This window comes from Limnohabitans sp. (genome assembly GCF_031539175.1).
Classification (GTDB): domain Bacteria; phylum Pseudomonadota; class Gammaproteobacteria; order Burkholderiales; family Burkholderiaceae_C; genus Limnohabitans.
Window position 1 is genome coordinate 113904 of the sequence record NZ_JAVKLQ010000032.1, and the last position, 56277, is coordinate 170180.

Annotated in this window: 56 protein-coding genes (2 of these 56 running past the window's edge); 27 read left to right on the forward strand and 29 right to left on the reverse strand. The window is 59.0% G+C overall.

Features of this window, described 5'->3' with window-relative positions; all coding sequences use genetic code 11:
- The 5 genes in view from RMS95_RS05925 to RMS95_RS05945 are tightly spaced (at most 16 nt apart) and all read left to right on the forward strand, a layout consistent with a single transcriptional unit that may run on beyond the window.
- Window positions 1–16, forward strand: partial view of an L-idonate 5-dehydrogenase gene (locus RMS95_RS05925; protein WP_310644443.1) — the 3' end only. Its footprint begins 1037 nt before the window's first position; 16 of the gene's 1053 nt are visible here — the last part of the coding sequence; its start codon lies beyond the left edge, outside the window; it ends in the stop codon at window positions 14–16.
- Complete coding sequence (locus RMS95_RS05930) at window positions 13–396, forward strand: hypothetical protein (RefSeq protein WP_310644445.1); 384 nt, start codon at window positions 13–15, stop codon at window positions 394–396. The genes RMS95_RS05925 and RMS95_RS05930 overlap by 4 nt, the downstream gene beginning before the upstream one ends.
- A 6-nt stretch (window positions 397–402) precedes the next feature.
- A complete protein-coding gene (locus RMS95_RS05935) occupies window positions 403–1176 on the forward strand; it encodes a FadR/GntR family transcriptional regulator (protein WP_310644447.1) in 774 nt (257 codons plus the stop codon).
- 16 nt (window positions 1177–1192) lie between these two features.
- On the forward strand, window positions 1193–2212 hold the full coding sequence (gene denD, locus RMS95_RS05940) for a D-erythronate dehydrogenase (RefSeq protein WP_310644449.1): 1020 nt from the start codon (window positions 1193–1195) through the stop codon (window positions 2210–2212).
- Window positions 2209–2961, forward strand: a complete 753-nt coding sequence (locus tag RMS95_RS05945; protein WP_310644451.1) for an SDR family NAD(P)-dependent oxidoreductase — start codon at window positions 2209–2211, stop codon at window positions 2959–2961. The genes denD and RMS95_RS05945 overlap by 4 nt, the downstream gene beginning before the upstream one ends.
- Here the strand turns inward: RMS95_RS05945 and RMS95_RS05950 are convergent.
- The 5 genes from RMS95_RS05950 to def all read right to left on the reverse strand — a co-directional run bounded on the left by RMS95_RS05950 (window position 2958) and on the right by def (window position 6319).
- Complete coding sequence (locus tag RMS95_RS05950; protein WP_310644453.1) at window positions 2958–3650, reverse strand: carboxymuconolactone decarboxylase family protein; 693 nt, start codon at window positions 3648–3650, stop codon at window positions 2958–2960. The genes RMS95_RS05945 and RMS95_RS05950 overlap by 4 nt on opposite strands.
- A gap of 84 nt (window positions 3651–3734) precedes the next feature.
- Entirely contained in the window at window positions 3735–4070 is a 336-nt protein-coding gene (locus RMS95_RS05955; protein ID WP_310644677.1) for an AzlD domain-containing protein, read from the reverse strand.
- An 8-nt stretch (window positions 4071–4078) separates the two neighbouring features.
- The gene (locus RMS95_RS05960) at window positions 4079–4816 is read right to left on the reverse strand and encodes an AzlC family ABC transporter permease (protein ID WP_310644679.1); all 738 of its coding nucleotides are present in this window, start codon (window positions 4814–4816) and stop codon (window positions 4079–4081) included.
- A gap of 10 nt (window positions 4817–4826) precedes the next feature.
- Window positions 4827–5798 (reverse strand): methionyl-tRNA formyltransferase, encoded by a 972-nt coding sequence (fmt, locus tag RMS95_RS05965; protein ID WP_310644455.1) that lies wholly within the window; start codon window positions 5796–5798, stop codon window positions 4827–4829.
- A gap of 14 nt (window positions 5799–5812) precedes the next feature.
- Window positions 5813–6319, reverse strand: a complete 507-nt coding sequence (gene def, locus RMS95_RS05970; protein WP_310644457.1) for a peptide deformylase — start codon at window positions 6317–6319, stop codon at window positions 5813–5815.
- Between the two features lie 112 nt (window positions 6320–6431).
- On the opposite strand from def, the gene dprA reads away from it, so the two are divergent.
- Together dprA and RMS95_RS05980 are read left to right on the forward strand one after the other, a co-directional pair.
- Window positions 6432–7562 carry a DNA-processing protein DprA gene (gene dprA, locus RMS95_RS05975; RefSeq protein ID WP_310644681.1) on the forward strand — a complete coding sequence of 377 codons (1131 nt, stop codon included), beginning with the start codon at window positions 6432–6434 and terminating at the stop codon, window positions 7560–7562.
- Window positions 7563–7595: 33 nt separating this feature from the next.
- The gene (locus RMS95_RS05980) at window positions 7596–8078 is read left to right on the forward strand and encodes a DUF494 domain-containing protein (RefSeq protein WP_310644459.1); all 483 of its coding nucleotides are present in this window, start codon (window positions 7596–7598) and stop codon (window positions 8076–8078) included.
- A gap of 4 nt (window positions 8079–8082) precedes the next feature.
- Here RMS95_RS05980 and secF read toward each other — a convergent pair whose 3' ends face one another.
- The 4 genes from secF to RMS95_RS06000 all read right to left on the reverse strand — a co-directional run bounded on the left by secF (window position 8083) and on the right by RMS95_RS06000 (window position 14904).
- The gene (secF, locus tag RMS95_RS05985) at window positions 8083–9036 is read right to left on the reverse strand and encodes a protein translocase subunit SecF (RefSeq protein WP_310644461.1); all 954 of its coding nucleotides are present in this window, start codon (window positions 9034–9036) and stop codon (window positions 8083–8085) included.
- Between the two features lie 29 nt (window positions 9037–9065).
- Window positions 9066–10919 (reverse strand): protein translocase subunit SecD, encoded by a 1854-nt coding sequence (secD, locus tag RMS95_RS05990; protein WP_310644463.1) that lies wholly within the window; start codon window positions 10917–10919, stop codon window positions 9066–9068.
- Between the two features lie 21 nt (window positions 10920–10940).
- Window positions 10941–11273, reverse strand: coding sequence for a preprotein translocase subunit YajC (gene yajC, locus RMS95_RS05995; RefSeq protein ID WP_310644465.1), 333 nt, complete (start codon window positions 11271–11273; stop codon window positions 10941–10943).
- Window positions 11274–11364: 91 nt separating this feature from the next.
- The gene (locus RMS95_RS06000; protein WP_310644467.1) at window positions 11365–14904 is read right to left on the reverse strand and encodes an indolepyruvate ferredoxin oxidoreductase family protein; all 3540 of its coding nucleotides are present in this window, start codon (window positions 14902–14904) and stop codon (window positions 11365–11367) included.
- 143 nt (window positions 14905–15047) lie between these two features.
- Here RMS95_RS06000 and RMS95_RS06005 point away from each other — a divergent pair, with 143 nt between their 5' ends.
- Window positions 15048–15533 (forward strand): Lrp/AsnC family transcriptional regulator, encoded by a 486-nt coding sequence (locus tag RMS95_RS06005; RefSeq protein ID WP_310644468.1) that lies wholly within the window; start codon window positions 15048–15050, stop codon window positions 15531–15533.
- A 29-nt stretch (window positions 15534–15562) separates the two neighbouring features.
- Here RMS95_RS06005 and RMS95_RS06010 read toward each other — a convergent pair whose 3' ends face one another.
- The gene (locus tag RMS95_RS06010; protein ID WP_310644470.1) at window positions 15563–16075 is read right to left on the reverse strand and encodes a hypothetical protein; all 513 of its coding nucleotides are present in this window, start codon (window positions 16073–16075) and stop codon (window positions 15563–15565) included.
- A 4-nt stretch (window positions 16076–16079) separates the two neighbouring features.
- Entirely contained in the window at window positions 16080–17366 is a 1287-nt protein-coding gene (locus tag RMS95_RS06015) for a murein transglycosylase A (RefSeq protein WP_405023364.1), read from the reverse strand.
- On the opposite strand from RMS95_RS06015, the gene RMS95_RS06020 reads away from it, so the two are divergent.
- Entirely contained in the window at window positions 17299–17478 is a 180-nt protein-coding gene (locus RMS95_RS06020) for a hypothetical protein (protein WP_310644473.1), read from the forward strand. The two genes, RMS95_RS06015 and RMS95_RS06020, sit on opposite strands and share 68 nt — an antisense overlap.
- Before the next feature lie 25 nt (window positions 17479–17503).
- Here the strand turns inward: RMS95_RS06020 and RMS95_RS06025 are convergent, their stop codons facing one another.
- From RMS95_RS06025 to RMS95_RS06035, 3 genes are read right to left on the reverse strand one after another with little or no spacing between them, the layout of a single operon-like run.
- The gene (locus RMS95_RS06025) at window positions 17504–18142 is read right to left on the reverse strand and encodes a response regulator (protein WP_310644475.1); all 639 of its coding nucleotides are present in this window, start codon (window positions 18140–18142) and stop codon (window positions 17504–17506) included.
- Window positions 18143–18157: 15 nt separating this feature from the next.
- Entirely contained in the window at window positions 18158–20146 is a 1989-nt protein-coding gene (locus RMS95_RS06030) for an ATP-binding protein (RefSeq protein WP_310644477.1), read from the reverse strand.
- Window positions 20146–24198, reverse strand: coding sequence for a YhdP family protein (locus RMS95_RS06035; RefSeq protein ID WP_310644478.1), 4053 nt, complete (start codon window positions 24196–24198; stop codon window positions 20146–20148). Before RMS95_RS06035 ends, RMS95_RS06030 begins: the two co-directional genes overlap by 1 nt.
- A 12-nt stretch (window positions 24199–24210) precedes the next feature.
- On the opposite strand from RMS95_RS06035, the gene glnE reads away from it, so the two are divergent.
- On the forward strand, window positions 24211–26943 hold the full coding sequence (gene glnE, locus RMS95_RS06040; RefSeq protein WP_310644480.1) for a bifunctional [glutamate--ammonia ligase]-adenylyl-L-tyrosine phosphorylase/[glutamate--ammonia-ligase] adenylyltransferase: 2733 nt from the start codon (window positions 24211–24213) through the stop codon (window positions 26941–26943).
- Between the two features lie 6 nt (window positions 26944–26949).
- On the opposite strand, the gene rfaE2 is transcribed toward glnE, so the two are convergent.
- Window positions 26950–27453, reverse strand: a complete 504-nt coding sequence (rfaE2, locus tag RMS95_RS06045) for a D-glycero-beta-D-manno-heptose 1-phosphate adenylyltransferase (RefSeq protein ID WP_310644482.1) — start codon at window positions 27451–27453, stop codon at window positions 26950–26952.
- Window positions 27450–28424, reverse strand: coding sequence for a cobalamin-dependent protein (locus RMS95_RS06050; RefSeq protein ID WP_310644483.1), 975 nt, complete (start codon window positions 28422–28424; stop codon window positions 27450–27452). Before RMS95_RS06050 ends, rfaE2 begins: the two co-directional genes overlap by 4 nt.
- A gap of 48 nt (window positions 28425–28472) precedes the next feature.
- Between RMS95_RS06050 and RMS95_RS06055 the strand changes: the two genes are divergently transcribed.
- Genes RMS95_RS06055 through RMS95_RS06085 form a run of 7 tightly spaced genes read left to right on the forward strand, consistent with a single transcriptional unit; the run spans window position 28473 to window position 34396 of the window.
- Window positions 28473–29093 (forward strand): glutathione peroxidase, encoded by a 621-nt coding sequence (locus RMS95_RS06055; protein WP_310644485.1) that lies wholly within the window; start codon window positions 28473–28475, stop codon window positions 29091–29093.
- The gene (locus RMS95_RS06060; protein ID WP_310644487.1) at window positions 29090–30379 is read left to right on the forward strand and encodes an FAD-dependent oxidoreductase; all 1290 of its coding nucleotides are present in this window, start codon (window positions 29090–29092) and stop codon (window positions 30377–30379) included. Before RMS95_RS06055 ends, RMS95_RS06060 begins: the two co-directional genes overlap by 4 nt.
- An 18-nt stretch (window positions 30380–30397) precedes the next feature.
- Window positions 30398–31252 carry a DUF1365 domain-containing protein gene (locus tag RMS95_RS06065; protein WP_310644488.1) on the forward strand — a complete coding sequence of 285 codons (855 nt, stop codon included), beginning with the start codon at window positions 30398–30400 and terminating at the stop codon, window positions 31250–31252.
- 19 nt (window positions 31253–31271) lie between these two features.
- Window positions 31272–32510: a cyclopropane-fatty-acyl-phospholipid synthase family protein gene (locus RMS95_RS06070; RefSeq protein WP_310644490.1), complete on the forward strand. Its 1239-nt coding sequence runs from the start codon at window positions 31272–31274 to the stop codon at window positions 32508–32510.
- Entirely contained in the window at window positions 32507–33091 is a 585-nt protein-coding gene (locus RMS95_RS06075) for a chalcone isomerase family protein (RefSeq protein ID WP_310644492.1), read from the forward strand. The genes RMS95_RS06070 and RMS95_RS06075 overlap by 4 nt, the downstream gene beginning before the upstream one ends.
- Window positions 33088–33861, forward strand: coding sequence for an SDR family NAD(P)-dependent oxidoreductase (locus tag RMS95_RS06080; protein WP_310644494.1), 774 nt, complete (start codon window positions 33088–33090; stop codon window positions 33859–33861). The genes RMS95_RS06075 and RMS95_RS06080 overlap by 4 nt, the downstream gene beginning before the upstream one ends.
- A gap of 46 nt (window positions 33862–33907) precedes the next feature.
- Window positions 33908–34396 carry a nuclear transport factor 2 family protein gene (locus RMS95_RS06085; RefSeq protein ID WP_310644496.1) on the forward strand — a complete coding sequence of 163 codons (489 nt, stop codon included), beginning with the start codon at window positions 33908–33910 and terminating at the stop codon, window positions 34394–34396.
- Between the two features lie 6 nt (window positions 34397–34402).
- Here the strand turns inward: RMS95_RS06085 and RMS95_RS06090 are convergent, their stop codons facing one another.
- Window positions 34403–35017 (reverse strand): glutathione S-transferase N-terminal domain-containing protein, encoded by a 615-nt coding sequence (locus RMS95_RS06090; RefSeq protein WP_310644498.1) that lies wholly within the window; start codon window positions 35015–35017, stop codon window positions 34403–34405.
- Between the two features lie 85 nt (window positions 35018–35102).
- Here RMS95_RS06090 and purB point away from each other — a divergent pair, with 85 nt between their 5' ends.
- Window positions 35103–36494: an adenylosuccinate lyase gene (purB, locus tag RMS95_RS06095; RefSeq protein ID WP_310644500.1), complete on the forward strand. Its 1392-nt coding sequence runs from the start codon at window positions 35103–35105 to the stop codon at window positions 36492–36494.
- Between the two features lie 8 nt (window positions 36495–36502).
- Entirely contained in the window at window positions 36503–37063 is a 561-nt protein-coding gene (locus RMS95_RS06100) for a YaeQ family protein (RefSeq protein ID WP_310644501.1), read from the forward strand.
- A gap of 12 nt (window positions 37064–37075) precedes the next feature.
- On the opposite strand, the gene RMS95_RS06105 is transcribed toward RMS95_RS06100, so the two are convergent.
- Window positions 37076–37486 carry a DUF3717 domain-containing protein gene (locus tag RMS95_RS06105; protein ID WP_310644502.1) on the reverse strand — a complete coding sequence of 137 codons (411 nt, stop codon included), beginning with the start codon at window positions 37484–37486 and terminating at the stop codon, window positions 37076–37078.
- An 80-nt stretch (window positions 37487–37566) separates the two neighbouring features.
- On the opposite strand from RMS95_RS06105, the gene RMS95_RS06110 reads away from it, so the two are divergent.
- Window positions 37567–37926 carry a phage holin family protein gene (locus RMS95_RS06110; protein ID WP_310644504.1) on the forward strand — a complete coding sequence of 120 codons (360 nt, stop codon included), beginning with the start codon at window positions 37567–37569 and terminating at the stop codon, window positions 37924–37926.
- On the opposite strand, the gene RMS95_RS06115 is transcribed toward RMS95_RS06110, so the two are convergent.
- Window positions 37888–39492, reverse strand: coding sequence for a M48 family metalloprotease (locus RMS95_RS06115; protein ID WP_310644506.1), 1605 nt, complete (start codon window positions 39490–39492; stop codon window positions 37888–37890). The genes RMS95_RS06110 and RMS95_RS06115 overlap by 39 nt on opposite strands.
- A 65-nt stretch (window positions 39493–39557) precedes the next feature.
- Here RMS95_RS06115 and moaC point away from each other — a divergent pair, with 65 nt between their 5' ends.
- Entirely contained in the window at window positions 39558–40043 is a 486-nt protein-coding gene (gene moaC / locus RMS95_RS06120; protein WP_310644507.1) for a cyclic pyranopterin monophosphate synthase MoaC, read from the forward strand.
- A gap of 26 nt (window positions 40044–40069) precedes the next feature.
- Here the strand turns inward: moaC and RMS95_RS06125 are convergent, their stop codons facing one another.
- The 6 genes from RMS95_RS06125 to sucC all read right to left on the reverse strand — a co-directional run bounded on the left by RMS95_RS06125 (window position 40070) and on the right by sucC (window position 46208).
- Window positions 40070–40852 (reverse strand): glycosyltransferase family 2 protein, encoded by a 783-nt coding sequence (locus tag RMS95_RS06125; RefSeq protein WP_310644509.1) that lies wholly within the window; start codon window positions 40850–40852, stop codon window positions 40070–40072.
- 12 nt (window positions 40853–40864) lie between these two features.
- On the reverse strand, window positions 40865–42580 hold the full coding sequence (locus RMS95_RS06130; RefSeq protein ID WP_310644511.1) for a Wzy polymerase domain-containing protein: 1716 nt from the start codon (window positions 42578–42580) through the stop codon (window positions 40865–40867).
- A 51-nt stretch (window positions 42581–42631) separates the two neighbouring features.
- A complete protein-coding gene (locus tag RMS95_RS06135) occupies window positions 42632–43141 on the reverse strand; it encodes a pilin (RefSeq protein ID WP_310644513.1) in 510 nt (169 codons plus the stop codon).
- A 172-nt stretch (window positions 43142–43313) separates the two neighbouring features.
- Window positions 43314–44006, reverse strand: a complete 693-nt coding sequence (locus RMS95_RS06140; protein WP_405023366.1) for a TerC family protein — start codon at window positions 44004–44006, stop codon at window positions 43314–43316.
- Between the two features lie 131 nt (window positions 44007–44137).
- Window positions 44138–45034: a succinate--CoA ligase subunit alpha gene (gene sucD, locus RMS95_RS06145; RefSeq protein ID WP_310644517.1), complete on the reverse strand. Its 897-nt coding sequence runs from the start codon at window positions 45032–45034 to the stop codon at window positions 44138–44140.
- Window positions 45035–45047: 13 nt separating this feature from the next.
- On the reverse strand, window positions 45048–46208 hold the full coding sequence (sucC, locus tag RMS95_RS06150) for an ADP-forming succinate--CoA ligase subunit beta (RefSeq protein WP_310644519.1): 1161 nt from the start codon (window positions 46206–46208) through the stop codon (window positions 45048–45050).
- Window positions 46209–46346: 138 nt separating this feature from the next.
- Here sucC and argC point away from each other — a divergent pair, with 138 nt between their 5' ends.
- The gene (gene argC / locus RMS95_RS06155; protein WP_310644520.1) at window positions 46347–47264 is read left to right on the forward strand and encodes an N-acetyl-gamma-glutamyl-phosphate reductase; all 918 of its coding nucleotides are present in this window, start codon (window positions 46347–46349) and stop codon (window positions 47262–47264) included.
- Between the two features lie 42 nt (window positions 47265–47306).
- Here argC and recX read toward each other — a convergent pair whose 3' ends face one another.
- Together recX and recA are read right to left on the reverse strand one after the other, a co-directional pair.
- The gene (gene recX, locus RMS95_RS06160) at window positions 47307–47807 is read right to left on the reverse strand and encodes a recombination regulator RecX (protein WP_310644522.1); all 501 of its coding nucleotides are present in this window, start codon (window positions 47805–47807) and stop codon (window positions 47307–47309) included.
- Window positions 47808–47833: 26 nt separating this feature from the next.
- Window positions 47834–48955, reverse strand: coding sequence for a recombinase RecA (gene recA / locus RMS95_RS06165; RefSeq protein ID WP_310644524.1), 1122 nt, complete (start codon window positions 48953–48955; stop codon window positions 47834–47836).
- A 140-nt stretch (window positions 48956–49095) separates the two neighbouring features.
- On the opposite strand from recA, the gene RMS95_RS06170 reads away from it, so the two are divergent.
- From RMS95_RS06170 to RMS95_RS06180, 3 genes are read left to right on the forward strand one after another with little or no spacing between them, the layout of a single operon-like run.
- Entirely contained in the window at window positions 49096–49605 is a 510-nt protein-coding gene (locus RMS95_RS06170) for a MarR family transcriptional regulator (protein WP_310644526.1), read from the forward strand.
- A 36-nt stretch (window positions 49606–49641) separates the two neighbouring features.
- A complete protein-coding gene (locus RMS95_RS06175) occupies window positions 49642–50316 on the forward strand; it encodes a response regulator transcription factor (RefSeq protein WP_310644529.1) in 675 nt (224 codons plus the stop codon).
- 22 nt (window positions 50317–50338) lie between these two features.
- On the forward strand, window positions 50339–51778 hold the full coding sequence (locus tag RMS95_RS06180; protein WP_310644682.1) for a sensor histidine kinase N-terminal domain-containing protein: 1440 nt from the start codon (window positions 50339–50341) through the stop codon (window positions 51776–51778).
- A 15-nt stretch (window positions 51779–51793) separates the two neighbouring features.
- Here RMS95_RS06180 and RMS95_RS06185 read toward each other — a convergent pair whose 3' ends face one another.
- Together RMS95_RS06185 and RMS95_RS06190 are read right to left on the reverse strand one after the other, a co-directional pair.
- Complete coding sequence (locus RMS95_RS06185; protein ID WP_310644531.1) at window positions 51794–52450, reverse strand: glutathione S-transferase family protein; 657 nt, start codon at window positions 52448–52450, stop codon at window positions 51794–51796.
- Window positions 52447–53595 (reverse strand): ABC transporter ATP-binding protein, encoded by a 1149-nt coding sequence (locus tag RMS95_RS06190; RefSeq protein ID WP_310644533.1) that lies wholly within the window; start codon window positions 53593–53595, stop codon window positions 52447–52449. The genes RMS95_RS06185 and RMS95_RS06190 overlap by 4 nt, the downstream gene beginning before the upstream one ends.
- Before the next feature lie 48 nt (window positions 53596–53643).
- On the opposite strand from RMS95_RS06190, the gene RMS95_RS06195 reads away from it, so the two are divergent.
- Both RMS95_RS06195 and RMS95_RS06200 read left to right on the forward strand, forming a co-directional pair.
- Window positions 53644–55293, forward strand: coding sequence for an iron ABC transporter permease (locus RMS95_RS06195; RefSeq protein ID WP_310644535.1), 1650 nt, complete (start codon window positions 53644–53646; stop codon window positions 55291–55293).
- Window positions 55294–55404: 111 nt separating this feature from the next.
- Window positions 55405–56277, forward strand: partial view of an extracellular solute-binding protein gene (locus tag RMS95_RS06200; protein WP_310644536.1) — the 5' portion only. The gene runs 198 nt beyond the window's last position; the window shows 873 of its 1071 coding nt (coding positions 1–873); it begins with the start codon at window positions 55405–55407; the stop codon falls past the right edge of the window.

Consider the following 56277-nt stretch of genomic DNA (forward strand, 5'->3'; position numbering starts at 1 on the left):
TAAAGTAGCCTCATGACCACATTTACAAAAACCATTCTCTTCACCGACACCGATGGCTGCGCGCGTTTTCGCGACGAGCCCATTGCCCTGACCGAAGGCAAACCCCAAGCGCGTTTGTCGCAACTCATGAGCAGCGGTGGCTATCAGTTGCGCCACAGCCCCGTGGGGTTTCGCAGCACCTTCCATTGCAGCGACCATGCGCAATGGGTGTTCATCTTGAGCGGCCACATGGAAATCGGTTTGCAAGATGGCAGCTCGCGCGTGTTCAGCCCCGGCGAACACTTCTACTCCGAAGACTTGCTGCCCGCCGGCGCCACCTTTGACGACAAGGTGCACGGCCACTGGAGCCGCCAAGTCGGCAGCCAACCCTTGGTGACTTTGTTCGTACGCGGATAAACCCACATGGCCATCAAAAACATGCTCGGCCACACGCTCGATTTGTTGGGCGAAGCCATTGTGTCTGGCCACTACGCGCCGGGCGCGTCGATGCCCCCCGAGACAGTGCTGTGCACCGAACTCGGCGTCAGCCGAACCGTGGTGCGCGAAGCGGTCAAATCGTTGGTCGCCAAAGGCCTAGTGAGCACCGGCCCCAAAGTGGGCACCCGTGTTTTGCCCTCGGACCAATGGAATTGGTTTGACCCGAATGTGGTGGCGTGGCAATCGAAGTTGGGCTTGACGCGCGAGTTCTTGCGTGACCTGCAAGACCTGCGCCGCGTGGTCGAGCCCGCGGCGGTTCGCTTGGCCGCTGAGCGCGCCACGCCTGAAGATTTGGCCGAAGTCGAAGCCGCCTACGCGGGCATGAAGCACGCCATTGAATTTGGCGGCGACTACGTGACCCACGATTTGTTGTTTCACCAAGGCTTGCTCAAAGCCTGTCACAACCGCATGGTGGTCCAAATGAGCAAAGCCATTGGCGCCTTGTTGCGCACCAGCTTTGAAATCACCACCACCAAACCCAATGGCCCCGCCCTCTCGCTGCCCTTGCACCGCGCCGTGCTCGACGCCGTGATTGCGCGCGCACCCGACAAAGCAGAGCGCGCCGTGCTCAAGCTGATCGACAGTGCCCGCGAGGACATTGAAATGGTTTTGGTCTCGAAAAAGAAATTGCCTTCTTTGGCGCTGCCTGCTTCCGCTTTGCGCGCACCCAAAGCAGGACGTGCTGTATCCCACCCTTGAACGAAAGAGTTGACCCATGCGTTTATTGATCACCGGCGGTGCTGGCTTTATTGGTGCCCGTCTGGCCCGTACCCTGCTGGCTCGCGGCCAATTGAACGGCCAAGCCATCACCCAAATCATCTTAGCCGACCAGTTTCCGGCTCCCGCCGATTTGGCCGCTGACCCACGCGTGTTGGTCAAAACTGGCCCGCTGCTGGACCATTGCCAAGCCTTGGCACATGAGGCGGTGGACGGGGTTTTCCATTTGGCATCGGCCGTCTCGGGCGAATGTGAGGCTGACTTCGACTTGGGCCTGCGTTCCAACCTCGACAGCACACGCGCCTTGTTAGACGCACTGCGCTCGCGCGTACAGGGCGGCGCAGCGCCTGCGCGTTTGGTGTTCTCCAGCTCGGTGGCTGTGTTTGGCCCTGACGACGCGGTGCCCATGCCCGACGTGGTGGGCGACGACACGCTGCCCACACCCCAAACCTCATACGGTGCCCAAAAGCACATCTGCGAGCACTTGGTGGCCGACTACACGCGCAAGGGCTACATCGATGGCCGCAGCGCCCGCTTGATGACGGTCACTGTGCGTCCAGGCAAGCCCAACGGCGCGGCCTCGTCATTTTTCAGCGGCATCATTCGCGAGCCCTTGGCGGGCGAGCCCTCCGTGTGTCCCGTGTCACCCGAGGTGTCGCACCCCGTCACCTCGCCGCGCGCGACGGTGGAAGGTTTGATCACCGTGTTTGAGTGCTCGCGTGAGGCCTACGGTGGTCGCACGGCACTGAACCTGCCAGGCTTGAACGTGACTGTGCAAGAAATGCTCGACGCGTTGACGCGTGTGGCCGGCCCCGAAGTGCGCGCCCGTGTGACGTTTGAACGCAACGAGACCATTGCAGGCATCGTGTCGCGTTGGCCCAAAGGGTCGAGCTCGGTGCGCGCCAACAAGCTGGGGCTGTTTGCCGAAAAAACCTTTGACGACATCATTCACCAATACATCGCCGACACCCAAGCGGGTCCGAATGCGGCACAAGCTCTGAAAGGATACAAAGCATGAACCAGATCGATTTACAAGGTCGCGTGGCGGTCGTCACCGGCGGCGCCCAAGGCATTGGCTTTGCCACCTGCGAACGCCTGCTGCGCTCGGGCGCATCCGTGGTGATGTGGGACATCGACGGCGCCAAGATCAACGAAGCCAAAGCGCTGTTGAGTGCGCTCGGCCCCATCAGCGGCTACGTGGTCGAACTCACGTCTGACGCCGCCGTGGCTGACACCACGGCCCAAACCATCCAAGACTTGGGCCGCATCGACATCTTGGTGAACAACGCTGGCATCACGGGTGGCAATGCCACCACGTGGGAACTCGACCCCGAGGTGTGGCGTCGTGTGATTGAAGTCAACCTGATTGCGCCTTACCTGACTTGCCGTGCCGTGACCCCTCACATGATCGAACGCGGTTGGGGTCGCATCATCAACATCGCCTCGGTCGCTGGCAAAGAAGGCAACCCCAACGCCAGCCACTACAGCGCCTCCAAAGCCGGTGTGATTGCACTGACCAAATCGCTGGCCAAAGAAGTGGCCACCAAAGGGGTGTTGGTCAACGCCATCACGCCTGCTGTGGCACGCACTGCCATGTTTGCGCAAATGACCGAAGCGCACATTGCCTACATGCTGGGCAAGATCCCCATGGGCCGCTTCGTGGAAGTGGAAGAAATTGCCGCCATGGTGGCCTGGCTGGCCAGCGAAGACTGCTCGTTCACCACCGGCTCTGTGTTTGACATCACCGGCGGTCGCTCGACGTATTAACGCGCAGGCGTGAGTGCAGGCAAGGGCGGTGGTGCATCGCCCGGAATAGGCGTGCGGTCCACATTGAGTGTCATGGCCACCAACACGTAATAGCCATTCACGGCGATCAGGTCCATCACACCCTGTTCGCCAAAAGCGTCGACCACGGCCTTGTACGTGGCGTCGCTCACCCGCGTGGTGGTGTGCAGCTCGTGGCAAAAGTTGTAGACGATGGCTTCGTCGTCTTTCATGTTGGCAGGCCGTTTGCCTTGGGCGATGGCCTCGGCCACTTGGGGATCTAGGCCGGCTTGCAAGGCCAAACGGTGATGTGCAAACCACTCGTATTGCGCCGTCCAATGACGGGCCGTGATGAGGATGGCCATCTCATTGAGCTTTTGTCCCAAGGTGCTTTTGAAGCGGATGTGCGAGCCCACTTTTTGCAAGTGATCGCCCAACTCGGGGCTGCGCAAAAACACATTGAACGGACTGCCCAAAGTGCCGTTGTTGCTGTTCGCTGCAGACCCAGCCACCGCAGCGCGAGGACCCGAACGGATGTTTTGCACCAAGTCGCGTTGTGCCTGCGTCATCTCTGAAGGGGTCAGCACTTTGAAACGACGTTGTGACTCTTGGGCATGAACCGGCGAACTGGTCGTTAAATTGGCGACCAAAAGGCAGGCCATCGCCGCCATCGAAAATTGAAAACAACGCATGGTGAAGTCGGGCCAAGCCCAAGTGAAGAGAGGGCTCAAACTATGGCGTCAACCGCCGCCCACCCTTGTCTCGGTCGTGACTTTTTAAAACCCAAGCCCGAGGTGCAGCGGCAAGTACACGGCCATGCCCCCCAAGATGGTCAAGAGCACATTGCGCTTGGCAAAGTAAATCAACGCGCCTGCCGCCGCCGCAAACAGGCGTGCGTCTTGCCACGTGGTGATGAGTTGGCCTTGGCTCATCACAATCTCGGGCACCACCACCGCAGACAAAGCGGCAATCGGCGCGTATTGCAAACCGCGCTGGGCCCAATGCGGCAAATGCCACGGCTTGTTCGACAAGAAAAAGAAGCTGCGCGTGACCACCGTCACCACGCCCAATCCAGCGATCACCAGCAAGGTCCACAGATCGGTGCTGTTCATGCCGGTGTTCATGCGTGCGCTCCTGTCGCGTCGGTGGGTTTGAAACGCTCCAACGTGAGACACAAGATCACGGCCACCGCAATGGCGACCACGATGTTGAGCTTCAAGGGCAAGGCATAGGTCACCACCGCGGCCACACCCGCCACTGCCGCCGAGACGATGCGCAAGCGAGAGCTGGCCAGCGAACACTGCACGCCCACCAGACACAAAATACCCGCGAAACCCAAACCCCAATCGGGGGGAATGCCATTGGCCAAGGCGATGCCGATCAAGCTGGCCAGCATCCAGCTGCCCCAGTTCAAGCTGTCGTTGCCCGCCAAATAGGCTTCTTGTGCCAAGCGTTCTTCAGGCGTCGCACCGGGCTGGTGAAAACGTTTGGTGAACAGCACATAGCTGATGTCAGCGGTGGCGTAGCCATGCAACATGCGACGCCAGCGCGGCAGATGAATCAAGTGAGGGCGCAGGTGCAAGCTGAACACCACAAAGCGCAAGTTCACACAAAAGCCCGTGGCCAAAATGACCCAAGCGGGGGCACCGGCCACGAGGAGCGGAATGGATGCCAGTTGCGAGCTGCCGGCAAACACCACCAAGGTCATGAACACCGATTCAAAAATACTCATGCCCGACTTGACCATGGCCACACCGGTCATCAGCCCCCAAGCCGCCACGCCCATCGCTTGAGGCGCCAGCTCGCGCAAGCCAATTTTGAATTCAGAGTGGCGGTAGAGCTGGGGGCTGAGAAACATCATGGCGGGTTCAACCTGGGGTGACGTCGAATTGTTGGCCCACCGTCAAAGGAAAGCCGCGCAAAAAATCAGCCGCTGCCAAACGTTTGCCACCTGCGCGCTGCAACTCGGTGACGCACAACACGCCCTCGCCACACGCAATGCGTACCCCTTGGGCATCTGCGCTCAGAACCGTACCAGGCCCCGCATGGCTGGCCTTCGTGGAAGGCTCAGGCACCGCACGCCACAACTTGATGACTTCGCCGTTGAGCTGAGCGGCAGCGGCAGGAAAGGGGTGGAAAGCGCGCACGCGGCGGTCAATGGTTGTCGCCGCTTCGCGCCAGTCGACGGCCGCCTCGGCTTTTTCAATTTTGTGGGCGTAAGTGATGCCCTCGAGCGGTTGCTTGACGGGTTTGAGTTGCCCCGCTTGTGCATCGTTCAAAGCCTGCACCACCAACGCACCGCCTAGGTCGGCCAAACGGTCGTGCAAGGTGGCGGTGGTGTCTTGTGCATCGATGTCGCGCACGCCGGTCAGCAGCATGTCGCCCGTGTCCAAGCCCGCATCCATTTGCATGATGACCACGCCCGTTTGCGCGTCACCCGCCTCAATCGCGCGGTGAATCGGCGCGGCGCCGCGCCAACGTGGCAACAGGGAGGCATGGATGTTGAGGCAGCCCAAACGCGGCGCGCTCAACGTCCATTGCGGCAAGATCAAACCATAAGCCGCTACCACCATCACGTCGGCGTTGGCCGCTGCAATGGCAGCTTGAGCTTGGGCTGCGTCATCGGGGTATTTGCCGTCCAAACGCAAACTCATGGGCTGTGCGACGGGAATATGGTGTTGCAGGGCCAGTTGTTTGACCGCCGAAGCTTGCAACTTCATGCCCCGACCGGCTGGGCGGTCGGGCTGCGTCAGCACCAAGGGCACCTCGTGCCCAGCCGCCAAAATTTGGGCCAACGCCACGGCGGCAAATTCGGGCGTACCCGCAAAAATAACGCGCATCAAAGACCTTTGGTTCAGGCGTCGTCGCGCGCAGATTTGAGCATTTTGGTTTTGATGCGGTTGCGCTTCAAAGGCGAGAGGTATTCCACGAACACTTTGCCCAGCAAGTGGTCCAGCTCATGCTGAATACACACCGCCAGCAAGCCGTCGGCCTCGATGGTGCGCACGTGACCATCCGCGTCTGTGGCTTTGACTTTGACTTGGGTCGCGCGCTCCACGCCGTCATAAATGCCTGGCACCGACAAGCAGCCCTCTTCACCTTTGACGCGCTCATCGCCCATCCATGTGATTTCGGGGTTGATGAGCACCATGGGCTCGTTGCGTTTTTCTGAAACATCAATCACCACCAAGCGCTCATGCACATCCACTTGGGTGGCCGCGAGGCCGATGCCGTTGGCGTCGTACATGGTCTCCAGCATGTCGGCGATGAGGGTGCGGATGCGCGCATCCACCTCAGCGACGGGCTTGGCCACGGTGTGAAGTTTGGGGTCAGGGAATCGGAGAATGTCTAACTTGGGCATGCGCATATTGTCTCTGCTTTTGAAATTTTCGACCTGCGCGCATGTGTATTTGAAAGCACGCTCTCCACAATGGTTTTCACACCACAAGGAGACCCGCATGCACCCCACGCCCCTGACCCAAGACGAATTGCGCGCTTGGCTGCGGTTGAGCTTGACCGATGGGGTCGGCAACGATGCCGCTCGGCGACTGCTGGCCGCCTTTGGCAGCCCGCAGGCTGTGTTTGCCCAAAGCGAGGCTGCGTTGTGCCAAGTGGTCACCGCCAAACAGGCCTTGGCCCTGCTGACCGACCCCAACGAACTGGCCGTGCAGTGCGTGCGCACCCAGCAGTGGCTGGCCCACCAACCCGACACGCACCGCCATGCGGTGTGGACTTTGGGCGATGCCCATTACCCCGACGCCTTGCTGCAATTGCCAGACCCACCGCTGATGGTCTACGCACAAGGCCAGTTGGAGGCTACTTTGGGGCCTGCCGTGGCCATCGTCGGCAGCCGCAACCCCACGCCACAAGGGGCACAAACGGCAGCGCAATTTGGCGAAGCCTTGGCGGCCGCTGGCTTGTGCGTGGTCTCGGGCTTGGCTTTGGGCGTGGATGGCGCGGCACACCTTGGCGCGCTGCGGGGTGCGCGCTCGCGCGAAACGGCTGACCATTGGCACACAGTGGCCGTGGTGGGCACGGGCTTGGACCGCGTGTACCCACGCCAACACCAAACCTTGGCCTACGACATCGCGCAACACGGTCTCATGCTGAGCGAATACCACTTGGGCACGGCCCCGCTGCCCGCCAACTTTCCCAAACGCAATCGACTCATTGCCGCCCTCGGTTTGGGCACCTTGGTGGTGGAAGCGGCCTTGCAATCGGGCTCGCTCATCACGGCACGCTTGGCGCTTGATTTAGGGCGTGAAGTGCTGGCCATCCCGGGCTCCATCCATGCCACACAATCGCATGGCTGCCATGCCTTGATACGCCAAGGCGCCAAATTGGTGGAAAAGGCCCAAGACGTGCTGGAAGAGCTGCAATTGCAAGAACAAACGTTGCTGTTTGATGAGTCGCCGCACGACGACGCAACAACCGAACCCACGCTTTTGGGCCACATGGGCTACGGCCCCGTCAGCTTGGATGCCCTGCAAGCGCGTTGTGGCATCGCCACGGCCAGCTTGCAAGCCCAGCTCTTGACCTTGGAGCTGGACGGCTTGATTGGGCGCTTGCCCGGTGGTTTATTTCAGCGTTTGGGGCAAGCGTGAAGGGCTTGCAACAAATACCGTTATATTGAACCCATGTTTGAAGTGCTCGTCTTTGTTTACGAAAACTACTGGCACGGTGATGCGTGTCCGGAGCTCGCGCAACTGGGCCGCAAACTCAGTGCGGCAGGCTTCGAAGCGGACGACATTTCGCAGGCCTTGCAATGGCTAGATGGCTTGAGCATCGCCTCACACCACACGGAGCTGATCGACATCAGCCAATCCTCGCCCGAACACCACACCGAGTCAGCACACAGCCTGCGTGTGTATTCGGTCGCCGAGCAAGACCGCTTAGGCGCGGCGTGCTTGGGCTTCATCCGTTTCTTAGAAACCGCCGAAGTGCTCTCGCCTCACATGCGCGAAATCGTGCTCGACCGCGCCATGGCGGTGGCCACCCAGCCCATTGATTTGGATGACCTGAAAATCATCGTGCTGATGGTCTACTGGAGCGTGGGCTTAGAGCCCGACGCGCTGGTGCTAGACGAGTTGTGTGACGACGCAGACCGCGTCGCACATTGAAGACTTAGACCACCGCGCCCGAGTTTTCGTCGTCAGGATCGCCCGCTGCTTTGACAGGGGCCTTGATCAAATCTTCGCGTTGAATGCCCAGCCACATGGCGATGGCCGCGGCCACGAACACCGACGAGTAGATACCGAAGCAAATACCGATGGTCAGCGCCAGCGCAAAGTAGTGCAAGGTCGCGCCCCCAAACAGCAACATAGACAACACCATGAGCTGTGTACAGCCGTGGGTGATGATGGTGCGGCTGATGGTGGAGGTGATGGCGTTGTCGATGATTTCGACCGTGTCCATCTTGCGGTAGCGGCGGAAGTTCTCGCGAATACGGTCAAAAATCACCACCGATTCGTTCACTGAATAACCCAGCACGGCCAACACGGCAGCCAGCACGGGCAGCGAAAACTCCCACTGGAAGAACGCGAAGAAACCCAAGATGATGACCACGTCATGCAAGTTCGCAATGATGGCAGCCACCGCAAACTTCCACTCAAAGCGCATGGCCAAATAAATCATGATGCCCACGACCACAAAAGCCAGCGCCTTGAGGCCATCCGCCGCCAACTCGTCGCCCACTTGCGGGCCGACAAACTCGGTGCGGCGCAGTTGCACGGAAGCATCTATCCCCTTCAAAGCTGCCAACACTTGGTCGCTTTGCTGGGCTGAACTCTGGCCTTTGACCGCAGGCATGCGGATCATCACATCGCGGGCGGTGCCAAAGTTTTGCACCTGCACGTCGTTCAAACCGAGCTTGGCGATTTGGTCGCGCACCACGTTCAAGTCAGCGGGCTGGCTGTAGCTGACTTCCATCAACGTACCGCCCGTGAACTCCACCGACAGGTGCAAGCCACGGTTGAACAAGAAGAACACCGCGGCCAAAAAGGTGATGAACGAAATGGCGTTGAACGCCACCGCATTCTTCATGAACGGGATGTCTTTGCGGATCTTAAAAAATTCCATGACTCAATTTCTTTCTTGTCGCCACGCGATCAGGCGCGCCACACGGTGCCGATGGACACGCTTTGTAATTTCTTTTGGCGGCCATACCAAACGTTGACCAAGCCACGCGAGAAGAACACGGCCGAGAACATGCTGGTCAAAATGCCCAAGCAATGCACCACAGCAAAGCCACGCACGGGGCCCGAGCCAAAGGCCAACAAGGCCAAGCCGGCAATCAGGGTGGTGACGTTCGAGTCAAGAATGGTGGCCCAAGCGCGGTCGTAACCGGCGTGAATGGCCGACTGAGGCGATGCGCCATTGCGCAACTCTTCGCGCACGCGTTCGTTGATCAGCACGTTGGCGTCAATCGCCATACCCAACACCAAAGCCATCGCGGCCATACCGGGCAAAGTGAGCGTGGCTTGCAACATGGACAGCACCGCCACCAAGAGCAACAAGTTCACCGCCAAAGCCACGCTGGAGAACATGCCGAACAACATGTAGTACACGCACATGAAGGCGGTCACCGCCACAAAGCCCCAAGTGACGGAGTTAAAACCCTTGGCAATGTTTTCAGCACCGAGGCTAGGGCCAATGGTGCGTTCTTCGATGATTTCCATCGGCGCAGCGAGTGAGCCCGCACGCAACAGCAAGGCGGTGTCGTTGGCTTCCACGGTGCTCATGCGGCCCGAAATTTGCACGCGGCCACCGCCGATTTCGCTGCGAATCACAGGCGCGGTGACGACTTCGCCCTTGCCTTTTTCAAACAACAAAATGGCCATGCGCTTGCCCACACTCTCACGGGTCACGTCCTTGAAAATGCGTGCACCCTTGGCGTCGAGCGTCAGGTGCACGGCGGCTTCTTGGTTTTGGGTGTCAAAGCCAGGTTGTGCGTCGGTGAGGTTTTCACCTGTCAAGATCACTTGCTTCTTCACAATCACGGCCTGACCGCTGCGCTCTAAAAAGCGCTCGGTGCCAAATGGCACAGGGCCGTTGCTCAGCTCCGCGCTGCGGGCCTCGGCACTGTCATCCACCATGCGGATTTCCAGCGTAGCCGTGCGGCCCAAAATGTCTTTGGCCTTGGCCGTGTCTTGCACGCCAGGCAGTTGCACCACGATGCGGTCCGTGCCTTGCTGTTGAATCACAGGTTCGGCCACGCCCAACTCATTGATACGGTTGTGCAAGGTGGTGATGTTTTGCTTGATCGCTTGCTCTTGCACGCGCTTCGCGGCCACGGGGTTGATCACCGCCGTGAGTTTGAAGTCGGCGCCATCGGGCGCGCTGGTGGTTTGCAAATCGGCAAACTGGTCTTGAATCACGCGCTGGGCGGACTCCAACGTGGCCATATCGCGAAAGCGCACCTCGATGGCTTGGCCATTGCGGCTGATGCCACTGTGGCGCACGTTTTTCTCGCGCAAGCCGGTGCGAATGTCACCCGCCAACGATTCGGCTTTCTTGGTCAAAGCCGCTGGCATGTCGACTTGCAACATGAAGTGCACGCCACCGCGCAAGTCCAAACCCAAATACATGGGCGAGGCGCCCAAGCTGGTCAGCCATGCAGGTGAACGGGCCAAGAGGTTCAACGCCACCACATAAGCGGGGTCGTTGGCATCTGGCACCAACGCATGTTGAATGGCATCTTTGGCTTTGAGCTGGGTGTCGGTGTTGTCAAAACGGGCTTTGAGCGACCCGTTGTCCAAGGTCAACACCTCAGGCGTGAGGTTCGCCGCTTTCAGGGCCTCTTCCACACGCGCTTGAACCGCAGCGTCCACTTTGACGCCGGGTTTGCCTGCGCTCACTTGAACGGCAGGTGCTTCACCAAAAAAGTTAGGCAGCGTGTAGATGCTGCCAATCAACAAAGCGATCACGATGATCGCGTATTTCCAAAACGGGTAACGGTTCATGATCGCTTCGTATCTCAGAGATTACTTGACAGAGCCTTTGGGCAAAACTTGCACCACAGCGTGACGCTGCAATTGCACTTCCACGCCAGGAGAAACTTCCAAGCTCAGGGTGTTGTCACCGAGTTTGGTGACTTTGCCGAGCAAGCCGCCAGCGGTGGCGATTTCGTCACCTTTGGCGAGCGCGTCGATCATGGCTTTGTGTTCTTTTTGACGCTTCATCTGAGGACGAATCATCACGAAGTACAAGACCACGAACATCAACACCAAAGGCAACATGCCGGTGAGGGAAGACATGATGTCGCCACCAGCAGCAGCGGCAGGGGCGGTTTGAGCAAAAGCAGAAGAAATCAACACGATCGAACTCCAATAAGAAGGACTCCCGCCTAGGTGCAAAACGCCTAGACGGGCCAATCGCGGATTGTATGCGGCGGGGGTGTGACGGGGATTAACCCTGCCACGCCGCCATCAAACTCGCCCACTTGCCACGCACAGCCGCCAAATGACGGGCTTTGACGTGGCCAAAACCTTTGATTTGCTCAGGTACTCGGGCAATGTCCAGCGCCAACGCGTGGTTGTCCGCGCTGAGTTTGGCGAGCACTTGGTCGATGCTGGCTTGGTATTCACCGATCAAGGCGCGCTCGGTGCGGCGCTCTTCGGTGTTGCCAAACACATCCAACGCGGTGCCGCGCAGGCCCTTGAGGTGCTTGAGCAACTTAAAGCCGGTCAGCATGAACGGACCAAACTTCTGCTTTTGCAATTCGCCTTTGGCATTGGTTTTGGCGATCAAGGGCGGAGCCAAGTGGTAATTCACGGTGTAGTCGCCCTCAAACATGCCGTTGATCTTTTGCAAAAACGTGGTGTCGGTGTGCAAACGGGCCACTTCGTACTCATCTTTGTACGCCATGAGCTTGAACAAATTACGCGCCACGGCCTCGGTCAAACTGGTTTTTTGCAGCGGCGCTTCCGCTGCACGCACACGGTCCACCACCGCACGGTAACGCTGTGCATACGCCGCGTCTTGGTAGTCGGTGAGGAAGGCCACGCGCTGATCGATCACCGCATCCACACTTTGACGCGCATGAAACTGCACCACTTGCGTGGGGTTTTGCGAAGCGTCAATCAGCGCATTCACGCCCGCGAGGTCATGCGCACAGTGACGCCCCCACGTGAAGGCCGCCTTGTTTTGCTCGACCGCCACGTTGTTGAGTTCAATCGCGCGCATGAGCGCCTCCAAGCCCAACGGCACCCAGCCCTTTTGCCAAGCGTAGCCCAGCAACATCGGGTTGATGTAAATGCTGTCACCCAGCGCTTGCAAAGAGACGCGGTTCGCATCAAATGCACTCACGCCGTCGACACCCACGGTTTGGGTGATGTCCGCCAAGCAGGCATCGGCGGGGTTTTGCCAATCGGTATTTTTGACAAATGCAGCGGTCGGTGTGCTGTGTGCGTTCAAGGCCACATGGGTGCGTCCGGCCAACATGCGCTGCAAGGTTTCTTTGCCGGCCGAGACGATGGGGTCACAGCCGATGATCAAGTCGGCTGCAGCCATGCTCACCCGCGTGGTGCGAATGGTGTCTTGGTCGTTGGCAATCAAGACATGGCTCCATGTAGCGCCACCTTTTTGGGCCAAGCCTGCCGAGTCTTGTGTGACGATGCCTTTGCCCTCGATGTGCGCGGCCATGCCCAACAACTGACCGATGGTGATGACGCCCGTGCCTCCCACGCCCGCCACCACCGTGCCCCATGCGTGCGCGGTGCTGGGCAAGGTGGGCTCTGGCAATGTCACATCCGGCATGGCGATCTTGGAGACGCCTTTGGCCTTCTTTTTCAGCTGCCCGCCTTCGATGGTGACAAAGCTGGGGCAAAACCCTTTGAGACAACTGGTGTCTTTGTTGCAGGTGCTTTGGTTGATGGTGCGTTTGCGACCAAAGTCCGTTTCTAAGGGCTCAACGCTCAAGCAATTGCTTTGCACACCACAGTCGCCGCAGCCCTCACACACCAACTCGTTGATGAGCACGCGCACCGCCGGATCGACCATCGTGCCGCGTTTGCGACGGCGGCGTTTTTCGGTGGCGCAGGTTTGGTCGTAAATGATGACCGTGCAGCCTTTGATCTCGCGCATTTCGCGTTGAATGCGGTCCAACGCATCGCGGTGGAACACTTCCACACCGCTCACCAAATCAGCGCCTTCGTATTTCTCGGGTTCATCCGTCACGATGACGATGCGCTGTGCGCCTTCTGCCTTCATGCTTTGCGCGATTTGCAAGGTGTTGTGCCCCTCAGGGTGCTCGCCCACGGGCTGACCGCCGGTCATGGCGACGGCATCGTTGTACAAAATTTTGTAGGTGATGTTCACACCGGCGGCCACGCTTTGGCGAATGGCCAAGATGCCGCTGTGAAAGTACGTGCCGTCACCGATGTTGGCAAAAATGTGCGCGTCGTTCACAAACGGTTGCTGGCCCACCCACGGCGTGCCTTCGCCCCCCATTTGGGTGAAGCCCGACGTGCTGCGGTCCATCCACAGCGACATGAAGTGGCAGCCAATGCCCGCCATGGCGCGCGAACCTTCGGGCACCTTGGTGCTGGTGTTGTGCGGGCAACCCGAGCAAAACCAAGGCTGGCGGTCGGCCTTGACTTCCACCGTGGTCATCGCCTGCTCTTTGGCGGTGATGATGGCCAGCTGCGCATTGATGCGGGAGGTGGTGTCGGCATCCACGCCAAGTTTGAGCACGCGCTGGGCAATGGCCTTGGCGATCAAGCTAGGGTTCAAATCGGCATTGGCGCGCAACAGGGTGCTGTCTTTGGGGTTGGGCATGGACCACTCGCCACCGCCCTCGCTCGTTTCGTTGAACTTACCCAACACGACGGGCCGAACATCCGAACGCCAGTTGTAGAGCTCTTCTTTGAGTTGGTACTCAATGACTTGGCGCTTTTCTTCGATCACCAAAATCTCTTGCAAGCCCGTGGCGAACTCACGCGTGAGTTGCGCTTCCAGCGGCCACACCACGGCCACTTTGTGCAGGCGAATGCCAATGCGGCGGCAGGTGTCATCGTCCAGCCCCAAATCGAGCAGGGCTTGGCGCGTGTCGTTGTAGGCCTTGCCGCTGGCGATCAGGCCTAAGCGGTCGTTCGGGCCCTCAATCACGTTGTAGTTCAAACGGTTGGCGCGCACATAAGCGAGCGCGGCATACCACTTGTAGTCAAACAAACGCGCCTCTTGGCTGAGCGCGTCATCGGGCCAGCGAATGTGGATGCCGCCAGCAGGCATCTCAAATTCGGGAATGACGATGTTCACGCGGTCAGGATCGATCACCGCGGTCGCGCTGGACTCCACAATTTCTTGGATCGTCTTCATGCCCGACCACACGCCAGAAAAGCGACTCATGGCGATGCCATGCAAACCCAAATCCAAAATGTCTTGCACGCTTGCAGGGAAAAACACCGGCGTGCCGCAGGCTTTGAAAATGTGGTCGCTCTGGTGCGCAGCGGTGGAGCTTTTGGCAATGTGATCGTCCCCCGCCACGGCCAGCACGCCCCCCCAAGGCGTCGTGCCTGCCATGTTGGCGTGCTTGAACACATCGGAGCACCGGTCCACGCCAGGGCCTTTCCCGTACCAAATGCCAAACACCCCGTCGAACTTGTTGCTGCCAGGGGGCGCAAAACCCAGCTGCTGTGTGCCCCACAAGGCCGTGGCGGCCAACTCTTCGTTCACACCGGGTTGAAACACGATGTGTTGCGCCTGCAAATAATCTTTGGCTTTCCACAAAGCCTGGTCGTAGCCACCCAAGGGCGAGCCACGGTAACCGCTGATGAAGCCCGCGGTGTTTTTGCCTTGCAACGCATCACGCTGGCGTTGCAACATGGGCAGCTTGACCAACGCCTGCACCCCGCTCATGAAAGCACGCCCCGCATCGAGGCTGTATTTGTCATCCAGCGTCACGGTTTCGAGGGCGCGGCGAATGTGCTCGGGGAGCGGTGCGTTCATGGCTGTCTCCATTGATATCTTGAATTTGTCACAAAGTGTAGGGGGCGTCCCCAGATAAAGGTTTTCTTTTTATTCACTGAATCGCCGCATTTGCGCAAGATTCTTTCTAGAATTTTGGAATAACGAAAGATAAAGGCGTTACCTTGGAGACACTCGATAAATTTGATATTGCGATCTTGAGCGAACTGCAACGCGATGCCCGACTGACCAACGCCGAACTCGCACAGCGCGTAGGCTTGAGCGCCGCGCCATGCTGGCGACGCGTGCGGATGTTGGAAGAAGAGGGCTACATCACGGGTTACCGCGCTGAACTCAACCGCCAAATGCTGGGTTTGGGCGTGTTGGCGTTTGTGCGGCTCGATGCCGAGCGCAACTCCGGCGATGTCACGCAGGTCTTAGAAGCGGCGATTCGCCAAATCCCTGAAATCGTGTCGTGCCACTACATCAGCGGAACAGGCACTTTTGAGCTGCAAGTGGTCTCGCGTGACCTGCACACCTTCAGCCAATTTGCGCGCGACGTGTTGATCAACCTGCCGCATGTGAAAGATTTACACACCAGCTTTTCACTCGGCGAGGTGAAAGCGAGCGGGGCATTGCCATTGACCCATTTGGAAAAGCACAGCTACTGACACACGCGGCAGCACCGCCGTCACGCGCCTCAGTGCACTTGGTGTGCCGTGGACGGTAGGGGCAACGCAGGCGACGAGGCGTCGTCAAACCCCACGCCCCAACCTGCTTTTTCCTGCAACTTGTTCAGCAAGGTCATCATGATTTGCAGCACATGCGGCGGCAACTTCAAGTTCACGCTGTTTTTGGTGATCAGTTGCAACTCAATCGCGGTCTGCCCATCGTCTTGTTGGTGAATCACCAAACCGATCACCAACAGGGGGGCTTCCCCCAAAGGCTTTTGCGGTGCGGGCTTGTACGCATCATTGAAGTTGGCTTGTTGGGCCACGGCTTGTTGCTGAAACGATTGAACGGCTTGCGCCACTTGAGGTTCGTGCGTTTTCTCGAGGGCTTTCACCGCCACGTGTTGCGTGCCCTGAATCAACCCTTTGAGCATCATGCGGGTCAGCCAAAAGCTGAATTCTTCGCCGGTACTCGTGTTGAAGCGAAACAACACCCGGTCTTCTTGCGAAATCCACTCGCCATTGAACTGTTGAATCGACATAGATTTACCTCGGCCACAGCACCCAAAGGCGCAAGGGCTGTTTCATGCGGCCCGCGAAGTCACCCGCGTCTGAGCCTGTGCCGGCAAAGTAGTCGGCACGCACGGCACCCACAATGGCGCTGCCCGTGTCTTGGGCGAACACCAAGCGTTGCAAATTCGCATTCGGACCTGCCGATGCCATCCACACGGGGGTGCCATAAGGAATCGAATCTTTGTCGACGGCGATCGAACGGCCTGCGGTCAAAGGCACGCCTTGTGCACCGCGTGGTCCCAAGTTGGCCTCCGCGCCTGTGCGCGTTTCTTCGCGGAAAAACACATAACGCGGGTTGCTCCAAAACATCTCTTGCACCAAGGCGGGGTTGCTTTGCTGGGTCGCCACAATCCACGCCTTGATGCCAGGCCACGACGCATCGCGGATCAAACCTCGGTCCAACAACCAACGACCCACGCTTTGGTAAGGCCACTCGTTCGCCCCCGCAAATGCCAAACGCACCACGCGCACGCTGCCATCGGAATTGGTAAAACGCACACGGCCTGAACCTTGGATGTGCAGCACCAGCGCATCCACAGGGTCGGCCAGCCAAGCCACTTCACGGCCTCGCAAGGCATCACGGGCTTGGGAAGAGGTGTCAATCTCCTGCCGACTGAACCACGGGCGACCGCTGCGCCGCACCTCGTTCAAGGCGTCTGGCGGGGCGTACAAAGGCACCTCAAAGCCGGGGCGTTGCACGGGCGATGCATCGAACAGCGGTTCGTAATAGCTGGTGAGTAAGCCATCCGCCGACCCGGTGTCTGCCGCTTCAACGCGGTAGGGCTGCAACTGGCCCATCATCCACACACGACGTTCATCCACGCTACCCAACGAGAGTTGGCGCACGTTTTGACACAGCGGTGCAAACAAAGGCCCTGGGCGTTCGCAGTTTTGCAGCCACGCATTCCACGCGTCTTGCAAGTCGTCGTTTTGCCAGCCGGGTACCTCGCCCCATGGCACAGGCACCCAACGGCTTCGGTAACTGGCACGCGGATTGGGCGTGCCCGGCATGCCGGCCAACGTGCCTGTGGCCCGAGGCAGCTCAGGCGCAACACGCGCGTTCGGCAAGGGCTCGGCACGCGATGCCGGACGGCTGTATTCGTCCACGGGCACGCGCAGTCGCGAACCTGTGCTGCAAGAAACCAAGGTTCCTACAATCAAAGCTCCCAACACATGCCACAGGATTTTTTTCATGTTCTTGATTTTGCTTGAAGCGCTAGGCGCGGGTTGCATCTTGGTGGTGATCGTGTGGTGGACCATGTTCTCAGGCCGCAGCGACACCGAAGCACAGCACCAAGCCGCGCTTGACCAAGCGGCCGCAGACAGCGCCAAAGACGCCGCCGCAACCGATAAGACCGAACGCGACCACTAAAACGCCGCGGCGCCCGCGCGTCACGTCAATCTCCGCGCAGCAAGTTGGCCAACTCCACCGCCGACTTGACCGCCATCTTGTCAAACACACGGGCGCGGTGCACCTCGACCGTACGCACGCTGATGTCGAGCTGATCGGCAATCAATTTATTGGGCAAGCCCTCGACCACCAAGCGCATCACATCGCGTTCACGCTCGGTCAAATCGGACAAGTTTTGTTGCAGGTTGGTGCGGTGACGGTGCTGTTGCAAGGTGTGGTGCGAACGCTCCAAGGCTTGTTCAATGCGGTCGACCAAGGCATTGTCTGAAAACGGCTTTTCATAAAAATCAAACGCGCCGCGCTTGACCGAGTCCACAGCGGTCGGCACATCGGCATGGCCCGTCAAAAAAATCACGGGCAACACGTCGAGCAACTCGCGCTCGATCAACTGTTCAAACAGTGCCAAGCCACTCATGCCGAGCATGCGCACATCCAACAGCAAACAGCCGGGCTGGGAGGGTCGCCAAGGTCGATCGGCTTGCGCGTTCAAAAACGCCGCAAAGGCATCCGCACTGTCAAACGACTGGCTGGGCAAGCGACGTGAGCGCAGCAGCCATGCCAACGCTTCGCGCACACCGGCGTCGTCATCGACGATAAAAACCAAAGCATCTTCGGTGGGTTGCATGCGCGATAACTCCGTTCAAGATTGCGGCAGGGTGAAGCTGAACACCGTGCCACGTGGCTGGTTGGCGCGGTGGCTCAAAAAGCCACCATGCTGCTCCACCACGGTACGGCACAGACTCAGGCCCAAGCCCATGCCTTCTGCTTTGGTGGTGAAGAAAGGGGTGAAAAGTTTTTCGGCCACGGCCTCTGGAATGCCCGAGCCGAAGTCGGCCACCGTGAATTCCAACCAGCGACTCACCGCGTTCGAGGCCGCAGGGCGAACCGCCAACGTCAACACTTTTTGAGGCGTATCGTCACCCATGGCCTGCATGGCGTTGCGCGACAAATTCAGCAACACTTGCTCGACCATGGTGCGGTCGCACAACACAGGCGGCAAGTCGAGGGCGCAGCGCACGTCCACGCGGACACCCAATTTACGGGCTTGCAAAATGACCAAAGGCATCACGTCGTCCAAGAGCGCACGCGGGGTGACGGCCTCACGCGCTTGGTCGCGGCGCCGCACAAAGTCATGCACGCTCTTGATGACTTTGCCCGCACGCTCAGCCTGCTGGCCAATGCGTTGAATGGCGCTGCCTAAAGAGTCCGCCAATTGCACGTCTTGCAACGCAGCGTCTTGCAACAAGTTCAAGCTGCCAGTGGCATAGCTCGAAATCGCGGCCAAGGGCTGGTTCAGCTCATGGCTCAACAACGATGCCATTTCGCCCACAGTGGCCAAACGCGCCGTGGCTTGCAGGCGCTCTTGGCTGGCCCGCGACACCTCTTCCACGCGGCGTTGCTCGCTGACGTCCAGCACCGCACTCATCCAGCCGGTTTGTTGGCCGGTCGCGTTGATCAGCGGTGCTTCAAAAATCAACACCGCAAAACGCTCACCGTTTTTGCGCATGAACACCGACTCCACGCCCTCACGCGGTGGCGCATTGCCCGCCAAGCGCAAGGCTTGGCGCTTGCCATATTCGTCCACCATTTCAGGGGGCCAATACGGCGCGGGAATACCGTGCCCCATCAACTCTTTGGCGTCAAAGCCGACCATCTCGCAAAACGCCGGATTCACATAGGTGATGCGACCTTGGCTGTCACGCGCGCGCAGGCCCGTGACCAGCGAGTCTTCCATGGCCTTGCGAAACGCCAAGGCATCCGCCAAGTCCAGCTCCACCCGCTGACGACGACGCATGTCACGCGCGAGCATGGTGAGCACCGTCACCAACGCAATCGCCATCGCCGTCACCAGCGCCGTCAGGACGTTGGGGAAAAAATCTGGCGCAGCACGCCAACTGTCCATGCGCAGCACCATCGCGTGCCCTGGGATGTCCAGCAATTGCTTGGCCGTGAAAATGCGCGAGCCGCGACGCGGCGTGCCGTGCATAGCCAAGCGCGTGCCATCGGCCTCGGTGAACGACACCTCTTGGCTGCGCGTGAGCTGCGGCCCCACCATGTTCACCAAGACCTCTTGCAAGCTGTAGCTGGCCACGGTGTAGCCCGTGAGCTGCCCGTCGGTGATGACAGGCAAACACAAATCCATGATCTCCAACCCCAAGCCATTGGACAGCGGTACATAGTTGCTGGCCCCATAACCGGGGCCACTTTGGCGACGCGCCACCCCACAGGCTTGCACGATCTCGGGCTGACGCGCAGGGCGGCCCATGCGCGCAAACACCGGCGCACGAAACGGGGTGTCCACAGCTGCGAGTAAATTCAACTCGGCATCGCGCCATTCGAGGCGCACCCATTCACGGTGCTCGCGCAGCAACCCAGCGGCATCTTGGCTCCACGGCACAGCGCTGCGGTCGGCAAATTGCAGCGCTTGCAAACTTTGCACATTGCGGGTGAGCGCGGTGCGAATGTCACTCACCGCGTCGGCTGCATCGCGCTCGATGCGGCTTTGCACTTGGCTCACTTCATAGCGCCCCGCCAACCACACCAAGGTGCTGAGCATCGACAAGACGAGCAGCACCAACAGCACCCACAACACCCATCGACGCAACAAAGTACCAGCGGGAAACGGCATCAGTCCACCTTGGTCACACGGGGGTTGGCCCAGGTGCCGTCAATATGAAACTCGCTGGTGCCTGCGCGCACCAAAGGACGACTCAAAATCAATTGCGCCAAATAGCTGGTCAAGCCAATCACGGGGTTAATCGTGGCCATGTAAAGCGACGCCGTGCCCGCATTGATTTCGGGTACCACCACTACTTTGAGGTCTTGGGTTTCACGCGCCAAATCGGCACTGCCTTCCAGCAACGCGCCTGCCACCACGCCCTTCATTTGCAGGTTGTTGGTGAACGCCACGCCTTGTTCAATGCGCACATCGCCGCGCACAAAATCAAAGGCAAACCCTTCGCTGAACACGTCACTGAAATCGAGCGTCAGACGGCGCGGCAGGGCTTGCAAATTCAACACCCCCAGCAAGCGTGCGGCGCCTGGGTCGGTCTTCAAGAACTGCCCTTTTTCAATGTTTAGATTGAGCTTGCCCGCCATGCTGGCGTAGTCCAAAGTGATGGGCGAGCCCTGCCACGAGACTTGGCCTTCCAAGCGTCCATGGCCGTCACGGATGGCATCAGGCGTGCCAAAACGGGTCAGCAACTCCCCACTGTTGCGCACATCCAGCAACAAATTCAGCTTCGTGCGCTGCAAACGCGGGCCATCGGCCGTCCAGTTGCCACTGGCCGTGAAGGTGGCCTCAGGCAAGATGAGGTTGAGTTTGTTCAGTCGCCATTCAGGGGCTGGATTGGTACCTGTGCGGTTGACGGCCTCAATCTCTAAACGGCCCATTTTTTTGCCACGCAGCGTGAGTTCGTTGACCACGATGTCCAGCGCCGGAATGCTGCTGGGCTCTTCGGTCAACAAGTTCTCCACCTCGGGCACCAAACTGGGTGGGATGTTGAGGTAGGCCAAACGTGCAAACAGTTGTGCGGGCGTGTTGCCGTTGGCAGGACGCACCTCGGCCGAACCATTCAACTCGTCTGCACTGAGGTTGACGCGCCACACCTCACCCAAGCGCGTGCCACCGACCAACACATGGTGAACGGCGCGTTCCGCCACTTTGATTTGGTCTGCACGCAGCACCACCACATGGGGCACATAGTCTTGCGCCTCGTCCGACGCCACGGCCTCTTGTCCCACCACGGCTGCCTTGGCCGATTTGCCCGCAGCATTCACCAATGGCGCACCCGTGAATTGGGTCCAAGCTTGGTTCCAAGCGTCCAAATCGACAAACGGCAATTGCAAATTCAAGCCGACGCCGCTGTCGCGTGGGGTCAGGCTGTCCACTACCTCGGGGCCAACAGCAACACCGCCGCGCAACACCCGAGTGCGGGGGCCACTCAAGTCACGCACATACGCCAGCGCCAGCACGCGCCCCACGCTGACTTTGATTTGGTCTTGCAACACACGGGCCTTGGGCAGCAACGACTCGCGCGTCAGTTGCATGTCCACCCGCAAAGGCAAAACCGACGACGCCGGTTTGGTCATGGGCGCGGGCAGGTTCAAGGCCATGCCGCGCAAATCGCTGGTAATCAGCAGTTCGGGCTGGCCTCGGCGTAGCCCCAAGGTGGCGATGTACGAAGAAGCGCCCGCGGCACGCTGCGCCAAGCGCGACGCCAACCCCAGCTCACGCGCTTGCCGCAAACCCTCGGCCGTCACGTTGCCCGTGATCTTGAGTTGCAAGGGCGATTCAGCTGCAGCGGCCTCGAATGACAGGCCACCGTCAATTTGTACATCCCCCCCCAACGCGCGGGCGCGCAGGTTTTTAAGGGTGAGCCCGCGATCGCTGAATTGCAACACGCCACGTGTGCGGCTGAGCACCGGAATGCCCGGCATGACCTGCAGCTCGTTGTCGGTGAACGACACGCTGCCTTGCACTTTGGTTTTGTTCAACGTCTCCAGCGGCACGCTCAAGCTGAGTTTGTAATCGGCATCGCCACTGGCTTGGCTTTGCGCCAGCACTTGACCCGTCAACTCATTCAAGGCCGATTGCGACACCATGGTCAGCACCTCGGGCAACGGTCCGTGGGCCTCCCCGCTGACGCTGACCACGGCCTTGGCCAAATTGGGAATGTTCGCCTCGACCTTGCGCCACATCACTTTGGGCGCCCCCGTCAATTGGGTGCTGCCTTTAAAATGCAAAGCGCTGCGGTCGAACACCAACTCGCCATTGAGCGCGGTCAAACTCGGCCACTGCTGCGCAACGGGTGTGCCGACTTTGGCGGGCACATAAGCGTATTGGCCTTGCGCGATGTGTGCGGAAATACGGAACTCGCCCAACTTGGGATTGTCAAACGGCATGTCCGTCAAGTTGCCGCGCAAACGCAGCTTGACGTTGCTGGCGTCACCCGCTTTGACGGCCTCGTGCACGTAGCCACGCACCGACGCGGGCAAGGTGCTGGGCAAATAACGGTAGACCTGCGCCACTTGGGCACGGCTGAGATTGGCCGTCAAATCGAGCACGCCAGGCAGGCGCGCCGCCCCTGCTCCCGTTTTCCAACTGCCGCTGAAGTCACCGGCCACATCGGAGTTGCTCACATGACCTTGGTTGAACTTGACCCACATTTGGTCGTCGTCCAACTCCCACACGAGTTGCGCGGATGCGTCTTCCAACACGATGCGTGGCTCATCCAAGCCCATGGGCAAGGTGAGGCTGCCATCTTGGATGCTGAGTTTGGCTTTGCCCCCGCGCTGGGTGACATCAAACGCCACCTGCGCGCCCTGCACACCGGGCAAGGCCGCCAACGGGCTGTCGGCCACCGAGTCGCGGTTGAGCGAGAACTGCTGGACGGTGCCGCGTGCGGTGTAGTCCAGTTGCGGTTCGCCTTTCAACGGGGCGGTACGTCGCCACGTGGCATTGAGTTGGTTCACTTGGCCCTGCGGCTGGACCCGCGCCAGCAGGCCGCGGGCGGTGTCTGGCAAGGGCAGGCGTTGGCTGATTTGCACCAAGGCGTTCAGGTCAAGTCGGTCAGCGCTGATGCTGCCGGTGGCTGCATCGTTGGTTGTCCACTTGACGCGCAAGACGCCGCCCGGCCAATGCTCGCCGTCTTGGGTGTCAAACACCAAATCTTCGCTGCTCAGGCTCACCTCATCGCCTTGCCAAGATGCGCCCAAACGGCCATGCACGTGGCGCAAGGCCAAGGGCTTGAGGTTCGCGCCCAAGCTGGCTTTCACCTCGTCCAAGGCCATGTCAGCGCTGAGGCCGACGAGCTGGGCATTGACCACATCGGCCCACAGGCGCAGGGCGCCGCGGCCTTCTTGCAAAGACCGATCGGGGTCCATCGCCAGCCACTGGCGCAGCGTCGACAAGTCAAGATGCGGCGCGTCGGCAAACAACTCACCGCGCCAATGCGCCACATCGCCTGCACGTTGCCAAGGGGCTTGCTTGAATTTGCCGCGTAAAGAGAAACGTTGGCCCAACTCAAGCGGCGGCGTCGCATCCAAACGTAGATCGTGGTGCAGCCAATGGTTTTGCATGACGAGCTCGACATCGGACATCACCAACTCAGGGGCTTGCTCGCCAAAACGCCATTCATCGCGCCAGCGCACCACGCCATCGCGCAGCAAAAATTCGGGCTGAGAGAAGAACCAATCGGCGCCGCTGCCGTCCCCCGCAGTGCCCCCCGTGTCGATGCCCGCCACCCACACATGGCCTGCGCTGTCGCGGCGGATGTCGAGCTCTGGGTGATCAAGGGTGAGTTGCTCGAACTGCCCGCGCACCAGCGAGCGCGGCGAAATGGCCACTTGCACATGCGACAGCTTCAGCGCTTCGCGGCCTTGGGCGTCCAACACTTGCAAATCTTGAATGTCAAACAAGGGCACCCACCAGCCCCCTTCGGCGCTGATGCTGCCCATCTTGACGGACATGCCCATGGCGCGTGAGGCCTGGGTTTGCAGCAACTCTCGGTAATCGCCAATGCGCGGCACAATGAACATGTTCAAGGTGCTCCACGCCAAGATCATGACCAACCACACGGTGCCAACGACCCACAACGCCGCATAGACCGCACGCGTCCAACGCGAGGGTTTGGCAAGAGGCGCAACGGGGGAGGCGGGCAGATCTGACAATTTATTCATGGTGCTAACAACGTGACTGGAATTATCCCCCCCTCGACCGGCGACTTCAGTGCGCATTCACGCCTTGTTCAACGCCTGCGCCGCCGTTATGGCGATGCTTTGCACGCCTTGCCTGCGGGCGAGCCTGTGCGGGCCACGATGCAAACCTGTTTTGAGACGCTGCGCCAGCACCACAGCAGCAACGACGCCCTGCGCATGTTGCGCCAGTTCGTGATGGAGCGCTTGGTGGTGCTCGACACCACCCAAAGCGCCCCCCTCGAAGGGGTGACCCGCGCCATGACCGAGTTGGCCGAGTTCAGCCTCGATGTGGCGGACGTGCAAGCACAGCAGCAACTCGACGAGTTGCATGGCGCCCCTTTGGCCCCCAACGGCGAGCGCGCGGTACTGTGGATTGTGGGTATGGGCAAACTGGGCGCGCGCGAGTTGAACGTGTCCAGCGACATTGACCTGATCTATGTGTACGACGAAGACGGCGAAACCGCAGGCAGGCCCGACGGCCGCGGCCGCATCAGCAACCACGACTATTTCGCCAAAGCCGTGAAGCTGATTTACAGCCAAATTGGCGAAATCACCGAACACGGCTTCGTGTTTCGCATGGACTTGGCACTGCGGCCTAACGGCAACTCGGGGCCCAGCGTGGTGTCGCGCCAAGCGCTGGAAGAGTATTTCTTGGTACAAGGGCGCGAGTGGGAGCGCTTTGCGTGGCTGAAAAGCCGCGTGGTCGCCCCCTACAGCGAGCCACTGAATGCCTTGCACAACGCCACCGAACTGCGCGACACCGTGCTGCCTTTTGTGTTTCGCCGCTACCTCGACTACAGCGTGTTTGCCTCGCTGCGCGATCTGCACCAACAAATCCGCAACCACACCGCCAACCACAGCGCGGGGCGCCCCGAGCGGGCCAACGATGTGAAACTGGGTCGCGGTGGCATCCGCGAAATTGAGTTCACCGTGCAATTGCTGCAAGTGGTGCGTGGCGGACATTACCCCGAACTGCGCACACGCCCCACGCTGCGTGCCTTGCCGCGCTTGAGCGATGCCAAACTCATGCCCGCTGCCACGGCAGATGCGCTAGCCAAGGCCTATGTGTTTTTGCGCCAAGTCGAGCACCGCATTCAGTATTTGGACGACCAGCAAACCCACATGCTGCCCACAGCCGAAGCGGATGTGCAGTGGATCGCCCACACCTTGGGCTTTGCCGACGTGGCCGCATTTTTGGCGCAACTCAGTGCGCACCGCGAACAAGTCGCCTCGGAATTTGACCGCCTGCTCGGACAAGGCGAGCACGCCGCCACCTCACGAGAGAACGAAGGGGCGCCCGCTGCCAGCGCCCCCAACGAACACCTCAGCTTGACCGCGTTGCTGCCCGAATTGAATGCACGCTTAGCCCAGCGCGTGAACGACTGGGCCGAACAACCCCGCATCCGAACCTTGCGCGACGAAGCCATGCACCGGTTGCTGAAACTCTTGCAACGCACCAATGCGTGGGTTGAAGAAGGCCGCGTGAGCGAAGATGCCGCCGTGCGCTGGTGTGATTGGATGGAGCCGCTGCTGCGCCGCGAAAGTTATTTGGCCCTGCTGGTCGAACGCCCACGGGTGCATGAACAACTGCTGCGGCTGCTCGGACTGGCCCGCTGGCCCGCCAAGTATTTGTTGCAGCACCCAGGGGTGATTGATGAGTTGGCCAGCCCCGCCTTGCTGAGCGAGCGCTTTGACCCCGCCCTGTTTGAGCAAGAGCTAGAGCAACGCTTGCACGCCCTCAAATCGACCGGACAAGCCGACGAAGAAACACTGCTCAACTTGTTGCGTCGCGCGCACCACGCGGAAGTGTTTCGCACCTTGGCGCGCGATGTTGAGAAACGCATCAGTGTCGAACAAGTGGCCGATGATTTGAGTGCACTGGCCGACAGCTTGTTAAAGGTCACCAGCCGCTGGGTGTGGCAAAACTTCAAGCAGCGCCACCGTGATGAGCCGCAATTTGCCATCCTTGCCTACGGCAAATTGGGCGGCAAAGAGCTGGGCTACGGCAGCGACTTGGACATCGTGTTTGTGTACGAAGACGATCACCCCCAAGCAGGCGAAATTTACGCCGCCTTTGTGCGCAAACTCATCAACTGGCTGAGCGTCAAAACCAGCGAAGGTGATTTGTACGAGATCGACACCGCCCTGCGGCCCAACGGCAACTCAGGCCTGCTGGTGTCCACCTTCGAAGCCTACGCCAACTACCAAGAACAACGCGGAGAAAACACCGCTTGGACGTGGGAACACCAAGCCATGACGCGGGCCCGATTCAGCCTAGGCGCGCCCAGCCTGAAAACACGCTTTGACACGGTGCGCGCCAACGTGATCAACGCGCCGCGCGACCACACGGCGTTGCGCGAAGAAATTGTGGGCATGCGCGACAAGCTGCGCGCTGCGCGCCCCGTGAAAGACGGCTTCTTTGACGTGAAGCACAGCGCGGGCGGCATGGTGGACGTGGAGTTTGCCGTGCAGTACTTGGTGCTGGCCCACGCCCAACAACACCCCGCGTTGTTGGACAACGTGGGCAACATCGCCCTGTTGCACCACGCCGAGGTTGCGGGGTTGCTGCCCTTGGGGGTGGGGGTGGCAGCCGGTAGTGCTTACCGAGAACTGCGCCGTGTGCAACACCGCGCGCGCTTGGATGAGTTGCCCACTCAGGTGCCCCTCGCTGAATTGAGCCAAGAGCAGGCCGCGATCTTGGCGTTGTGGCAAACCGTGTTTGCCTAAAAAGCCTCAGCCTTGGCGGATCTTTTTCACCAAGGCGGTGGTTGAGTACCCATCCACAAAGGGAATGGCCTGCGCACGTCCACCGTAGGCCAACACCACGTGGGTTTCGGCCAATTGGCTCATGTCGTAATCGCCGCCCTTGACCAACACATCGGGGCGCAATTCGGTGATCAGCTCCAACGGGGTGTCCTCGTCAAACCACGTGACCAAACTGACCGACTCCAAGGCAGCCATCAACGCCGCACGGTCGGCTTCGTTGTTGAGGGGCCGGTCTGGGCCTTTGCCCAAGCGACGTGCAGAGGCATCGCTGTTGAGGGCGACCACCAAGCTGCCGCCCAATGCGCGGGCTTGCGCCAAATAACTGGCATGGCCGCGATGCAACACATCAAACACGCCATTGGTGAACACCACGGGCCCGTGCGCACGCAAGGCAGCGACCCGCGTGGGCGCATCGGCGCGCGACACCAATTTGGACAAGAAAGCAGGTGCGGGCAGGGTAGAGACGGTCATGGGTTCGATTTTAAGGCGGCACTGCGCCAGCGCTTGACCTGCGCCGACACGTCTGCCAAGCCACGCAACACCTCGACTTGAGCCAACTTACGCCGCTTCAGAGCCGCAGCCTGACCACCCGCCCACACCGTCACGGTGCTGGGCAAATGCTGACGCAACTCGGCCAAACCATCCAACACATCGTTGGTTTTCATGAGGCTGCTGAAACTCAGAGCGACCACATCTGCACGGTGCGCGACAGCGGCACGCGCAATATCGAGCACAGGGGTTTGCGTGCCCAAAGACAAACAGGTACAGCCCTGCTGCACCAACAAACACTCGACCATCAAGATGCCAAGTCCATGGGACTCTTGGGGAAATGTCGTCAGCAGCACTTGGGGGCCCGCCTCGTGACGGGGTTTGGGGCTGTTGGCGATGCCCAAGCGCATCACACGGGTGATGCACTCCGTGAACAAATGTTCTTCAAACACCGCCAACTCGCCACGCACCCACGCCTCGCCGACGCACACCACCAACGGCGCCACAATGTCGGTGACGAAATCACTCAAACCTTCCCGCGTCAAGACTTGGGTGAGTTGGGTTTGCAGGGCCTCGCTGTCATGGCCTTTGATGAGGTCAAGGTAGGGCTGTAAATATTCAGGGATGACACTTTGCACATGCGCATCGCCAGCGCTGCCTTGGCCCAGCGCCAACAAGGCGGCAACGGGCTGAGCCACGATGCGGCCAGGTCGATGGCCTTGGTCCATCAAGCGGCGAATGATGCGCAGTTTCTCGACCTGTTCAAATGGGTAGCTGCGTTCGCCAAAAGCGTCGCGACTTGGCAAAGGAAAGCCGTAACGGCGCTCCCACACGCGCAAGGTGTCTTTGCCAATGCCGGTGTCGCGTTCGACGGCGGCAATGGAGAGCGGCAGTGCATCTGGAGAAACAGAGGTGGTCATGGGCATGAAAAATCCGGTGGCAACAATGGGCATTCGGTTTGTCTCAGACAATACGCCAAGAATAAGCCATCATGGGGTCCTATGAAAAAGAATTCACCTTGCCTGCACATCCTCAGCTGGACGCTATGGGTCAGCGCCTTGGCACCTTGGGGGCTGCTGCACGCGGCAGACACCCCACAAGTCACAGCGTCTGGCGCCGCCCAAGCTGCTTGCCCACGCGTGTTGCAACACACCGTTTTGCGCTTGCAAGATGAAAAACCTCAAGCCTTGTGCCAATACGCAGGCCAAGTGGTGGTCGTGGTGAACACCGCCAGTTTTTGCGGCTTCACGCCGCAATACAAAGGTTTAGAAGCCCTGTACGCCAAATACAAAGACCGAGGCTTGGTGGTGTTGGGGTTTCCGAGCAACGACTTTTCTCAGGAGCCCGACAGCAACGCCAAGATCGCCGATTTTTGCGAAAACACCTTCGGCGTGAAGTTCCCCATGTTCGTCAAAACCACCGTGCGCGGCCCAGACGCGCTGCCACTGTTCAAACAATTGGCGGAGCAAACCGGCACCACCCCCAAGTGGAACTTTTACAAATACATCATCAGCCGTGACGGCCAACACGTCAAAAGCTTCAGCAGCATGACGGGGCCACAAGACAAAGCCTTTGTGCAAGAGATCGACAAACAATTGGCCGCCAAAGGTTCGCCCCAATGACACGACGCGTTGCCATCGTTGGCTCAGGCATTTCGGGTCTGTCCGCCGCTCACCACTTGCACGGTCACGCCGAGCTCACCTTGTTTGAGGCGGGCGACTACTTTGGGGGCCACACCCACACGGTCGACGTCACCTTGCCCACCGCGACGGGGCCGCAAACCCATGGCGTCGATACCGGTTTCCTGGTCTACAACGAACGCACTTACCCCGGCCTGATCGGTTTGTTCGAGGAATTGCAGGTGACCACGGCCAAGTCGGACATGTCGTTTTCCGTGCAAGTGCCAGGCGGTCAGGGCCGCCGCGCCTTGGAATGGAACGGCGCCAACTTGAACACCGTGTTCGCCCAACGCAGCAACCTGTTCAAGCCACGCTTCTTGCGCATGCTGCGAGATGTGGTGCGCTTCAACAGCTTGGCCACGGCATTGGCAGAGCGCAACCAAGACCACGAACTGGCGCAACCGCTGCAAGATTTTTTGCGCACCCATGCGTTTGGCGACACCTTCCGCGACTGGTATTTGCTGCCCATGCTGGGCTGCATTTGGAGCTGCCCCACTGACCAAATGCTGCAATTCCCCGTGGCCACGATGGTGCGGTTTTGCCACAACCACGGGCTGATTCAAGTCAACAACCGCCCGCAATGGCACACAGTGGCAGGCGGTGCGAAGCACTACGTCGAAAAAATTGTGGCAGGCATCGCCGACAAACGCCTGAACACGCCCGTGCTGCGGATTGAGCGCGACCCCCAAGGCGCGACGGTGCACACCCACACCGGCAGCGAACGCTTTGATGCGGTGATCTTGGCCACCCACGCCAACCAATCGCTACAGATGCTGGCCATGCCCACCACCCAAGAGCAAGCCACGCTGGATGCCATCCGCACCCACGCCAACCGCGCTGTGCTGCACACCGACACCTCGGTCATGCCCAAGAAGAAGCTCGCATGGGCGGCTTGGAATTACGAACGCGCCGCACAACACAACACCGAGTCGGCGCGCGTGTGTTTGCACTACTGGCTCAACCTTCTGCAGCCCCTGCCATTCACGCAAGACGTGCTGGTGTCGCTCAACCCCGTGCATGAGATTGACCCCGCCCATGTGCTGGGCGAATACGACTACGCCCATCCTGTTTTTGACCTGGCAGCCATTCAGGCCCAAGGGCTCATGCCGCAATTGCAAGGCCAACAACACACGTGGTTTGCGGGGGCATGGATGGGCTATGGCTTCCATGAAGACGGCTTCAAAGCGGGTCGTGCTGCCGCACAGAGCTGGCTGGCGTCTTGCGCTTGAGCGCGCACTGAACCTGTGATGCACACACGCCACACGCCGTCACCCCACGATGCAGCTCAAAGCGCAGCGCATCGTGCTGTGCCGACGGCCGCTGCATCGGCGCTTGCCGCTTCAGCGACGCCTGAAGCAGGATTGATCGGCTTTGGCCAAGTGCGTCACACCCGCTTGCGTCCCTCCCTCCACGCATTTGCCTACGCCACTTATTTTTTGATGCTGCCCATGCGCAGCCTGGCAACACACAACACCGCCTTGGCCATCAACCGTGCAGGGGCGATCAGCTTTCATGACGTGGACCATGGCGATGGTCGCAGCGCGGCAGAAGGGGGCGCCTTGGCTTGGCTCGATGAACTGCTGCAAGCCCAAGGCATCACCGATGCCACGGGCGAGGTGTGGCTGCATTGCTACCCACGCGTGCTGGGCTACACCTTCAAACCCGTGAGCTTTTGGTATTGCCACGCGGCTGATGCATCGCTGCGGGCCATCGTGGTGGAAGTGAACAACACCTTTGGTGAACGCCATTGCTATTTGCTAGACCGCCCGCAGTACGGCGTCGAACTTCGCGCTGACAAGGTATTTCATGTCTCGCCGTTTTGTGCGGTGCAAGGCGACTACCGCTTTCGCTTCATGCGCACCGCGACCCACACCGTGGCACGCGTGGACCACGACGATGCCCAAGGCCCGTTGATCGAAACCAGCGTGAGTGGTGAACTCCAACCCATCACGCGCGCCTCTTTGCGACGCGCCCTGTGGCGCTACCCACTGATGACCGCGATGGTCATGGTGCGCATCCATTGGCAAGCCTTCAAGTTGTGGCGCAAACGCGTGCCATTTTTCAGGCAACCCGTACCGCCCAAAGATTTTGTGACCCGCTGATTCAAAGACACCACCAGCCATGACCACCACACGCAACGACACCGCCCAACACGCCAACGCCCCCTCTGACATGCCCTCGGCAGCTCGGCGTGTACTCGGCCTGCTGCAACGCCTCAAGCATGGCACCTTGCATGTGCAATGGCCCGACGGCAGCACCGAGCAATTTGGCGAAACGCCAACGCAAGGCCCTGCCCTGCATGCCAGCCTGCATTTGCACAACTGGACACCGCTGACACAAGCGCTCAAATCCGGCGACATTGGCTTTGCAGAAAGCTATATCGCGGGCGACTGGACCACCCACAACTTGGCTGACTTGTTGCAGCTCTTGGTGGCCAACCGTCGCGACATGGACGACCTGATTTATGGCCACTGGTTGGGCCGCTTGGTGTACCGCGTGAAGCATTTACTCAACCGCAACACGCGCCGCAACAGCGCCAAAAATATCCACGCCCATTACGACTTGGGCAATGCGTTTTACGAGCTGTGGCTGGACGGCACGATGAACTATTCGTCCGCTTGGTTTGACGGCGATCGCAACCAACCCATGGCCCAAGCCCAAAGCGCCAAAGTGCGCCGCGCCTTGCGCATGGTGGATGTCAAGCCCGGTGATCGCGTGATGGAAATTGGCTGCGGCTGGGGCGCACTTGCCGAAATGGGCAGCACTGAATTTGGTGCCCACATGAGCGGCGTGACCTTGAGCCACGAACAACTGGCCTACGCCAACCGCCGCATGCAGGCTTTGGGCAAGCAAGACCAAAGCAACTTGCGCTGGCAAGACTACCGCGACATCGACGATGGCCCATATGACGCGGTGTGCTCCATCGAAATGATTGAGGCGGTGGGCCAAGAATATTGGCCCACCTATTTCGCCACCGTCGCCCGTTTGCTCAAAAGCGGCGGCAAAGCCTGCATTCAAAGCATCGTCATTGACGACGCCTTGTTTGACCGCTACGTGACCAGCACCGACTTCATTCAGCAGTACATCTTCCCCGGCGGCTGCTTGCCCTGCCCGCGCGAGTTCCGCGCGCAAGCGGCGAAAGCAGGCCTGAAAGTCGTGGATGAAATGGCCTTTGGGTTGGACTACGCCGAGACCTTGCGCCGTTGGCGCCAGCAGTTCATGGCCGATGAAGCACAGGTCTTGGCGCTGGGCTTTGACCTGCGCTTTATTCGCATTTGGGAGTTCTACCTCGCCTACTGCGAAGCCGCCTTTGAGCAACACAACATCGACGTGGTGCAGTACACCTTGGTCAAACCATGAGCACGCGTCGCGGCTTTTTAAGTGTTGCCCTGCAGACAGGACTGATGCTGGCCGCCGCGTGGCAACTGCCGCGCGCAGACGCACAAACCCAAGCCATCGACGCCTTGCCAACACAACGTCTGCAAGGTTGGCTGCCCACACCTCGCCTGATGGGCCAACAGCGCTTCACCTATTGGGGCTTTTCAATCTACGACGCCAGCCTGTGGGCCAATGCGACGTTTGCGGCCAGCGAATGGGCCAAACAGCCCTTGGTGTTGGAGCTGCGTTACCTGCGTGATTTCAAAGGTGCCGACATCGCCCAGCGCTCAATGGATGAGATGCAAGGCCAACGCGCACTCACGCCCGCGCAAACCCAAACTTGGTCAACGCTGTTGCACCAACTCATCCCCAACGTGCGTGAAGGCGAGCGGCTCACCGGCGTTTATCTGCCCCAAAAAGGCTTGCGACTCTTGCACCAAGACCAGCTACTCGGTGAGGTACGCGACCACGAACTGGCCCAACGTTTCATGGGCATTTGGCTGGCCCCCGAGACCTCGCAGCGGCAATTACGACAACAACTTTTAGCGGGCGCACAACCATGAAACCACTCAACCCTCCCATCACCGATTGGCAAGGCCGCAGCGTCTGGCTGATTGGTGCCTCCAGCGGTATTGGCTTGGCCACTGCGCAAGCGCTGCATGCAGCCGGTGCGCGTGTGGTGGTGTCGGCACGCAAAGCCGAGTTGCTGCAAGCGTTTGTCGATACGCACCCTGGCGCACAGGCCGTGGTGCTCGACGTGAGCGATCCGGTCGCGATGCGCCAAGCCGCGCAACACATACAAACTGAACAAGGCTTAGACGTGGTAATTTACTGCGCCGGCTATTACAAACCTGTACGCGCCACGGACTACAACCTGGATGAAATGCTGCGCCATCAAACCGTCAACTACGTGGGCGCGCTCTACATGCTTGATGCCGTGCTGCCCGCGCTGTTGGCCCAAGGCTTTGGCCACCTCAGCCTCGTGGCCAGCGTGGCGGGCTACCGAGGGTTGCCGCAAAGCTTGGCCTACGGCCCCACCAAAGCGGCCTTGATTCACTTGGCCGAGGCTTTGTATTTGGATGTGTCAGCACAAGGTTTGGGCGTGAGTGTGGTGAACCCCGGCTTTGTAGAAACGCCACTCACCGCGCAAAACACCTTCCACATGCCCGCCTTGATTGGCCCTGAAGAAGCCGCACGCGACATGCTGCGCGGCTGGGCCAAAGGGGCGTTCGAGATTCATTACCCCAAACGGTTCACACGCTGGCTCAAGTTCATGCGCTTGCTGCCCTACCGCTGGTACTTTGCGTTGGTGCGTCGCGCCACGGGCCTGTGACCGCGGCGACATCCAAAGCGCGCACGCATCTCAAGACACGACACCTATGCCAACCGAAACGCCCTTGACCGTCGAGCCAAGCCACAGCAGTGACTCTGAAGCCGCCGCGCTCCAACGCGTGGTCGACTTCTTTGAACAACTGCAACCCGCCGACGTCGCCCGCATCTCCGACATCTACACAGCCGACGCGCAGTTCAAAGACCCGTTCAACGAGGTGCAGGGTGCGCCCGCGATTGAGGCTATCTTTGCGCACATGTTTCGCGAGCTTGATGCCCCACGCTTTGTCATCACCCAGCGCGTGCAGCAAGGTGCGCAATGCTTTGTGACGTGGGATTTTTTATTTGGCATGCGCCGCTTCGACGCAGGCCGGACTCAAACCATTCGCGGCGCCAGCCACTTGGTGCTGCGCGAAGATGCGGGCGTGTGGCGTGTGGCCGTGCACCGCGATTACTGGGATGCCGCCGAAGAGCTGTACGAAAAACTGCCCGTGGTGGGCCGTCTGATGCGTTGGCTCAAACAACGCGCCAACAGTTAACCCGCTTTAAGCGGGCGCCGTGTCTTTGAAGCTTTGACGCTGCGACAAGCGCTCAAACAGCTCAGCCAAATTGACGTGACGCTCGCGCCAATTGATCTCAGGGAAACGGAAATCCAGGTAGCCCAAAGCGCTGCCCACCGCAATGTCGCTCAAACTCAGGTGAATGCCCACGCAATGGCTGCGATCGCCCAAACCACGGCTCATCGCGGCCAAGCTGTCGTCGATCTTTTTCATCTGACGCTCAATCCAAGCTTGGCTGCGTTCGTTGTCTTTGCGACCGATCCAATGCGCCTCTAAGCGCGCCAGAATGGCAGCGTCTAACAGGCCATCCGCCAGCGCTTCCCATGTTTTCACTTCGGCACGCTCACGGCCGCCAGCAGGGATCAGCTTGCCCACGGGTGACAGGGTGTCGATGTATTCCACGATCACGCGTGAGTCAAACAGTGCCTCTCCGCCTTCCATGACCAAGCAAGGCACTTTGCCCAGCGGGTTCGCATCGGAAATGGTGGTGTCGGCCGCCCACACATCTTCGGTGACGAACTGAAAATCCAGTTTTTTCTCGGCCATGACGATGCGCACTTTGCGCACGTAGGGACTGGTGACGGCACCAATGAGTTTCATACGTTCATTTGAAATTGACAGAGCGCGTATTTTATAGAGATGCATTGCATGCACTCGCGTCAGCGGCACCACCTAAAATCTAAGGATGAGCAACACACAAAGCATTTCCCAAGTTGTGGCCTTGTCGCCGCTGGATGGCCGCTACGCCAACAAACTCGCCGCCCTGCGCCCCTTGATGAGCGAACAAGGCTATATGCACCGCCGCGTGCAAGTTGAAATCGCTTGGTTCATGGCCTTGAGCGATGCAGGCTTTGCCGAATTCAAACCCCTGAGCGAGGCTTCGCGCAGCTATTTGCTGAGCTTGGTGGCCAACTTTTCGACCGACAACGCACTGGCAATCAAAGAGATCGAGAAAACCACCAACCACGACGTGAAAGCCGTGGAGTACTGGATCAAAGACCAATTCAAAGGCCATGCCGAATTGGAAGCTGCCGCTGAATTTGTGCACTTCGCTTGCACCAGCGAAGACATCAACAACACCAGCCACGCCTTGCAACTGCAAGCGGGTCGCGACGAGGTGATCTTGCCGGGCTTGGACGGTCTGATTGCCAAGATGCGCGAGATGGCCCACGCCTTCGCGGACGTGCCCATGCTGAGCCGCACCCACGGCCAAACCGCCAGCCCCACCACCGTGGGCAAGGAAGTGGCCAACGTGGTGATGCGTTTGAAACAAGTGCGCGAACGCATTGCTGGCGTGCACATGATGGCCAAAATGAACGGTGCGGTCGGTAACTACAACGCCCACCTGAGCGCTTGGCCTGAGTTTGATTGGGAAGCCTTCAGCCAAAAAGTCATTGAAACCCCAGCGCCATTGGGCTTAGGCCTGACATTCCAGCCGTACAGCATTCAAATTGAACACCATGACTACATGGCCGAGTTGTTCGATGCGGTGGCCCGCGCCAACACCATTCTGATCGACTGGTCGCGCGATGTGTGGGGCTATGTGTCTTTGGGCTACTTCAAGCAACGCTTGAAAGCGGGCGAAATTGGCTCATCCACCATGCCGCACAAAGTCAACCCGATTGACTTTGAAAACGCCGAAGGCAATTTGGGCTTGGCCAACGCCTTGCTCAAACACCTGAGTGAAAAGCTGCCGATCAGTCGCTGGCAACGTGACCTGACCGACTCCACCGTGTTGCGCAACATGGGCGTGGCGCTGGGTTATGCCGCATTGGCCTACCAATCGCTGAACGTGGGTTTGAACAAACTCGAACTCAACCGCGAAGCCTTGGATGCTGACCTTGACGCAGCGTGGGAAGTGCTGGCCGAGCCCATCCAGACCGTCATGCGCCGCTACGGCGTGCAGGGCGCTTATGAGCAGCTCAAAGAAGTCACGCGTGGCAAGACCGTCACGGCCGAAGCTTTGCATGGCCTGATTCGCTCGTTGAACATCCCGCAAGCCGACATTGACCGCTTGCTGGCCATGACGCCTGGCAGCTACGTGGGTAAAGCTGCCGAACTCGCGCGTCGCGTTTAAGCATCGACATGGCGATCAAATCCACCATTTTCAAAGCGAACGTCCAGATCGCCGACATTGACCACAGCTACTACGCCGACCACGCGCTGACGTTGGCGCGTCACCCCAGCGAGACCGACGAACGCATGATGGTGCGTTTGGTCGCGCTGTCGCTGCAAGCGCATTTGCTGCAAGACGTGTGCGGTGGCGACGGCGTGCTGGCGTTTGGCGCCGGGCTGTCTGACCCCAATGAACCCGATGTGATGTTGACCGATTTCACAGGCCGCAAACGCCTGTGGATTGAAGTGGGTCAACCCGAAGAAAAACCGCTCCTCAAAGCCTGTAGCAAGGCCGATCAGGTGATGCTGTATGTGTTCTCCAGCTCAGGCGATGTCTGGTGGAAAAACATGCAAAACAAACTCATCAAACCCACCACCTTACAGGTGTGGCGCATTCCCAGCGCCGCCTCTCAAGAGTTAGCCAAACTGGCTGAGCGCAGCATGCAATTGCAAGCGACGGTTCAAGAAGGCGTGGTGATGATGAGCAACGGTAAAACCACCGTTGACATTGAGTGCGAGCGCTGGAAATAAACGCTGGATCAATCAACCCGATTCGGTCGCACGCTCAGCGTATTTGTTGAAACGCCAAGCCGTGCCGATCATGGTGATGCGACGCCAAGTGCTGCGCTTCTCACTGGGCGTCATTTCAGGCCAGTACTGCACTTCTTCGAACGTGCGCCCACAGCCTTTGCACTCTTCGTCGCCTTGGCTGGTCGAGCAAATCGCGATGCACGGTGCGTCTGGCGTGGTGTGGTACCAAGCCAGCCAAGCGTCCAAGGCTTTGGGCGGAAACCCCTGCTCTGCCGCCTCGTCTTGGTGGTGAAAAATCATCAACGCATACACCTCTGCCAAAGCGCGCAGCTCGGGAGCGAGTGTGACGCCGTCGGGTGAGGGGGACTTTTCACGCCAATAGTTAATGGCGGCCTCAATGTCGGTGATGTGAATGCTGGCCATTGCGCTAGAGTGAACTACCTAAAAAAGTAGGGTGGAAGTAGGGGTGTGGATCATAGCTGCAGTGCTATGCTGAATGGGCAATGAAACTCATCCTGACTTGGTTACTCCACGCCACCGCCCTGTTGGCGTTGGCCCATCTGTACAGCGGCGTTGAAGTCAAAGACTTCCGCGCTGCCTTGGCCGCAGCTTTTGTGATCGGCTTGTTCAACTTGGTGGTGCGCCCCGCCTTGGTGGTGCTGACACTTCCCGTGACGTTTTTCACTTTGGGGCTGTTTTTGTTCATCATCAACGCCTTGATGTTTTGGGCCGCGGCGTGGTTGCTGGACGGGTTTCAAGTGCGGGGCTTTGGCTCTGCCTTGCTGGGTTCGCTGATTTACTCAGCGTTTGGCGTGCTGATCGACTCAGCGCTGCAGCGCCTGTTCCCGCCGCAACCCTTCTAACTCACGCAAGCGCGCGTCCACGATGGACGCCTCGATATGACCGCCTCGGTCTAATTTGCCTTCACGCGCCATGCTGTGCGCCAAAGATTGCGCAGCCTTGAGGCGATCAACCGCAGCTGGGTAATCCAACTCGACGGCACGGGCCTCCGCTTGTGCGCGAATGGCACGCAAATTGTCGCCCTGCAACTCATACGCAGACACCAACAGCAGCCAAGCCGAGGCATCGCGTGGACGCTGACTCAGCCACAACCGCAACGCGTCAGCTGCGAGTTGGGCTTGCTCAGGCTGGCGAGTTGCCACACGGGCTTGCGTCAGCAGCATCAATGATGCGCGATCCGGTTTGAGGGCGAGCGGGGTCGACAACACACGCAGCGCGGTCATCGTGTCGTTCGCCGTCAATGCCAGCTCCGCCGCCAACAACCGCACCACGCGTTGCGCGTCGGCATTCAAAGATGGCGTGGCCAAGGCTTGCAAGCGTGCCAAATGTTGGCGTGCAACAGCAAAATTGCGTTGACGCATTTCGGCCATCACGGCCGCATACAACACCCCAGCTTGCCGTGCCGAGGGCGCAGTGGCCAATGCGGCGACATCGGCATGCGCTGCGAGCGCACGCAACACGTCGACGCCTGGATTGGTCAGAACCTGGGCACGCGCCGCCATCATGGCGTGCAGTGGCGTGGTGATCGCGGCAGGTTGTGGCGGCAGCAATTGTTGACGCGCCTGCGCGTCGGCGATGCGCTCGGTCGTCATGGGGTGGCTGCGCAGATACGGGAACGAGCCGTTGTCGTTCAGACGCGAAGCCTGCTGCAACTTCTCAAACATGGTGACAAAGCCTTGTGGCTCATAACCCGCATCGGTCATGACGCCGTAGCCCACACGATCGGCTTCACGCTCCATGTCACGAGAAAAATTCAATTGGCTCTGCATCGCCGCAGCCTGCCCACCCACCATCACCGCATTGGCGGCGCTCATGCTGCTGGGGTTGGCAGTGCGGCTGGCTGCGAGCATGCCCAAAATCATGGCGCCAATGACCATCGGCCCTTGGCGACCTTGCTGCGCAATCATGCGCGCGATGTGTCGCTGCGTGACGTGGCTCAGCTCATGGGCGAGCACCGAAGCCAATTCATCGCCGCTGTTGACGGCGGCAATGAGCCCTAAGTGCACCCCCAAATAACCGCCGGGCAAGGCAAAGGCGTTGATGCTGCGATCTCGAATCAACGCCACGTCCCACGCAAATTGCTGGTCTAACTCGGGCGTGAGTTCGCCGCGTTGACGCGCTGCGGCCAACAAAGGCTGCCAAATAGATTGGATGTAGTCGCCCAACACGGGGTCGTCCACATAATCGGGGTCGCGGTAAATTTCGCGAGCAATGCTTTCGCCCAAACGACGCTCCACCCCCAACGGCAACTCGGCCCCATCGCCCAGATTGGGCAAGCGGTGACCGCCGCTGCTTTGCGCCTGCACCGCATTGAAAGGCAACATCAGGGCCGCGCACAAACCGAGCACGCCCAAACGGCGCGCCAACGGGCGTAGAAGCGAGGGAGATGGCTTGTTTTTGGCGTGCATACGAACGGACAGAGAACTCGGACCTTATGATGCTGCTCTCATGTTAACCCGCTGTAAATTGACCCATGTCCACACTCACCCACTTTGACGCGCAAGGCCAAGCCCACATGGTGGATGTGGCCGACAAGGCGCACACCCGCCGCGTCGGTGTCGCAACGGGGCGCATCCAAATGCTGCCTGCCACCTTGGCACTCATTGAAAGCGGCACCGCTAAAAAGGGCGACGTTTTGGGCATTGCCCGCATCGCAGGCATTCAAGCTGCCAAAAAAACCAGTGACTTGATTCCGCTGTGCCACCCCTTGGCACTGACTCGCGTCGCGGTTGAGTTTGCGGTGGACGTGTCAAACCACAGCGTGCACTGCACAGCCACCGTCGAAACCGTCGGGCAAACAGGCGTGGAGATGGAAGCGCTCACCGCTGTGCAAGTGGCTTTGCTGACGATTTACGACATGTGCAAAGCCGTCGATAGAGGCATGACGATGACCGACGTGAAATTGCTGGAGAAGCATGGCGGGAAGTCGGGGAGTTATGTGGCGGCTGTCACGGGTTAAAAACCGCACCGCATCGACCTCACAACTTAAAGCGTGTCATGGGGTCGGTTCTGCTGCATCTGCCAAATCTTCAAGTATTTGTAGTAGCTGGTTTCCGCATTCGAAATAGACAGTGCCAATCCATGGCTGCCGTCTAAGAAGCCTGCGCGCAGCACGTAGGTTCTGAAAAATGCCCACGCGCCATGCCCAACGGCCGCACCGACCGACGACCGCTTACCACGCGCAAATGCTTGCTTAGCCGAGGCCGTGGAATACGCTTCCACCTTTGACAATACTTGTGAAAAATTCAAATAGCTGTAGTGCAGCAAATGATTTTGTAGCTTCACCAACGCGCGATCTGTCACGACGCGCTCATGCACCAAATCATCAGAAAACTTCGCACTGCCTCGCTTAAAAAGACGGAGCACGTAATCTGGCTGCCAGCCCGCGTGATGAATGAATTTGCCACAGTACCAAGACAACCGGGGAATTTCATAAGCTACCTTGCTGTCTAGGCGCTGCAGTACGGCACGAATTTCCGACGACAACTCCGGTGTCAAGCGCTCATCTGCATCGATGGAAAGCACCCAGTCACACGTTGCCAAATCAAGTGCACGGTTTTTCTGCGGACCAAACCCAGGCCAATCAGCGGGTCGTGACACCTTCGCACCATGACGTTCGGCAATAGTCACGGTGTCGTCTGTGCTTTGGCTATCGACCACGACGATTTCATCCACCAAGCCTTGCATGGAGCGCAAGCAGTCGTCTAAGTTATGCGCCTCGTTGCGCGTAATCACGATAGCGGAAAGGGTGTTTTTAATAAGCGTCATGTGGCATGCAGTTTACTGGGACGCTGCCTTATTTACCTCAAGCAGCCGATCTTCTAGCGCGTCGACTTCGGTGGTCAGTCCCAACAATTTGCCACTGTCGATGGCCTTTTGCACCACACGCGCCTCTGGCGAATAGTGCATCACGCGCAAAGCCAGCTGGTAGGTGTCGGCGGCGTTGTCAGAAGTCACGGTGCGGGTGGTCAGATCGGCAAAGTCAGCTTGGTTACGAAACAGCCACGATTGCTTGGCGTGGCCCATCGGGTTGTCGCGGTAGGGCGCATCACGCGAAGCGGCGGGTCGGTAAATTTGCGCCACACGGTTGTAGTCCCACGCGGCATAAAGGCAACCTAAAAATAGCAAGCTGCACAGGATCAGCGTCATGTTTTGCCGCACCAGGGATGGTGTTGACGCCGTTGGCCCACCGCGGGTAGATGGCAATGCCCACAACAGGCCCACACTCAAGCCCAGTGCCATTTGGAAAGGACCGTACCAGAGCGGGTACTCCAACAGGCTGTGCACACCCACCACCAACAGCACGCCCCAAGCCATCATGCGCCAGACATTTGTCTCACGCCATGGTTGGCGGCGTATCACCCAAGCCAACCCCAACAGCACGGACAACGCCGCCAACGGCAGCCCAAACTCGACGGCTAAATGCAAAGGCAAATCGTGGGCGTTGTCGACCAAGTCACAAAAACGCAGCCCCGAATAGGCCGTCATGAAATGCGCCAAATCGGCCTCACCCCAACCCCAGCCTAGCCACGGACGTTGTAGTGCCAAATTCAGCATATTGGCCCACAAGACACGGCGACTCGCGCACATGCCGTAGTCTTGCGTTTGTCCCGCAACCCGCAAAATCATGCTGGCACCTTGGCTACCCGTGAGCTGAGCGGCCAGCATGGGCATCCAAACCGACCACAGCGCCACCAAGAAGGGGGCGGCCAAGGCCATGCACAAGAGCTGGGTTTGATGCCCTCTGTGGCCTGTTGCTTGGCGCCACGCCCACAACGCGGCCAACACGCCCACGATCACCCATTGCAGGGCACCTGTGCGTGACAAAGAGCAGGCAACGCCTGCGGCAAGGAAATTGAGCACCAGCCAAGGCCACAACATGCGCCAAAGCTGTCGTGTAGAAAAACCGAGGCTTGCAGGACGCGCCGCCACCCACACCAAAAGCGTGACTAACCCGATACTGGTCAAACTGGCGAACTGATTGCGCTGACGCAAATTAGCAAAAGCATCGCCACGCACAGGCTGGTTCACCCAAGGGGACAAATCTCGCGCCAAGTCAAGGTATTGCAAAACACCAAGCAGGCTGCTGATCACCGCGGCCAACAGCCAAGCCGCAAGCACCCAAGGCAGCAACTGGTTGCTTTGCAGCGCCACGCGGCGTCCGACGCCAGCCATCGCCCACATCGTCACCGCCGCAGCCAACAAGCCTGCGGTCAAGGCGGCATCGACCACCTCGGGGACCCACAACACCGACGCAGCCACGGCAACGAGCCATACGCCACCGACCAGTGCCCACCCGCGAGACGATGGGGCCACGGGAACCGTTGGCAAATCCACCACCAGCAACAAGGCGCAAGCACCCAACATCCAGCTCAGCAGCAAGGGCACCACGCCCGTCGACGGGCTGCTGGCAAAAGGGTTCAACCACGGCAACACCAAACAAAGCAACAGCAAAGCATTGCGCACAGGTACCGCGTATTTTTCAATCATTGACATGGCTGAATTTTCCCTCAGCCACGCAGACGTGATGCAATCGATGACCTTTCGTCACTTGCAGTCGCTGGGCGCGAACTTGGAATCCAGGGCATCGGTAGCGACGGTGGTGTCCGCAAACTTGGCCGCGCCTTTGGCCAAGCATTTCCACTGGATCACACCCTTGATCAAAACACCCGTGGCGCTAGGCGCTGGCAAAGCCGAGACCGTTTCACCCGACTTCGTGTAGGGCACCAGCACCAAAGTGCCACCACCGGCCGCCTCTGTTGTGGTGATGCTGATTGCGCCGGTCGTGGCATTGATGTCGATTTTGCTGACGTTTTTGGTGGCAGCATCCCAGGTGTAGTCCGCCTTGTAGCCGGTGGTGGCGTTGGCATTGCCACTATTGGCCACGTCCAACACGGTATTTTTGGCAGCAGACGCCAAGCCCAAACCTTCGCTCACACGGGCACGTACTGTGTAATCTTGGTAAGCGGGCAATGCCACCGAAGCCAAGATGCCGATGATGGCCACGACGATCATGAGTTCGATCAAGGTGAAGCCGTGTTGTCGTTTCGGTTGCATGGTGTTTGTCCTAAAAAGGGGGATGAATGCGACATCGCATTTCATTCTAGGCAGCCGATTTGTCCGCATCACACGGGTTTGAGTTCAAAAAAAAGCGAGCGGTGAAACTCACCGCTCGCTCTTGTTTCAAGGCATAGACCGACTGACGGCCTGCGCACCTGGGTGTGAACGTTTAAGCGTCCGCAGCGTCTGAATGAGACTTGCGTGACTCCATGTAACGACCCCAGCCAATGACAATGGCAGCGCCTGCAGCGGCGGCAGTCATGTGGAACCAAGGATTGGCCGCAGAGAAGTCGCGCAACAACACGTCGCTGGCCACCGTCTCACCGCCCACCCAGCCAATCAAAGCGGCACCGGCCGTGATGATGGCAGGGAAACGCTCCATCAACTTGATCATCATGGAACTGCCAAAGATCACCAAGGGGATGCTGATGGCCAAGCCCAAAATCAACAAAACTTGATCGCCTTTGGCGGCGGCGGCCACGCCGATCACGTTGTCCAAGCTCATCACCAAGTCGGCAATCAAGATGGTGCGAACGGCCGACATCATGTTGGCATGCTCTTTGGCTTCTTCGTCGCTTTCTTCTTCATCGGCCAGCAATTGCGCGCCGATCCACAGCAACAAGATGCCGCCAATGACTTGCAAACCTTGCAACTCAAGCAACCAAGCTGCCACGATGGTCAAACCAATACGCAGTGCCACAGCCGCGCCTGAACCGAACATGATCGCTTGCTTTTGCTGGTGCGGAGGCAATCCACGCGCCGCCAAAGCGATCACCACAGCGTTATCGCCCGACAAAAGGATGTTGATCCAGATAATTTTCAACAAACCGACCAAAAAGTCTGGGTTTTGAAAGCCTTGCAAAAATTCCATATGAGCTCCGTTATTGTTTTGTAGAGGTATGGCCCAAGCAACGTGGGCATTTCCAGCGAGCACAAAGTGTAACGGGCCCGACAAAGCGGGCCCGTTGGTATTACTGCTTACGCAGCAATGGCTTACTTCAGCTGAGCTTTGAGCAATTTGCCCAGTTCAGATGGGTTGCGTGTGACGATGAAGCCGCACTCTTCCATGATGGCCAGCTTGGCGTCTGCCGTGTCGGCACCGCCAGAAATCAAAGCACCTGCATGGCCCATGCGCTTGCCGGGAGGGGCAGTCACACCAGCGATGAAGCCAACGATAGGCTTCTTCATGTTGGCCTTGCACCACATGGCGGCTTCGGCTTCGTCTGGACCACCGATTTCACCAATCATGATGACGGCGTCGGTGTCTGGATCGTCGTTGAAAGCCTTCATCACGTCGATGTGCTTCAAACCGTTGATCGGGTCGCCACCGATACCGACGGCGCTGGATTGACCCAAGCCCACTTCAGTCAACATCGCCACAGCTTCGTAAGTCAATGTGCCAGAACGTGACACAACGCCGATACGGCCTTTGCGGTGGATGTGACCGGGCATGATGCCGATCTTGATTTCGTCAGGTGTGATCAAACCAGGGCAGTTGGGCCCAAGCAACAAGGTTTTCTTGCCGCCAGCAGCTTCCTTGGCTTTCATCTTGTTACGGACTTCAAGCATGTCGCGGACTGGGATGCCTTCGGTGATACAGATGGCCAAGTCGAGGTCGGCTTCCACAGCTTCCCAGATGGCAGCAGCAGCGCCAGCTGGAGGCACGTAGATCACGGACACGGTCGCGCCAGTTTCCTTGGCTGCGTCCTTGACGGTGGAGTAGATTGGCACGCCAAAGATGGACTCGCCAGCTTTCTTGGGGTTCACGCCAGCCACGAAACAGTTTTTGCCGTTCGCGTATTCGATGCACTTTTCAGTGTGGAATTGGCCAGTTTTACCGGTGATACCTTGGGTGATGACCTTGGTGTCTTTATTGATATAGATAGACATTTTTAATTCCTAATCACTTCACTGCGGCAACGATTTGCGTTGCAGCTTCGGCCATGGTGTCAGCAGAGATGATGGGCAGACCGGAGTCAGCCAACATTTTCTTGCCCAGCTCGTCGTTGGTGCCCTTCATGCGCACCACCAATGGCACAGACAGGTTCACAGCGCGGCAAGCGGTGATCACGCCCGTAGCGATGGTGTCGCACTTCATGATGCCGCCGAAGATGTTGACCAAAATGCCTTTGACATTCTTGTTGGCCAACATGATCTTGAAAGCTTCCGTGACCTTCTCGGCAGTTGCGCCGCCGCCCACGTCCAAGAAGTTGGCAGGCTCGCCGCCGAACAACTTGATGGTATCCATGGTGGCCATGGCCAAGCCAGCGCCGTTGACCAAGCAACCGATGTTGCCGTCCAAGCTGATGTAGGCCAAGTCGAACTTGGAAGCTTCCACTTCAGCAGGATCTTCTTCGTCCAAATCGCGGTAAGCCACGATTTCTGGGTGACGGAACAAAGCGTTGGCGTCGAAGTTGAACTTCGCGTCCAAAGCCATCACGTTGCCTTTGCTGTCGCGGTTCAGTGGGTTGATTTCCACCAAAGATGCGTCAGTTTCCATGTAGCACTGGTACAGCTTCTTGAAGATGTCCACGGCCTGAGCGGTGGAGTCAGTAGGCATGCCGATGGCATCTGCAATCTTCTTGGCTTGTGCATCGCCCAAACCAGTCAACGGGTCGATGAACTCGGTGATGATTTTTTCTGGCGTGCTGTGTGCCACTTCTTCAATGTCCATACCGCCTTCGCTCGAAGCGATGAACGCGAGCTTTTGGCTGGCGCGGTCGGTCACGATGGACACGTAATATTCTTTGTTAATGTCGGCGCCGTCTTCGATGTACAGGCGACGCACTTTTTGACCTTCGGGGCCAGTTTGGTGGGTCTTGAGCTGCATGCCCAAGATCTCTGTGGCCAAGCGCTTGACGTCTTCGATGGTTTTAGCCACCTTAACGCCGCCGCCTTTGCCGCGACCACCTGCGTGAATCTGGGCTTTGACAACCCAGACTGGGCCGCCCAATTTTTGAGCGGCTTCGACCGCTTCTTGAACCGTGAATGCTGGGATGCCGCGGGGTACTGGCACACCGAATTGACGCAAGATTTCCTTGCCTTGGTACTCGTGAATCTTCATGAGATCTCTCTTAAGAATCGATAGATTTGTGTTAGGTCTAAGCCACCAGAAATGTATCATGCTGCGCTGCGTCAACCTTTTGGCTGGCTTACGCCCCCCAAGAGACCTCTTAAATTTCTTTTCTGACTTGGACAAACCATGGCCAAAGTTTTCATTGACGGCGAAGCCGGCACCACCGGACTGCAAATTCGCGATCGCTTGGCGCACATGCCCAACGTCGACGTGGTCAGCATCGACCCCGCACTGCGCAAGGACCCGCTCGCCAAACGTGACTTGATGGCTCAAGTCGATTTGGTCATTTTGTGCCTGCACGACGATGCCGCTCGCGAATCGGTGGCCATGATCGACAGCCTGTCGGGCAAGCAACCCAAAATCATCGACGCCTCCACCGCGCACCGCGTGACGCCTGGTTGGGTATATGGATTTCCTGAATTAGCTGCGGGTCAACGTGACGCCGTGGTCAAAGCCCAACGCGTTGCCAACCCCGGCTGTTACGCCACTGGCGCGATTGCGCTGCTGCGTCCTTTGGTGCAAGCGGGCTTGATTCCGGCCGACTTCCCCATCTCACTGCCCTCGGTCAGCGGCTACTCGGGCGGTGGGCGCACCATGATTGAAGACTATGAGGCGGGCAAAGCTCCGTTATTCGAAGCGTATGCCTTGGGCTTGGAGCACAAACACATCCCAGAAATCATGGCCAACACGGGGTTGACCCGTCGTCCGCTGTTTGTGCCCGCCGTGGGCAACTTCCGCCAAGGCATGTTGGTGCAACTGCCTCTGCATTTGGATCTGTTGCCAGGCCAGCCCAAAGCTGCCGACTTGCACGACGCGTTGGCCGCGCATTACGGCAACGCCCCCGACAGTTGGGTCAGCGTGCAAGCTGCGACCGACAACGGCAAGCTTGACGCCACCGCGTTGAACGACACCAACAAGTTAGAGATTCGCGTGTTCGCGAATGAAGCCCATCGCCATGCCGTGCTCATCGCACGTTTGGACAACTTGGGCAAAGGCGCCAGCGGCGCTGCGGTGCAAAACTTGCAACTGATGCTGGGCGTTTAATGCGTCGCTTTGCATGGGCGGCAACGCTGCCTTTTTTGTGAACTACACGTCCTCCGCACCAGTCACCACGCGCTTGACCACCTCGGGCGCAAACCCTCGGCTCACCAAGAACCGTATTTGCTTGGCGCGTGCTGCCTGATCTTCAGGCGGCGCGCCAAATTTCTTGCGCCAAACCTCACGCGCGCGCTCAAGCTCGGTGCTGCGCATCGCTTGCACGGCTTCGGAGATGGCCTCTGCAGGCAGCCCCTTGGCTTGCAACTCTTGACGCACCCGGGATGCACCGAGCTTGAGCTGGCGTCGGTTGACCACCGACTCCACCACCCGTTGCTCGTTGATGAAGTTTTTGGCCGCTAAAAAATCCAGCGCTTGCGCCAACTCGCCCGGCGTTTCTTCAAACGCTTTCAGCTTGCGCTCGAGTTCTTGGCGCGAGTGCTCGCGCATCGACAGCAAGCGCAGCGCTCGGCCCTTGAGTGAGAGCTGAAACCCAGAGGCTTTTTTCGCCTTGGGTTTTTCGTCTTCGTTGGCGTCGACGTCGTGGCTCACGGAGCTGACCCTCTGAATGCGAAGCCTTAGGCCACCACGCCGTCGCTATCGGCACCTTTGGCTTCTTTGCTCGCCTTCGCTGCCTTGGGGGCTTTTTCTTCTTTCGCGGCGGAGGCATCCACACCACCGGCCAGCAAAGGAATGCCCAACAAGTCGCGCACTTTGTTTTCAATCTCGAACGACAACTCGGGGTTTTCGCGCAAGAACTCACGGGCGTTGTCGCGGCCTTGGCCGATCTTTTCGCCGTTGTAGGCGTACCAAGCACCTGATTTCTCAATCACCTTGGCGTTCACACCCATGTCGATGATTTCGCCGTGACGGCTGATGCCCTCACCAAACAAAATGTCGAATTCGGCCGTTTTGAACGGAGGCGCCACTTTGTTTTTGACCACTTTCACTTTGGTCTCGTTACCAATCGCCTCTTCACCTTTTTTGATGGTGCCGGTACGACGGATGTCCAAACGCACCGAGGCGTAGAACTTGAGCGCGTTACCGCCTGTGGTGGTTTCAGGCGAACCAAACATCACGCCAATCTTCATACGAATTTGGTTGATAAAGATCACCGTGCAATTGGTCTTCTTGATGGACGCCGTCAGCTTGCGCAGCGCTTGGCTCATCAAACGGGCTTGCAAACCGGGCAACGAGTCGCCCATGTCGCCTTCGAGTTCAGCCTTGGGAGTCAGGGCGGCCACTGAGTCGATCACCACCAAATCCACCGCGCCTGAACGCACCAAGCTGTCGACCACTTCCAAGGCCTGTTCGCCGGTGTCGGGCTGGCTGATGAGCAGGTCTTGCAAGTTGACGCCGAGTTTTTGAGCGTATTGCGAGTCCAAAGCGTGCTCGGCATCCACAAACGCGCAAGTCCCGCCTTGCTTTTGCATCTCGGCAATCACTTGCAAGGTGAGGGTGGTTTTACCCGACGACTCAGGGCCGTAGATTTCAATCACGCGGCCACGGGGCAAGCCGCCTACGCCCAAAGCGATGTCCAAACCCAGCGAGCCGGTAGACACGACTTGGATGTCGTCAATCACCTCGCCTTCGCCCAAGCGCATGATGGTGCCCTTGCCGAATTGTTTTTCGATCTGCGCCAAGGCGGCTTGCAGGGCTTTGGCTTTTTCGCTGTCAGGGGCTTGGATTTTGGCGTTCATGAAAATCTCCGTTGAGGTGGCACATAAAAGGGTTGATCCAGCCACTGTTTACTTCAACAGCTGGATGCTTGACCAGTACTTTAACGCAAAGTCAAAACAGAAAAAGACTTTTTAAAGTCAGTTTGCCTTACTATTTACTCATGGCCGTTACACCTGCTTTTTCACACCCTCAAGATTGGCGTCAAACGCACCTCGGTCGCCTGTTGGGCCACGCCATGCGGCGTTTTGACGCCCGCGTGTTGCACTTGATGGCCAACAACGACGACGTGCCGCTGGCCCTCTCCAACCTCGCAGCGCGCGCCCAAGTGAGCGCTGCCCACATTCACATCACACGCCACTTGAGCTTGCAGGGCTCGCGTTTGAGCGACTTGGCCGTCAGCGCAGGCATGACCAAACAGGCCATGGGCGACTTGGTGACGCAGTGTGAAGCGTGGGGTTTGGTGCAACGCACACCAGACCCACAAGACGCACGGGCGCGACGCATTGTGTTCACTGACACGGGGCTGGCTTGGTTGCGCGCCTTTGAACAAGCCGTGGCCCAAACCGAGGCTGAATTCAAACAAGAAGTGGGAGCCGATGTGGCCACCGTGGTCAGCTTAGGGTTAGAAGCCTATGCGGGGGCGTACTCGGACCTAGAATCTCAAGCCTGATTCCCCTAAAAACGCGAACAAAGCTGGAGACACATCATGCGCATTTTGATAGCTGAAGACGACTTGGTCTTGGCCGATGGCCTGCTGCGAACCCTGCGCGCCTCTGGCGCTGCGGCCGACCATGTGGCCAGTGGCACCGAGGCAGACGCGGCCCTGATGACCACCGATGAGTTTGACTTGCTCATCTTGGACTTAGGCCTTCCCAAAATGCACGGCTTAGAGGTTCTCAAGCGTTTGCGTTCGCGTGGCTCAGCCATTCCCGTCTTGATCTTGACCGCCGCGGACGGCGTAGAAGAACGCGTCAAAGGGCTGGACTACGGCGCCGACGACTACATGGCCAAACCCTTCTCGCTGCAAGAACTCGAAGCCCGCGTGCGCGCCCTCACGCGTCGCGGCATGGGCGGCACCACCTCGTCCATCAAACACGGCCCGCTGATTTACGACCAAACCGGTCGTGTCGCCACGATCGACGGCAAGATGGTCGAGCTGTCGGCCCGCGAATTGGGTTTGCTGGAAGTGCTGCTACAACGCGCAGGCCGTTTGGTCAGCAAAGACCAATTGGTCGAGCGCTTGTGCGAGTGGGGCGAAGAGGTGAGCAACAACGCCATTGAGGTGTACATCCACCGTCTGCGCAAAAAGATCGAGAAAGGCCCCATCCGCATTGCCACTGTGCGCGGTTTGGGCTATTGCCTCGAAAAAATCCCAGGCTAACCAGCACCCCTGATTCGCCATGGTGAAGCTTTTTCAGCGCGAACAGCGCTCACTGTTTGGCGAAATTCTGGATTGGATGCTCACCCCGCTGCTGCTGCTGTGGCCGGTGAGTTTGGCGCTCACATGGCTGGTGGCGCAAAACATTGCGGGACGCCCGTTTGACCGCGGCCTCGAATACAACGTGCAAGCCTTGGCGCAACTGGTCAAAAGCGACCAACAGCGCATGTACTTCAACCTGCCGCTGCCCGCCCGCGAAATTTTGCGCGCTGACGAAGCCGACTTGATTTACTACCAAGTGGTAGGCACCAAAGGTGAATTCATCAGCGGCGAGCGCGACTTTCCGTTGCCACCCGACGAACTCAAACCCTTCCCCGGCGAAGTGCTGTTGCGCGACGATGAAATGCGGGGCTCTGAAATTCGCGTGGCCTACACCTGGGTCAGCGTGGTCACGCCGGGGGGCAAACCCGTGCTGGTGCAAGTGGGTGAAACGCTGGAGAAACGCTCGGTGCTGGCCACTGAAATTATCAAAGGCGTGATGCTGCCGCAGTTCGTCATCTTGCCGCTCGCCGTGCTGCTGGTGTGGCTGGCCTTGGCGCGTGGCATTCAACCTCTGAACTTGCTGGAAGAGCGCATTCGCCTGCGCAAGCCCGACGACTTGAGCCCACTGGACGACCATTCAGTGCCGCTTGAAGTCGCCCCACTGGTGGCGTCTATCAACGATTTGCTCACGCGTCTGAAAGAGTCCATCGCCACCCAAAAGCGCTTTTTGGCCGATGCCGCCCACCAGCTCAAAACCCCGCTCGCAGGCTTGCGCATGCAGGCCGATTTGGCGCAACGCCAAGGCGCCAGCGCGGATGAGCTGAAGCAATCGCTGAAATTAATTGGCTTGGCCAGCGTGCGCGCCACGCACACGGTGAACCAACTGCTGTCGCTGGCTCGCGCCGAGAGTGGCAGCACCCACATTGCGCGCAGTCCCTGCAACTTGGTGACGCTGGTGAGTGATGTGATCCAGGACTCGCTGCCCCGCGCGATGGACAAACACATCGACCTCGGCTACGAAGGTGTGGACGCGGCCAGCTCAGGCGTGCGCGTCAACGGCAACCCCACGCTGCTCAAAGAATTGGTGCGCAACTTGGTCGACAACGCCATCAACTACACCCCGTCCACGGCCGAGCAACCCGGTGTCATCACCGTGCGCTTGCTCAGTGACCGCTTTGGCAAGGTTGCAGTGCTGCAGGTGGAGGATTCGGGCCCTGGCATTCCAGAATCCGAACGCGATTTGGTGTTTCAACCCTTCTACCGCGCCTTGGGCACAGAAGCCGATGGCTCAGGCTTGGGCTTGCCCATCGTGATGGAAATTGCGCACCAACACGACGCCACAGTTGTTCTGGAAGACGCCGCACCGGGCAAGCCCATGCCGGGTGCACGTTTCACGGTGCGTTTTTCTAACGCCCTGCTTTAATGCCGCGTTGGTGTATCAGGCCTTGAACAAATTCAGCTGCAAACGCTCGCGCTCGATCACACGCTGAACGGGCGGATGCGCCGCCACTTTTTGCACAAACGCCCACAAGGCAGGGTAGCCCTCAGGGTTGATGCCCGCAATGCTGCCCCAACGGGTCAAGGTGAGCACATAGGCATCGAGGGGGCCAAACTGAGCACCGGCCAACCACGCATCGCCACGCGCTTGGGCATCGGTCACCAAGGTTTGCAGTTCACCCATCAAGCCACGGTAGGTCTCCACCGCATGGGCCTTGATGTCCGCCTGCACATCCGCCGACGCGCTGTATTTGTGGGGCATGAACACATGGGTGAACGTGGGGTGCACGGTGTTGTTCATCCACGCAAACGCTTCGAGGGCTTTGGCCCGCGCCATGCCTGAGGCAGGCAAAAAGCCCATCTGTGGAAACTTGCCATCCAAGTAGCTGCAAATCGCCACGATCTGCGTCACCGCCTGCCCGTCGTCCACCAACACGGGCACTTGGCTGCGTGGGTTGATGGCCTTGTAGGCCGCATCGTATTGCTCGCCTTTGTGCAGCTTGACCATGATGGGCTCGTAAGCCACACCGCTGGCTTCCAACAAACAATGCGGCACAAACGAACAAGCGCCGGGGGCAAAGTACAAAGTCAAGCTCATGATTTCTCCATAAAACGAACAGATTGCGTGACGGGCTTTTCAGCACAAGGCATGCTGCATAAATCGTGGCCATTGATCGGGCAAGCACGGTTAAACGTGACCACATGATCAACTTCGGCGCGAATACCGATCCACTCGCCCACGGTGTGGTCGTGGTGACTGGGCACATGGGCCATCACCGTTTCACCCGTCTTCAGCCGCAAGGTGTACAAAAACTCTGACCCACGAAATGCTTTGCGAATGATTTCGGCTTTCACGGCGGCATGGTCGTCATGCACGATGTCATCGGCGCGCAACAACACATCACACTCGCCTGCCGCGAACGTACAAGGCAATGGGCACTCGGACACATCCGTCAGATCGCCCACGGGGGTGTGCACCACGACTTGGCCGTTTTCTTCTCGCAAAGTAGCTGGGGTAAACACACCATGGCCAATGAATTCCGCCACGAAGCGCGTCGCAGGGCGGTGGTAGAGGGTGTAGGCATCGTCCCATTGGTGCAAGCGGCCTTCCGACATGACACCAATCACATCGCCAATGGCAAAAGCTTCCATTTGGTCGTGCGTGACAAACAAAGCGGTGGTTTGTGCTTCTTTCAAAATGGCACGAACCTCCAACACCAAGCGCTCTCGCAACTCAACGTCCAAGTTAGAAAAAGGTTCGTCCAACAACAGCAGTTGGGGCTGCGGCGCCAAAGCCCGCGCCAGCGCCACGCGCTGCTGCTGACCGCCCGACAACTCATGCGCAAAGCGTGCGGCACTGCTGGCCAAACCCACCAAGTCCAAGACCTCGCGCACACGTGCATCACGCGCCACACGAGGTAAGTGGTGCAAGCCAAAACTCACGTTGTCATGCACCGACAAATGGGGAAACAACGCGTAGTCTTGAAACACCATGCCGATGCGACGCGACTCCGGCGCCACATGCAGCGCTGCACTGCTGACCACGTGTTGCGCGAGTCGAATCTCGCCCGCACTGACATGCTCCAAGCCCGCCACAGCGCGCAACAACGTGGTTTTGCCGCAACCCGAGGGGCCGATCAACACACCAATTTCGCCTGCACGCAAGCCAAAACTCACACGATCCACCGATGGACGCGTGCGATCTCGATAACTCACTTGCAACTGGGCAACGTCTAAAAACATAGGACTCATTGTAGGGAAGGGCCTTCCAACCCCTCCCTACAATCCTGCATGGCTTTTAATGCACAAGGTTTTTTTCGTCGGGCAGGAAGAGGCGCAGCGCTGGTGCTGGTGCTGATGCTGCTGTTAGCCCTGTTGCTGGCGTTGCCCGTGTTAACGGTGCTTGCGTCATGGGCGCAATGGAACCCCACCTCCGCACAAATCTTGACGGAGATGGCGCAAACCGTATTGCCCGATTACGCCCGCACCACGTTGTTGCTTTGCGTGTTGGTGAGCGTGGGCGTGATCAGCATGGGCACGGTGTCGGCCGCTGCAGTCACTTTGTTTGACTTTCCCATGCGACGCAGTTTGGAGTGGGCCTTGCTGCTGCCGTTGGCCATGCCCGCCTATGTGGTGGCCTACGCTTACACCGACTTTCTGCAATTCAGCGGGCCCTTACAAACCACCTTGCGTGGGCTGCTGGACGTTGAGGGACGCGTCTTTCCTGAAGTCCGCAATGTGTGGGGCGCGGCCTGTGTGTTCACCCTGGCGCTCTATCCCTATGTGTATTTGTTGGCCCGCACCGCCTTGTCCGAACGGGCCAATCATTTGATGGAAGCGGCGCGTTTGCTAGGTGCGCCGCTGTCGCGCCGCATCTTGCGGGTGGCGCTGCCTTTGGCCCGACCTGCCATCGCTGCAGGTACCGCACTGGCCTTGATGGAAACGCTCGCAGACTTTGGCGTGTCCAGCTACTTTGGCATCCAAACATTCACGGCGGGCATTTACAAGGCGTGGCTGGTGATGGACAACCGCATCGCCTCTGCCCAACTGGCCACTTTGCTGCTGATGGTGGTGGTCGTGCTCTTGGCGGCGGAACAACGGGCGCAATCGCGCTTGCGTTTTTCTAGCGCGCGTTCAGACCGACACAGCAGCGAATCACAGCCCCTGCAACTCAAAGGCTTGGCGGCCTGCATCGCTTGGCTGTTGTGCGTGTTGCCTGTGCTCAGCGGCTTTGTGCTGCCGATTGTTTTCATGCTGCGTGCTTTGTGGCTGGGCACTGACGAGGTGGCGCTGCCTTGGGCACGCTTTGCACAATGGTCGATCACCAGTTTGTCGCTGGGCTTGTTCACCGCGTTGCTCGCCGTGGGGGCTGCTTTGCTACTGGCAGCGCAGGCGCGTTTGCAACCCAATTGGCTCACGCGTCAAGTGCGCTGGGTGGTCAGCCTAGGCTATGCGGTGCCGGGTGCTGTCATTGTGGTGGGCTTGTTGCTGCCCACGGGTTGGGTGCAAGCCACTTGGCCCAATTCGGGCGTGGGCTTTTGGCTGACCGCCACGGTGCTGGGCTTGGTCTGGGCCTACTTGGTACGTTTTGTTGCTGTGGCCTTGCAATCGGTTCAAAGCGGTTACGCCCGCGTGCCAGCCAGCTTGGACGACAGCGCACGCATGCTTGGCGTGGCTGGTTTTTCGTTGGTCAGGCGTGTGCACTGGCCGCTGTTGCGCAAACCCGTCGCCGCTGCGACTTTGCTGGTGTTGGTCGACGTCATGAAAGAACTGCCCGCCACCTTGGTGCTGCGCCCGTTCAACACCGACACCTTGGCCGTCATGGCCTACCAACTCGCACGGGATGAGCGCTTGGGCGAAGCTGCTTTGCCCTCGCTGGCCTTGGTGCTGGTGGGTTTGCTGCCCGTGATTTTGCTCAGCCGAACCTTGCGTCGGTCATGACCCATGCGCGACCAAAGCGTGTCGCCAAAAGGGTCTTTGGTTTGAATGTATTGAGAACGATTCGCATTTGATGTAGACTTCTTCCAGGTTTTTAATTTGGAAGTTCATGCCATGCGACGCATTCTGACCACCCTCTCTTGTGCTCTGACCAGCACCATCGCCGCGCTAGTCACAACGTTGTACGCACCTGCTGCGTTGGCTGACGCACCGGTGCTCAACATTTACTCGGCCCGTCATTACCCGACCGACGAAGCGCTGTACAGCGACTTCACCAAGGCCACGGGCATCCAGCTCAACCGTGTGGATTCCGACGACGCTGGCATCGTTGCCCGTTTGAAAGCCGAGGGCAGCGCATCGCCTGCCGACATCATTTTGTTGGTGGATGCCGCACGTTTGTGGCGCGGTGAAGTCGATGGTCTGTTTCTGCCCATCTCATCCAAAGTTTTAGAAACCGCCGTGCCTGTCCAGCTGCGCGCCAAACCAGCAGACGGCGGCGGTACGGCTTGGTTTGGTCTGTCCACCCGCGCACGCGTGGTGGTGTACGACAAACTCAAAGTCAAACGTGAAGACGTAGACACCTACGAAGAACTGGCCGACCCCAAGAACAAAGGCAAGCTGTGCATACGCTCCGGCTCGCACCCCTACAACCTGAGCCTATTTGGCGCAATGACCGAACACCTTGGCCCAGCAGCCACAGAGGCCTGGCTCAAAGGCATGGTCGACAACATGGCCCGCGCACCCAAGGGCGGCGACACCGACCAAATCAAAGCCGTGGCCAGTGGCGAGTGCGGGATTGCCGTGACCAACACCTATTACCTGGCGCGTCTGATGCGCTCCACCAACCCCGCAGACAAAGCGGTGGCCGAGCGCGTGGGTGTGGTGTTCCCCAACCAACAAAGCTGGGGCACACATGTGAACGTGGCAGGTGGCGCAGTGGCGCGTTACTCGAAAAACCAAACTAACGCCGTGAAGTTTTTGGAATAC

Excerpts from the sequence above, each read along its gene's own strand:
- purB (WP_310644500.1), top strand. The coding sequence starts at position 35,103 with ATGAGCAACACACAAAGCATTTCCCAAGTTGTGGCCTTGTCGCCGCTG.
- RMS95_RS06090 (WP_310644498.1), bottom strand. The coding sequence starts at position 35,017 with ATGAAACTCATTGGTGCCGTCACCAGTCCCTACGTGCGCAAAGTGCGC.
- argC (WP_310644520.1), top strand. The coding sequence starts at position 46,347 with ATGGCCAAAGTTTTCATTGACGGCGAAGCCGGCACCACCGGACTGCAA.
- RMS95_RS06100 (WP_310644501.1), top strand. The coding sequence starts at position 36,503 with ATGGCGATCAAATCCACCATTTTCAAAGCGAACGTCCAGATCGCCGAC.
- fmt (WP_310644455.1), bottom strand. The coding sequence starts at position 5,798 with ATGCGCGTTATTTTTGCGGGTACGCCCGAATTTGCCGCCGTGGCGTTG.
- def (WP_310644457.1), bottom strand. The coding sequence starts at position 6,319 with ATGCCCAAGTTAGACATTCTCCGATTCCCTGACCCCAAACTTCACACC.
- RMS95_RS06195 (WP_310644535.1), top strand. The coding sequence starts at position 53,644 with ATGGCTTTTAATGCACAAGGTTTTTTTCGTCGGGCAGGAAGAGGCGCA.
- RMS95_RS06075 (WP_310644492.1), top strand. The coding sequence starts at position 32,507 with ATGAGCACGCGTCGCGGCTTTTTAAGTGTTGCCCTGCAGACAGGACTG.
- sucD (WP_310644517.1), bottom strand. The coding sequence starts at position 45,034 with ATGTCTATCTATATCAATAAAGACACCAAGGTCATCACCCAAGGTATC.
- RMS95_RS06015 (WP_405023364.1), bottom strand. The coding sequence starts at position 17,366 with ATGGTCCACCACACGATCACCACCAAGATGCAACCCGCGCCTAGCGCT.
- moaC (WP_310644507.1), top strand. The coding sequence starts at position 39,558 with ATGTCCACACTCACCCACTTTGACGCGCAAGGCCAAGCCCACATGGTG.
- RMS95_RS06060 (WP_310644487.1), top strand. The coding sequence starts at position 29,090 with ATGACACGACGCGTTGCCATCGTTGGCTCAGGCATTTCGGGTCTGTCC.
- RMS95_RS06035 (WP_310644478.1), bottom strand. The coding sequence starts at position 24,198 with ATGAATAAATTGTCAGATCTGCCCGCCTCCCCCGTTGCGCCTCTTGCC.
- RMS95_RS06080 (WP_310644494.1), top strand. The coding sequence starts at position 33,088 with ATGAAACCACTCAACCCTCCCATCACCGATTGGCAAGGCCGCAGCGTC.
- RMS95_RS05930 (WP_310644445.1), top strand. The coding sequence starts at position 13 with ATGACCACATTTACAAAAACCATTCTCTTCACCGACACCGATGGCTGC.
- RMS95_RS05945 (WP_310644451.1), top strand. The coding sequence starts at position 2,209 with ATGAACCAGATCGATTTACAAGGTCGCGTGGCGGTCGTCACCGGCGGC.
- secD (WP_310644463.1), bottom strand. The coding sequence starts at position 10,919 with ATGAACCGTTACCCGTTTTGGAAATACGCGATCATCGTGATCGCTTTG.
- RMS95_RS06110 (WP_310644504.1), top strand. The coding sequence starts at position 37,567 with ATGAAACTCATCCTGACTTGGTTACTCCACGCCACCGCCCTGTTGGCG.
- RMS95_RS06070 (WP_310644490.1), top strand. The coding sequence starts at position 31,272 with ATGACCACCACACGCAACGACACCGCCCAACACGCCAACGCCCCCTCT.
- RMS95_RS06130 (WP_310644511.1), bottom strand. The coding sequence starts at position 42,580 with ATGTCAATGATTGAAAAATACGCGGTACCTGTGCGCAATGCTTTGCTG.
- RMS95_RS05960 (WP_310644679.1), bottom strand. The coding sequence starts at position 4,816 with ATGTTTCTCAGCCCCCAGCTCTACCGCCACTCTGAATTCAAAATTGGC.
- RMS95_RS06170 (WP_310644526.1), top strand. The coding sequence starts at position 49,096 with ATGGCCGTTACACCTGCTTTTTCACACCCTCAAGATTGGCGTCAAACG.
- secF (WP_310644461.1), bottom strand. The coding sequence starts at position 9,036 with ATGGAATTTTTTAAGATCCGCAAAGACATCCCGTTCATGAAGAATGCG.
- RMS95_RS05980 (WP_310644459.1), top strand. The coding sequence starts at position 7,596 with ATGTTTGAAGTGCTCGTCTTTGTTTACGAAAACTACTGGCACGGTGAT.
- rfaE2 (WP_310644482.1), bottom strand. The coding sequence starts at position 27,453 with ATGACCGTCTCTACCCTGCCCGCACCTGCTTTCTTGTCCAAATTGGTG.
- RMS95_RS06000 (WP_310644467.1), bottom strand. The coding sequence starts at position 14,904 with ATGAACGCACCGCTCCCCGAGCACATTCGCCGCGCCCTCGAAACCGTG.
- RMS95_RS06135 (WP_310644513.1), bottom strand. The coding sequence starts at position 43,141 with ATGCAACCGAAACGACAACACGGCTTCACCTTGATCGAACTCATGATC.
- RMS95_RS06010 (WP_310644470.1), bottom strand. The coding sequence starts at position 16,075 with ATGTCGATTCAACAGTTCAATGGCGAGTGGATTTCGCAAGAAGACCGG.
- RMS95_RS06030 (WP_310644477.1), bottom strand. The coding sequence starts at position 20,146 with ATGCCGTTTCCCGCTGGTACTTTGTTGCGTCGATGGGTGTTGTGGGTG.
- RMS95_RS05935 (WP_310644447.1), top strand. The coding sequence starts at position 403 with ATGGCCATCAAAAACATGCTCGGCCACACGCTCGATTTGTTGGGCGAA.
- RMS95_RS06020 (WP_310644473.1), top strand. The coding sequence starts at position 17,299 with ATGTTCTTGATTTTGCTTGAAGCGCTAGGCGCGGGTTGCATCTTGGTG.
- RMS95_RS06125 (WP_310644509.1), bottom strand. The coding sequence starts at position 40,852 with ATGACGCTTATTAAAAACACCCTTTCCGCTATCGTGATTACGCGCAAC.
- RMS95_RS06105 (WP_310644502.1), bottom strand. The coding sequence starts at position 37,486 with ATGGCCAGCATTCACATCACCGACATTGAGGCCGCCATTAACTATTGG.
- RMS95_RS06065 (WP_310644488.1), top strand. The coding sequence starts at position 30,398 with ATGCACACACGCCACACGCCGTCACCCCACGATGCAGCTCAAAGCGCA.
- recA (WP_310644524.1), bottom strand. The coding sequence starts at position 48,955 with ATGAACGCCAAAATCCAAGCCCCTGACAGCGAAAAAGCCAAAGCCCTG.
- sucC (WP_310644519.1), bottom strand. The coding sequence starts at position 46,208 with ATGAAGATTCACGAGTACCAAGGCAAGGAAATCTTGCGTCAATTCGGT.
- RMS95_RS06115 (WP_310644506.1), bottom strand. The coding sequence starts at position 39,492 with ATGCACGCCAAAAACAAGCCATCTCCCTCGCTTCTACGCCCGTTGGCG.
- RMS95_RS06025 (WP_310644475.1), bottom strand. The coding sequence starts at position 18,142 with ATGCAACCCACCGAAGATGCTTTGGTTTTTATCGTCGATGACGACGCC.
- denD (WP_310644449.1), top strand. The coding sequence starts at position 1,193 with ATGCGTTTATTGATCACCGGCGGTGCTGGCTTTATTGGTGCCCGTCTG.
- RMS95_RS05950 (WP_310644453.1), bottom strand. The coding sequence starts at position 3,650 with ATGCGTTGTTTTCAATTTTCGATGGCGGCGATGGCCTGCCTTTTGGTC.
- RMS95_RS06055 (WP_310644485.1), top strand. The coding sequence starts at position 28,473 with ATGAAAAAGAATTCACCTTGCCTGCACATCCTCAGCTGGACGCTATGG.
- RMS95_RS06190 (WP_310644533.1), bottom strand. The coding sequence starts at position 53,595 with ATGTTTTTAGACGTTGCCCAGTTGCAAGTGAGTTATCGAGATCGCACG.
- RMS95_RS05955 (WP_310644677.1), bottom strand. The coding sequence starts at position 4,070 with ATGAACAGCACCGATCTGTGGACCTTGCTGGTGATCGCTGGATTGGGC.
- RMS95_RS06175 (WP_310644529.1), top strand. The coding sequence starts at position 49,642 with ATGCGCATTTTGATAGCTGAAGACGACTTGGTCTTGGCCGATGGCCTG.
- RMS95_RS06185 (WP_310644531.1), bottom strand. The coding sequence starts at position 52,450 with ATGAGCTTGACTTTGTACTTTGCCCCCGGCGCTTGTTCGTTTGTGCCG.
- RMS95_RS06085 (WP_310644496.1), top strand. The coding sequence starts at position 33,908 with ATGCCAACCGAAACGCCCTTGACCGTCGAGCCAAGCCACAGCAGTGAC.
- RMS95_RS06050 (WP_310644483.1), bottom strand. The coding sequence starts at position 28,424 with ATGCCCATTGTTGCCACCGGATTTTTCATGCCCATGACCACCTCTGTT.